At 34.6% G+C, this 57,671-nt stretch carries 40 protein-coding genes, 30 tRNA genes, 6 rRNA genes and 2 riboswitches (1 of these 78 running past the window's edge); of the genes, 2 read left to right on the top strand and 74 right to left on the bottom strand.

Annotated elements, in window-relative coordinates; genetic code table 11:
- Positions 1 to 166, bottom strand: partial view of a basic amino acid/polyamine antiporter gene (locus tag FRIFI_RS13360; RefSeq protein WP_166506102.1) — the 5' end (the start) only. Its footprint begins 1,313 nt before the window's first position; the window shows 166 of its 1,479 coding nt (coding positions 1-166); its start codon is at positions 164 to 166; the stop codon falls past the left edge of the window.
- A 94-nt stretch (positions 167 to 260) separates the two neighbouring features.
- Positions 261 to 1,223 (bottom strand): histidine decarboxylase, pyruvoyl type, encoded by a 963-nt coding sequence (gene hdcA / locus FRIFI_RS13365; protein ID WP_166506103.1) that lies wholly within the window; start codon positions 1,221 to 1,223, stop codon positions 261 to 263.
- Positions 1,224 to 2,251: 1,028 nt separating this feature from the next.
- Between hdcA and FRIFI_RS13370 the strand changes: the two genes are divergently transcribed.
- On the top strand, positions 2,252 to 2,575 hold the full coding sequence (locus FRIFI_RS13370) for a hypothetical protein (protein WP_166506104.1): 324 nt from the start codon (positions 2,252 to 2,254) through the stop codon (positions 2,573 to 2,575).
- 111 nt (positions 2,576 to 2,686) lie between these two features.
- Here FRIFI_RS13370 and FRIFI_RS13375 read toward each other — a convergent pair whose 3' ends face one another.
- The 9 genes from FRIFI_RS13375 to metK all read right to left on the bottom strand — a co-directional run bounded on the left by FRIFI_RS13375 (position 2,687) and on the right by metK (position 16,518).
- Positions 2,687 to 3,301, bottom strand: coding sequence for an ECF transporter S component (locus FRIFI_RS13375; RefSeq protein WP_166506105.1), 615 nt, complete (start codon positions 3,299 to 3,301; stop codon positions 2,687 to 2,689).
- Between the two features lie 116 nt (positions 3,302 to 3,417).
- A riboswitch (FMN riboswitch) is annotated at positions 3,418 to 3,537 on the bottom strand.
- A gap of 122 nt (positions 3,538 to 3,659) precedes the next feature.
- Positions 3,660 to 4,817 carry an amidohydrolase gene (locus tag FRIFI_RS13380; protein ID WP_166506106.1) on the bottom strand — a complete coding sequence of 386 codons (1,158 nt, stop codon included), beginning with the start codon at positions 4,815 to 4,817 and terminating at the stop codon, positions 3,660 to 3,662.
- Between the two features lie 20 nt (positions 4,818 to 4,837).
- The gene (locus FRIFI_RS13385; RefSeq protein WP_166506107.1) at positions 4,838 to 6,979 is read right to left on the bottom strand and encodes a Tex family protein; all 2,142 of its coding nucleotides are present in this window, start codon (positions 6,977 to 6,979) and stop codon (positions 4,838 to 4,840) included.
- 80 nt (positions 6,980 to 7,059) lie between these two features.
- A protein-coding gene (prfB, locus tag FRIFI_RS13390) for a peptide chain release factor 2 (RefSeq protein WP_202819463.1) occupies positions 7,060 to 8,170 on the bottom strand; the annotation gives its coding sequence in 2 pieces (ribosomal slippage) (positions 7,060 to 8,094 and positions 8,096 to 8,170; 1,110 coding nt in all).
- A gap of 15 nt (positions 8,171 to 8,185) precedes the next feature.
- A complete protein-coding gene (gene secA / locus FRIFI_RS13395; RefSeq protein WP_092921919.1) occupies positions 8,186 to 10,858 on the bottom strand; it encodes a preprotein translocase subunit SecA in 2,673 nt (890 codons plus the stop codon).
- Between the two features lie 198 nt (positions 10,859 to 11,056).
- The gene (hpf, locus tag FRIFI_RS13400; RefSeq protein ID WP_092921917.1) at positions 11,057 to 11,605 is read right to left on the bottom strand and encodes a ribosome hibernation-promoting factor, HPF/YfiA family; all 549 of its coding nucleotides are present in this window, start codon (positions 11,603 to 11,605) and stop codon (positions 11,057 to 11,059) included.
- A 607-nt stretch (positions 11,606 to 12,212) separates the two neighbouring features.
- Positions 12,213 to 12,983: a ComF family protein gene (locus FRIFI_RS13405; protein ID WP_092921915.1), complete on the bottom strand. Its 771-nt coding sequence runs from the start codon at positions 12,981 to 12,983 to the stop codon at positions 12,213 to 12,215.
- The gene (gene recD2, locus FRIFI_RS13410) at positions 12,984 to 15,206 is read right to left on the bottom strand and encodes an SF1B family DNA helicase RecD2 (protein WP_166506109.1); all 2,223 of its coding nucleotides are present in this window, start codon (positions 15,204 to 15,206) and stop codon (positions 12,984 to 12,986) included. It lies immediately after the preceding gene.
- 118 nt (positions 15,207 to 15,324) lie between these two features.
- On the bottom strand, positions 15,325 to 16,518 hold the full coding sequence (metK, locus tag FRIFI_RS13415; RefSeq protein ID WP_092921911.1) for a methionine adenosyltransferase: 1,194 nt from the start codon (positions 16,516 to 16,518) through the stop codon (positions 15,325 to 15,327).
- A gap of 183 nt (positions 16,519 to 16,701) precedes the next feature.
- Positions 16,702 to 16,807, bottom strand: a riboswitch (SAM riboswitch).
- Between the two features lie 213 nt (positions 16,808 to 17,020).
- Here metK and yyaC point away from each other — a divergent pair.
- Positions 17,021 to 17,530 (top strand): spore protease YyaC, encoded by a 510-nt coding sequence (gene yyaC / locus FRIFI_RS13420; protein ID WP_092921909.1) that lies wholly within the window; start codon positions 17,021 to 17,023, stop codon positions 17,528 to 17,530.
- A 222-nt stretch (positions 17,531 to 17,752) separates the two neighbouring features.
- On the opposite strand, the gene fabZ is transcribed toward yyaC, so the two are convergent.
- The 63 genes from fabZ to FRIFI_RS13735 all read right to left on the bottom strand — a co-directional run bounded on the left by fabZ (position 17,753) and on the right by FRIFI_RS13735 (position 57,399).
- A complete protein-coding gene (gene fabZ, locus FRIFI_RS13425) occupies positions 17,753 to 18,181 on the bottom strand; it encodes a 3-hydroxyacyl-ACP dehydratase FabZ (RefSeq protein ID WP_166506110.1) in 429 nt (142 codons plus the stop codon).
- Between the two features lie 16 nt (positions 18,182 to 18,197).
- Positions 18,198 to 19,217: a rod shape-determining protein gene (gene mreB, locus FRIFI_RS13430; RefSeq protein WP_092921906.1), complete on the bottom strand. Its 1,020-nt coding sequence runs from the start codon at positions 19,215 to 19,217 to the stop codon at positions 18,198 to 18,200.
- Between the two features lie 117 nt (positions 19,218 to 19,334).
- Positions 19,335 to 19,601 carry a sporulation transcriptional regulator SpoIIID gene (gene spoIIID, locus FRIFI_RS13435; protein ID WP_092921904.1) on the bottom strand — a complete coding sequence of 89 codons (267 nt, stop codon included), beginning with the start codon at positions 19,599 to 19,601 and terminating at the stop codon, positions 19,335 to 19,337.
- 96 nt (positions 19,602 to 19,697) lie between these two features.
- On the bottom strand, positions 19,698 to 20,357 hold the full coding sequence (locus FRIFI_RS13440; RefSeq protein WP_092921902.1) for a M23 family metallopeptidase: 660 nt from the start codon (positions 20,355 to 20,357) through the stop codon (positions 19,698 to 19,700).
- 254 nt (positions 20,358 to 20,611) lie between these two features.
- Positions 20,612 to 21,631: a stage II sporulation protein D gene (gene spoIID, locus FRIFI_RS13445; RefSeq protein WP_166506111.1), complete on the bottom strand. Its 1,020-nt coding sequence runs from the start codon at positions 21,629 to 21,631 to the stop codon at positions 20,612 to 20,614.
- Positions 21,632 to 21,704: 73 nt separating this feature from the next.
- Positions 21,705 to 22,958 carry a UDP-N-acetylglucosamine 1-carboxyvinyltransferase gene (murA, locus tag FRIFI_RS13450; RefSeq protein WP_092921898.1) on the bottom strand — a complete coding sequence of 418 codons (1,254 nt, stop codon included), beginning with the start codon at positions 22,956 to 22,958 and terminating at the stop codon, positions 21,705 to 21,707.
- A 21-nt stretch (positions 22,959 to 22,979) separates the two neighbouring features.
- A complete protein-coding gene (locus FRIFI_RS13455) occupies positions 22,980 to 23,717 on the bottom strand; it encodes a YwmB family TATA-box binding protein (protein ID WP_240275474.1) in 738 nt (245 codons plus the stop codon).
- Positions 23,718 to 23,831: 114 nt separating this feature from the next.
- The gene (locus FRIFI_RS13460) at positions 23,832 to 25,382 is read right to left on the bottom strand and encodes a nitrite/sulfite reductase (protein WP_166506112.1); all 1,551 of its coding nucleotides are present in this window, start codon (positions 25,380 to 25,382) and stop codon (positions 23,832 to 23,834) included.
- Between the two features lie 421 nt (positions 25,383 to 25,803).
- On the bottom strand, positions 25,804 to 27,633 hold the full coding sequence (gene glmS, locus FRIFI_RS13465) for a glutamine--fructose-6-phosphate transaminase (isomerizing) (RefSeq protein ID WP_092921894.1): 1,830 nt from the start codon (positions 27,631 to 27,633) through the stop codon (positions 25,804 to 25,806).
- 310 nt (positions 27,634 to 27,943) lie between these two features.
- The gene (gene glmM / locus FRIFI_RS13470) at positions 27,944 to 29,290 is read right to left on the bottom strand and encodes a phosphoglucosamine mutase (protein WP_166506113.1); all 1,347 of its coding nucleotides are present in this window, start codon (positions 29,288 to 29,290) and stop codon (positions 27,944 to 27,946) included.
- Positions 29,291 to 29,454: 164 nt separating this feature from the next.
- On the bottom strand, positions 29,455 to 29,997 hold the full coding sequence (locus FRIFI_RS13475) for a 2-oxoacid:acceptor oxidoreductase family protein (RefSeq protein WP_092921890.1): 543 nt from the start codon (positions 29,995 to 29,997) through the stop codon (positions 29,455 to 29,457).
- 1 nt (position 29,998) lies between these two features.
- A complete protein-coding gene (locus tag FRIFI_RS13480; protein WP_092921888.1) occupies positions 29,999 to 30,754 on the bottom strand; it encodes a thiamine pyrophosphate-dependent enzyme in 756 nt (251 codons plus the stop codon).
- Positions 30,754 to 31,830, bottom strand: coding sequence for a 3-methyl-2-oxobutanoate dehydrogenase subunit VorB (locus FRIFI_RS13485; protein ID WP_166506114.1), 1,077 nt, complete (start codon positions 31,828 to 31,830; stop codon positions 30,754 to 30,756). The genes FRIFI_RS13480 and FRIFI_RS13485 overlap by 1 nt, the downstream gene beginning before the upstream one ends.
- 24 nt (positions 31,831 to 31,854) lie before the next feature.
- On the bottom strand, positions 31,855 to 32,070 hold the full coding sequence (locus FRIFI_RS13490) for a 4Fe-4S binding protein (RefSeq protein ID WP_092921884.1): 216 nt from the start codon (positions 32,068 to 32,070) through the stop codon (positions 31,855 to 31,857).
- A 47-nt stretch (positions 32,071 to 32,117) separates the two neighbouring features.
- On the bottom strand, positions 32,118 to 32,795 hold the full coding sequence (locus tag FRIFI_RS13495) for an ATP-binding protein (RefSeq protein ID WP_176579626.1): 678 nt from the start codon (positions 32,793 to 32,795) through the stop codon (positions 32,118 to 32,120).
- Positions 32,796 to 32,844: 49 nt separating this feature from the next.
- On the bottom strand, positions 32,845 to 33,939 hold the full coding sequence (buk, locus tag FRIFI_RS13500) for a butyrate kinase (RefSeq protein ID WP_166506115.1): 1,095 nt from the start codon (positions 33,937 to 33,939) through the stop codon (positions 32,845 to 32,847).
- Positions 33,940 to 33,960: 21 nt separating this feature from the next.
- Entirely contained in the window at positions 33,961 to 34,863 is a 903-nt protein-coding gene (gene ptb, locus FRIFI_RS13505) for a phosphate butyryltransferase (RefSeq protein WP_166506116.1), read from the bottom strand.
- A gap of 411 nt (positions 34,864 to 35,274) precedes the next feature.
- On the bottom strand, positions 35,275 to 36,450 hold the full coding sequence (locus tag FRIFI_RS13510; RefSeq protein WP_166506117.1) for a CdaR family protein: 1,176 nt from the start codon (positions 36,448 to 36,450) through the stop codon (positions 35,275 to 35,277).
- On the bottom strand, positions 36,447 to 37,289 hold the full coding sequence (gene cdaA / locus FRIFI_RS13515; protein ID WP_092921874.1) for a diadenylate cyclase CdaA: 843 nt from the start codon (positions 37,287 to 37,289) through the stop codon (positions 36,447 to 36,449). Before cdaA ends, FRIFI_RS13510 begins: the two co-directional genes overlap by 4 nt.
- A gap of 151 nt (positions 37,290 to 37,440) precedes the next feature.
- Positions 37,441 to 37,517: transfer RNA gene (locus FRIFI_RS13520), tRNA-Arg, on the bottom strand.
- Between the two features lie 12 nt (positions 37,518 to 37,529).
- Positions 37,530 to 37,604, bottom strand: a tRNA-Gly gene (locus tag FRIFI_RS13525).
- 8 nt (positions 37,605 to 37,612) lie between these two features.
- Positions 37,613 to 37,688 (bottom strand) — tRNA-Asn (locus FRIFI_RS13530).
- Positions 37,689 to 37,703: 15 nt separating this feature from the next.
- Positions 37,704 to 37,780 (bottom strand) — tRNA-Asp (locus FRIFI_RS13535).
- 5 nt (positions 37,781 to 37,785) lie between these two features.
- Positions 37,786 to 37,861: transfer RNA gene (locus FRIFI_RS13540), tRNA-Val, on the bottom strand.
- 10 nt (positions 37,862 to 37,871) lie between these two features.
- Positions 37,872 to 37,945 (bottom strand) — tRNA-Gly (locus tag FRIFI_RS13545).
- Between the two features lie 9 nt (positions 37,946 to 37,954).
- Positions 37,955 to 38,029 (bottom strand) — tRNA-Glu (locus FRIFI_RS13550).
- A gap of 10 nt (positions 38,030 to 38,039) precedes the next feature.
- Positions 38,040 to 38,115, bottom strand: a tRNA-Met gene (locus FRIFI_RS13555).
- 10 nt (positions 38,116 to 38,125) lie between these two features.
- Positions 38,126 to 38,214: transfer RNA gene (locus FRIFI_RS13560), tRNA-Leu, on the bottom strand.
- Positions 38,215 to 38,219: 5 nt separating this feature from the next.
- Positions 38,220 to 38,336, bottom strand: a 5S ribosomal RNA gene (gene rrf, locus FRIFI_RS13565).
- 123 nt (positions 38,337 to 38,459) lie between these two features.
- Positions 38,460 to 41,362, bottom strand: a 23S ribosomal RNA gene (locus FRIFI_RS13570).
- A 145-nt stretch (positions 41,363 to 41,507) separates the two neighbouring features.
- Positions 41,508 to 41,583, bottom strand: a tRNA-Ala gene (locus tag FRIFI_RS13575).
- A gap of 121 nt (positions 41,584 to 41,704) precedes the next feature.
- Positions 41,705 to 43,207, bottom strand: a 16S ribosomal RNA gene (locus FRIFI_RS13580).
- Positions 43,208 to 43,328: 121 nt separating this feature from the next.
- A tRNA-Met gene (locus tag FRIFI_RS13585) sits at positions 43,329 to 43,405 on the bottom strand.
- 6 nt (positions 43,406 to 43,411) lie between these two features.
- A tRNA-Phe gene (locus FRIFI_RS13590) sits at positions 43,412 to 43,487 on the bottom strand.
- A gap of 6 nt (positions 43,488 to 43,493) precedes the next feature.
- A tRNA-Ile gene (locus tag FRIFI_RS13595) sits at positions 43,494 to 43,570 on the bottom strand.
- A 7-nt stretch (positions 43,571 to 43,577) separates the two neighbouring features.
- Positions 43,578 to 43,654, bottom strand: a tRNA-Pro gene (locus FRIFI_RS13600).
- 28 nt (positions 43,655 to 43,682) lie between these two features.
- A tRNA-Trp gene (locus FRIFI_RS13605) sits at positions 43,683 to 43,758 on the bottom strand.
- A 12-nt stretch (positions 43,759 to 43,770) separates the two neighbouring features.
- Positions 43,771 to 43,847 (bottom strand) — tRNA-Ile (locus tag FRIFI_RS13610).
- Positions 43,848 to 43,856: 9 nt separating this feature from the next.
- Positions 43,857 to 43,933: transfer RNA gene (locus tag FRIFI_RS13615), tRNA-Pro, on the bottom strand.
- Positions 43,934 to 43,944: 11 nt separating this feature from the next.
- Positions 43,945 to 44,035 (bottom strand) — tRNA-Ser (locus FRIFI_RS13620).
- A 14-nt stretch (positions 44,036 to 44,049) separates the two neighbouring features.
- Positions 44,050 to 44,138 (bottom strand) — tRNA-Ser (locus tag FRIFI_RS13625).
- A gap of 4 nt (positions 44,139 to 44,142) precedes the next feature.
- A tRNA-Lys gene (locus FRIFI_RS13630) sits at positions 44,143 to 44,218 on the bottom strand.
- Positions 44,219 to 44,228: 10 nt separating this feature from the next.
- A tRNA-Gln gene (locus FRIFI_RS13635) sits at positions 44,229 to 44,304 on the bottom strand.
- Between the two features lie 6 nt (positions 44,305 to 44,310).
- Positions 44,311 to 44,387, bottom strand: a tRNA-Arg gene (locus FRIFI_RS13640).
- Positions 44,388 to 44,403: 16 nt separating this feature from the next.
- Positions 44,404 to 44,477 (bottom strand) — tRNA-Gly (locus FRIFI_RS13645).
- 13 nt (positions 44,478 to 44,490) lie between these two features.
- Positions 44,491 to 44,575, bottom strand: a tRNA-Tyr gene (locus FRIFI_RS13650).
- A 7-nt stretch (positions 44,576 to 44,582) separates the two neighbouring features.
- Positions 44,583 to 44,657 (bottom strand) — tRNA-Thr (locus FRIFI_RS13655).
- A gap of 4 nt (positions 44,658 to 44,661) precedes the next feature.
- A tRNA-Asn gene (locus tag FRIFI_RS13660) sits at positions 44,662 to 44,737 on the bottom strand.
- Positions 44,738 to 44,752: 15 nt separating this feature from the next.
- Positions 44,753 to 44,829: transfer RNA gene (locus FRIFI_RS13665), tRNA-Asp, on the bottom strand.
- 6 nt (positions 44,830 to 44,835) lie between these two features.
- A tRNA-Val gene (locus tag FRIFI_RS13670) sits at positions 44,836 to 44,911 on the bottom strand.
- Between the two features lie 7 nt (positions 44,912 to 44,918).
- A tRNA-Glu gene (locus tag FRIFI_RS13675) sits at positions 44,919 to 44,993 on the bottom strand.
- Positions 44,994 to 44,996: 3 nt separating this feature from the next.
- A 5S ribosomal RNA gene (gene rrf / locus FRIFI_RS13680) occupies positions 44,997 to 45,113 on the bottom strand.
- Between the two features lie 129 nt (positions 45,114 to 45,242).
- Positions 45,243 to 48,145, bottom strand: a 23S ribosomal RNA gene (locus FRIFI_RS13685).
- A gap of 90 nt (positions 48,146 to 48,235) precedes the next feature.
- Positions 48,236 to 48,311, bottom strand: a tRNA-Ala gene (locus tag FRIFI_RS13690).
- A 101-nt stretch (positions 48,312 to 48,412) separates the two neighbouring features.
- A 16S ribosomal RNA gene (locus FRIFI_RS13695) occupies positions 48,413 to 49,915 on the bottom strand.
- Together the 16S, 23S and 5S rRNA genes with 30 tRNA genes alongside form the textbook arrangement of a ribosomal RNA operon.
- 221 nt (positions 49,916 to 50,136) lie before the next feature.
- Positions 50,137 to 50,322: a hypothetical protein gene (locus FRIFI_RS13700; RefSeq protein ID WP_092921510.1), complete on the bottom strand. Its 186-nt coding sequence runs from the start codon at positions 50,320 to 50,322 to the stop codon at positions 50,137 to 50,139.
- Between the two features lie 356 nt (positions 50,323 to 50,678).
- Positions 50,679 to 52,208 (bottom strand): lysine--tRNA ligase, encoded by a 1,530-nt coding sequence (gene lysS / locus FRIFI_RS13705; RefSeq protein ID WP_166506118.1) that lies wholly within the window; start codon positions 52,206 to 52,208, stop codon positions 50,679 to 50,681.
- 17 nt (positions 52,209 to 52,225) lie between these two features.
- Positions 52,226 to 52,705, bottom strand: a complete 480-nt coding sequence (gene greA, locus FRIFI_RS13710; protein ID WP_092921514.1) for a transcription elongation factor GreA — start codon at positions 52,703 to 52,705, stop codon at positions 52,226 to 52,228.
- 102 nt (positions 52,706 to 52,807) lie between these two features.
- On the bottom strand, positions 52,808 to 53,782 hold the full coding sequence (gene dusB, locus FRIFI_RS13715) for a tRNA dihydrouridine synthase DusB (RefSeq protein ID WP_092921722.1): 975 nt from the start codon (positions 53,780 to 53,782) through the stop codon (positions 52,808 to 52,810).
- Between the two features lie 142 nt (positions 53,783 to 53,924).
- Positions 53,925 to 54,695, bottom strand: a complete 771-nt coding sequence (locus FRIFI_RS13720) for a type III pantothenate kinase (RefSeq protein WP_092921516.1) — start codon at positions 54,693 to 54,695, stop codon at positions 53,925 to 53,927.
- An 18-nt stretch (positions 54,696 to 54,713) separates the two neighbouring features.
- Complete coding sequence (locus FRIFI_RS13725; RefSeq protein ID WP_242977260.1) at positions 54,714 to 55,313, bottom strand: ECF transporter S component; 600 nt, start codon at positions 55,311 to 55,313, stop codon at positions 54,714 to 54,716.
- A 156-nt stretch (positions 55,314 to 55,469) separates the two neighbouring features.
- Positions 55,470 to 56,429, bottom strand: a complete 960-nt coding sequence (locus FRIFI_RS13730) for a P1 family peptidase (protein ID WP_166506119.1) — start codon at positions 56,427 to 56,429, stop codon at positions 55,470 to 55,472.
- On the bottom strand, positions 56,422 to 57,399 hold the full coding sequence (locus tag FRIFI_RS13735; protein WP_166506120.1) for a biotin--[acetyl-CoA-carboxylase] ligase: 978 nt from the start codon (positions 57,397 to 57,399) through the stop codon (positions 56,422 to 56,424). Before FRIFI_RS13735 ends, FRIFI_RS13730 begins: the two co-directional genes overlap by 8 nt.
- Positions 57,400 to 57,671: the final 272 nt, after the last annotated feature.

The raw sequence follows: 57,671 nt of genomic DNA on the forward strand, positions 1-57,671 counted from the left end.
ATGCAATTAGTATTGCACCGGCAGATGCATGCTGAGCCATATTTTGTGGTAGATTATAAACTCCACCACCTAGCATAGCGCTTATTACTACGCCCGCTAAAGCAACTACACCAAGCTTTTTAGTGCTATTATCTTTCGCTTCGCTACCGCTACTTTTATCGCTCATAATAGCCCTCCTAAATTTCATTAAGTTTTATGAAAATTACTAGCTTTAAGTGCATTTTGTAATTTAAACTCTTAACAAAATGTACTTAAAATAATTATTTCTGAGTACATTCTGTTAATGGCTTAAATTCCATCTCATCTAACCACTCATTAAGTGTTAATTGATTTAAACTTGAAAACCCGCTTTCAGGTACTGCATCTCTTGCTAAAGTTACATATGGAGCACAAGTTAATGCATTTCCGATTTCACCTGGTTTCATTATTGTATATGCAAATCCTACATAAGTTCTATCAAATACTACATGTGAATCTCTACCACACTCTTTAACTGACCAAGCAACTGCTTTTCTGTGTTTTTCTAAGAATTTTTTTAGATCTTCTTCATTATCATTTTTTGTCCAAAGTCCCGCATCTTCTATAAATAAATCCGCACAATTATCTCTATCATTTGATAATGAAATTGCTATAAATGACCAAACTCCGTAAGCTTCTCCTTCTTTTAAAGGTCTATTTTCTTTTGGTCTATAAGATGTAACACTCTTGTTTGCGCATATTACATGAGCTCCTGGTATTGTTGGGAAACGTCTATTTTTTTCTGTACCGAATAATTCAATACCTGCTTCTAATAAAGGTTTAGCGTCATACACTTTAAGTGGTGTTCCATCAAATTGTTCTACATCAAATAATGGTTGTTCTTTTTCATCCGCTATATTCATATGTGTTGCTAAATCATAACCCCATACTTGCCCTGCTATACCACAAAAAGATGAAGCTGTAAGCATATTTATTTGACCGACATATGCATCATTTATTTCCGCTCTATCATATGAAACTATTCCGTCTAATAAGAAGTCATCTGTTTTTTTAACTTTACCAACAGAAACTGTAAGAACTGAAACATATCCATTTCCATAAGCTCCTGGCATTCCGTATCCATCACAGTAACGATTGTATGGACTTATAGCTGTTTTATCTACCTTAGCCGCTCTTACTTTTCTTACCTTTCTGGGGCCTACCCCTATAGTTCGATTTCTCTGTTCTTCTAAATTTTTGTTCATTTTGAACACCTCCCAAAAATTATATACAGCAAATCGCTGTACATGAGTACATATACCCTTGACAAAAAAAACAAAATCAGAAAACGTTTATTTCTTTATATTTAGAAATTTACTAAAGTTCTATATACTTGTACATTATTTTAATGATTATTTATATCATACGCTTTATTAGATATAATAAATTTTTCCTTTAATAATTATAGATTTTTTCAATTTAACCTATTTTTTTGCATACATTATAATAAACCTAAAAAAATTTAATATGAATATAAAATTAATATCTATAGATATATATGATGCTCTTCTAATAAATCAATAAACTATTTCTAAAAAAATAAAACTGCTATTAAAAATGCTTTTACTAAAGGTATTTATGTTGCTATCACTACTGGCAGAGTATATGATTGTGCTAAATTATACTCTGATTAAATTGGATTAAACACTAATAATATCCTCTAATAAGGCTTTTATTGATAGAAGTGATGGGCAAGCTATTTTAAATAAATCATTAACATCTAATGAATTTAAATATTTTTTAGATACTCAAAAAAAATATAGAGTGTTTTCTTATTTAACTGCGAACTTTGGTATTGCATCAATTAATGTGCTTTCAGAAAATTATATTTATAAATTTTTAAATAATCATCTAAAAGACGATGGAAAAATCAAATTTGAAATTTTAAAAAAGATGAAATTATACATAGAAGTAATAGCAAAAATATTTATCAATGATTGAATACGCAGAATTTAGAGTTTCTATTGAGAATATAATTTATAAAGCAAAAAATTCGCTCAATATATAACATCATCAAATACTAATTCAGATGTTGCTAATATATAGAAAAATTCGTATTAAAAACATGTAACAATTAATGAAATATTACATATAAATTAGTTATAAATAGTAACCAAATATGCTTGTATGTACATGTAATTTTAAAAATAATTATATGATGAAAGCATGAGGGAAATATCTTTCCCAAGTACCTCGTACTAGTATAGTAAGTTTTAATTTTTGGAGGTATTATATGAAAAACTGGATATACTCTTTATTATCTCTTATCGCATTGATTGCTACTAATTTTTTAATCTCTAAATTATTTAATACATCATTTATAGAAATGTCATTTTTAACAGGTTTATTAATATCAATGATTATTTTTTATTTCTCTAGCGAAGGTGGATTTTTTACTTCCAAAACTGACCTACCAATTAAGCACTTATTAGAAAGTGAATCCCGTAGAAATACACATTTTTTAAGATTTTATATAAATATTCCTTTTATAGTTTCTGCGCTATATACTATAATTGCTGCTATTTTAAGTATAATTGTATACTGGGAGTATTTTTAATTAAAATTCAACTCACCAACATATTTATTAGTTTATATAACTTTTTAAATTTATCGTCATGTTTAAAATTTATAAAAATAAAGCTATCCCTCCTAAGAGATAGCTTTGTTTTTATTTCATTCTATTTAAAACTTTTTCGGTTTTTTTATACATTGGTAATGTTAGTAAAGACATTATAGTTGCTTTTAATATGTTAAATGGTGCTATTATCCATATAACAAAGCTTAATTTATTTACTATTGCTGGATTTATAGCCGCTCCCATTTCTATAACTGCTTCAATTGGCATTATGGTACTATAAAATGGTAACATTATAAAATAATTAGATAAACATCCTACTATTGTCATTACTATAATTCCTAATGAAAGACCAATTATAAGACCTTTCGTTTCTCTTTTTTTACTGTATATATATGATACCGTCCATACAAATGACCCACCTATTATAAAGTTTGCTAGCTCTCCTACTCCGCCTGTAGTAGACATTCCTGTTATAAATTGTAGCAAGTTCTTTAAGAAAGCTATCATAACACCAGCAGCAGGTCCTAAAATTATTCCTCCTAAAAGTGCTGGTAAATCCGATACATCTATTTTTAAAAAATCTGGAAACAGTAATGGTATCGGGACTGATATGAACATAAGTATATATCCGATAGCCGATAATATCCCTACCTTTACTAATGTAGATGTAGAAAACATCCTATTACTTTTAAGTGTTTGTTGCATAATTTTTACCTCCTAATTTTTATTAGGAAAAATAAAAAGCTCGAAGATCTTACCTTCGAGCCTTTATGGATATAGCAAAAAACTATAAATATGTCCTTATATATAGATATTTCCATAAATATCTTCTCTCATCCAGACTTTACTGTCGGCTTTGGAATTTCACCAAATCATGCTACTATTGTAGCTCGCGGGCTATAACCGCCGGTAGGGAATTTCACCCTGCCCCGAAGATCTTCAGAAACTATTTAATTTTCCGTATACTTTAATAATATTAAATAGTTTATTCAAAGTCAACTGGTTATTAGATATAATTTTGGGGTATAGTTTTATTTCAATTACAATATTATTATACCCATAACTATCTTCTATAAACTATTTTTCCATCTATAATAGTCATTAGTACATTACTTTGTATTTCTAGAGGACAACCATCCCATACAACTATATCTGCATCTTTTCCAACCTCTAAAGATCCAACTCTATCATCTACTCCTAAAGTTTTGGCTGGATTTATAGTTATAGCTTCTAATGCTTTTTCTTTTTCCATACCATGTTTTACTGCTATTCCAGAGCATATTGGCAAGTACTGTACTGGTATTACAGGATGATCTGTTGTTAATGAAACTTGAAGTCCTTCTTTTGCAAGTATTCCTGCTGTATCAAAAGTCAGATTTCTAAGCTCTATTTTAGATCTTTCTGATAATGATGGTCCTACTACAACAGGATATCCTTCTTCAGCTAATTCATCTGCTATAAGATGTCCTTCTGTACAATGATCTAGAGTTAACTTTATATCAAATTCTTTAGCTATTCTTATAGCTGTGAATATATCATCTGCTCTATGTGCATGAACTTTAAATGGTATTTCACCCTTTAATATAGGTATCATACATTCCATTTTCATATCATATTCTGGTTTATCATGATCTTCATGTTCTTCGTATAACTCTATTTCTTCTAAATATTCTTCAGCTTTTTTTAAATGCTCTCTTAAAAGTGCAGCTATAGCCATTCTAGTTTGAGGCATTTTTTCATCTCTACCATAACAACTCTTCGGATTTTCTCCAAATGCAATTTTTGACGCTACTGGATTTTTTAGAACCATTTTATCTATTCTTTTTCCATAAGTTTTTATAGCTATACATTCTCCACCCATCACATTAGCACTTCCAGGTGTCGTACATACTGATGTTATACCACCTTGGACTGCTTCTGTAAATGTATTATCCATTGGATTTATACCGTCTATTGGATTTAAGTGTGGTGTTATAGGGTCTGTTTCTTCATTTCCATCAGCACCCTCAAATCCCATTCCATCTTCCCATAATCCTAGATGCGTATGTGCATCTATAAATCCTGGAAATACAAATTTTCCTTCTACATCTATTATCTTTATATCCTCTTGAGAAGTTATATTACTTCCTATTTCTTTTATTTTTCCATTTTCTATAAGGATATCTCCTTTAATTATTCCATTTGTTATAGTGTTTATTACACCATTTTTTATAAGAAGCATATCTTCCCTCCTAATATAGTTTATATGTTCATAGATAAAGCTACTCTTTGTTTATCCATATCTACTCCTATAACTTTTACATCTATGATATCTCCTACTGTAACTATGTCCATAGGATCCTTTACAAAACTTTTACTCATTTGAGATTTGTGAACTAATCCGTCATTTTTTATACCTATATCAACAAATGCGCCAAAGTCTACTACGTTTCTAACTGTTCCTTTTAATACCATTCCTTCTTTAATGTCTTCTATTTTTAAGACATCTGTTCTAAGTACAGGTTTCATACCGTCTTCTCTAGGGTCCCTACCTGGTTTTTTAATTTCAGATATAATGTCTTTTAATGTTAATTCTCCAACTTCTAACTCTTCACTTAATTTTTTAAGCCCTATTTGTTCAACTTTAGCATCTATACCTTCTATATTTTTATTTCTTAAGTCATCCATTGAGTATCCTAATAATTTTAACATACTTTCACAAATCTTATAACTTTCTGGGTGAACTGAAGTATTATCTAAAGGATTCTTAGCATCTAATATTCTCATAAAACCTGCACATTGAGTGAAAGCTTGAGGCCCTAGTCTTTTTACTTTTTTAAGTTGTGCTCTAGATGTGAAATCTCCATTTTCTTCTCTATATGCTACTATATTTTTAGCTATACTATGGCTTATACCAGCAATATGCTCTAATAAAGAATATGATGCAGTATTTAAATCTACTCCAACACTATTAACTGAATCTTCAACAACTCCACCTAGAACCTGCTCTAATCTTTTTTGATTAAGGTCATGTTGGTATTGACCTACACCTATACTCTTAGGGTCTATTTTTACAAGCTCTGCTAATGGGTCTTGTAATCTTCTAGCTATTGATATAGCACCTCTTATAGATACGTTTATGTCTGGATGTTCTTCATTTGCAAGTTCTGATGCAGAATATACAGATGCTCCTGCTTCGTTTACTATTATGTATTGAACTTCTTCATCCATCTCTTTAATCATGTCTGATACTATTTTTTCTGATTCTCTTGATGCTGTTCCATTTCCTATAGATATTATATCTATGGAATATTTTCTTATTAATTCTTTTAACTCTTTTTTAGCTTCTTCTACTTTGTTTTGTGGCTGTGTAGGATAAACAGTTGTAAAATCTAATAATTTACCATTTTTATCTACAACAGCTATTTTACATCCTGTCCTAAATGCTGGGTCAAATCCCATGACTACCTTATCTTTAACAGGTGGTTGTAATAATAAACTTTTTATATTTTTACCAAATACACTTATTGCTCTTTCTTGTGCATTTTCTGTTAGTTGATTTCTTATTTCTCTTTCTATAGATGGGAATATTAATCTCTTATAAGCATCCTCTATAGATGATAATATTATTTCTTCTTTTGATTTATTCTTTTCTTTTACATATTCACTTACTATATGATTTATTACTTTATCATTGTTTATTTCTAATTTAACTTTTAAGAATCCTTCCTTTTCCCCTCTATTTACTGCTAGTACTCTGTGAGGAGCCATTGTCTTTACTGCTTCATTGTAGTCGTAGTACATATCATAAACTGATTTTTCATCTTTAGAATTTTTTGTACTAATCATACCTTCTCTTAATGCTAATTCTCTTATATATTTTCTTATCTTAGCATCTTCCGAAACTACTTCGGCAATTATATCTTTTGCTCCTTTTATAGCATCATCTTCACTATTTACGTCTTTTTCCGTATTAATGTATTTTTTAGCTTCTATACTTATATCTTCTACTTCTCCATTTAGTATAGCTAAAGCAAAATTTTCTAATCCTTTTTCTTTTGCTATAGTTGCTCTTGTTCTTTTCTTTTGTTTAAATGGAGCATAAATATCTTCTACTTCCTGAAGTGTATTTGCTTTTGCTATGTTTTTTTGTAATTCTTCAGTAAGTTTTCCTTGCTCTTCTATGATTCTTATGACATCTTCTTTTCTACTTTCTAAATTTCTTAAATATACTAGCTTATCATGAAAAGCTCTTAATACAACATCGCTCATTTCACCAGTCATTTCTTTTCTATATCTAGCTATGAAAGGAATTGTATTGCCTTCGTCTATAAGCTTGATAGTATTTTTTATTTGTTCATCTCTAAGGTTAAACTCTTTTTTTAAGATTTCATTTATTTTCATATTTGTCCTCTTCTTTCGTAGAAATTTATATGTAGCCTCAAAATAGGGCTCGAGAATAAAATTCTCAAGCCCTTATTTTACTATTTACTAGATTTATTCATTTTTAAATATTCATTTATAAATAAATCTATATTTCCATCCATTACGCTATCTACATTACCTACTTCTGCATTAGTTCTATGATCTTTAACTAACTTGTATGGTTGGAATACATATGACCTGATTTGACTTCCCCAGGTTATTTGAGAATATTTACCTTGAATGTCTTCTATCTTTTCTTTTTGCTCTAACTCCTTAAGTTCTATAAGCTTCGCCATAAGCATTCTCATTGCGGTATCTTTATTTTTATGCTGAGATCTTTCGTTTTGACATTGAACTACTACCCCTGTAGGAATATGTGTTATTCTTACAGCTGAATCTGTAGTATTTACATGCTGTCCTCCTGCTCCAGAGGCTCTGTATGTGTCTATTTTCAAATCAGCTTGGTTAATATCTATATTTATACTTTCATCTAACTCTGGTAGCACATCTATTGATGCAAATGAAGTATGTCTCTTTCCTGATGGATCGAAAGGAGATATTCTTACTATACGATGAACTCCCTTTTCACTCTTTAGGTATCCATATGCATTCATTCCTTCTATTAGAAGTGTTGCACTTTTTATACCTGCTGCTGGGTCTGATAGCATATCTAAGACTTTAACCTTATAATCCTTACCTTCTCCCCATCTAATATACATTCTTAGTAGCATTTGTGCCCAATCTTGAGCATCTAAACCACCAGTTCCTGCATTTATAGATAAAATTGCATTATTTTTATCATATTCTCCGCTAAGTAATGTTTTAATTTTAAGAGTATCTATTTCTTTTTCAAGGTTCGATATAGACTCTTCTATTTCTTTTTCTATAGATTCATCATTTTCTTCTAGTCCTAATTCTATTAAAACTTCGATTTCTTCTAATGAATCTTTTAAAGTGTTAAATTCTCCTACTGTTTCTTTTAAAACCTTATTTTCTTGAAGAACCTTCTGAGCAAGTTCATTGTCGTTCCAAAAATCTTGCTCGTTCATTTTTTTCTCGTTTTCTTCTATTTTAGCTAGTGCACCAGCAATGTCAAAGAGAAACCCTCATTTCATCTAGATTTGAAGACATTGACTCTATGCTATTTCTATAGTCTTGTAATTTTAACATTTCTGTCCTCCGAAATTATCTACCACAACATTTTTTGTATTTCTTTCCACTCCCACAAGGGCAATCATCATTTCTTCCTACTGTTTCTTCTTTTCTAACAGTTTTGTTTGATGATTCTTCATCAGTATTTGATGATAAGTGATTAACATCTATAACCTGTTTTCTTTCTACAGGCTCTTCTATAGTTATATTAAATAGGTATCTTACAGTATCTTCTTTGATATGCTTAGTCATTTCATCAAACATATCAAATCCTTCCATTTTGTATGCAACTACTGGATCTTGTTGACCTATTGCACGAAGACCTATACCTTGACGCAATTGATCCATTGCATCTATGTGATCTATCCAATGGTTATCTACTGATTGAAGTAATACTACTCTTTCAACTTCTCTCATTCTTTCAGATCCTATTCTTTCCTCTTTACCTTGATATATCTTCATTGCTATGTTATAAACCTCTTCTACTATTTGAGTAGTATTAAGTTTTTCCACATCTGGTATTTCTATACTTCCTTTTGGTAGGAATACATGATATAAGTAATCCCTAAATCCAACGAAATTAAATCCATTTTCTAAAGTATATGCAGCTACTGTGTCTTCTATTATAGATAAAATCATGCCTTGTATTTGTTCTTGTAAGTTTTCACCCTCTAATACACGTCTTCTCTCAGCGTAGATTATTTCTCTTTGCTTATTCATAACATCATCATATTGAAGTACATGTTTTCTTATACCAAAGTTTCTACCTTCAACTTTCTTTTGAGCACTTTCTATTGATTTAGTTAACATCTTATGCTCTATAGGCATATCTTCTTCAAGACCTATTTTTTCGACAACAGAAGTTATTCTCTCACTTCCGAATAATCTCATAAGGTCATCTTCTAAAGATATATAGAATCTTGAACTACCTGGGTCCCCTTGACGACCAGCACGTCCTCTTAACTGATTATCTATTCTTCTAGATTCATGTCTTTCTGTACCTATGATAGCTAAACCACCAGCTTTTAAAACTTCTTCTTGCTCTGCTTGAGTTTGCGCTTTATATTTTGCATATAATTTTACGTATTCTTCTCTAGCTGCAAATAAGTCTTCATTTCCTTCTTTTTCTATTCCCTCTAATGATGAATCTACTTTATTTATAATGTCTTCTTCGTATCCCATTTTCTTCATTTCTTTTTTAGTTAAGAAAGTAGGGTTACCTCCTAGAACTATATCCGTACCACGACCTGCCATGTTAGTTGCTATTGTTACTGCTCCTAATCTACCAGCTTGTGATATTATTTCTGCTTCTTTTTCATGGTATTTTGCATTTAATACTTCATGCTTTATTCCTCTTCTTTTTAATAGATGAGATAATAATTCTGAAGTTTCTATTGAAACTGTACCTACTAGTATAGGTTGCTTTGTTTTATGTCTTTCTATTATATCCTCAGCAACTGCATTAAATTTACCTTTCATATTTTTATATACAGAGTCTGGTAAATCTTCTCTTTGTATCCCTTTATTTGTAGGTATTTGAACAACATCCATTTTATATATTGCTTTAAATTCTTCTTCTTCAGTTTTAGCTGTACCTGTCATACCTGATAACTTGTTGTACATTCTGAAGTAATTTTGGAATGTTACAGTAGCTAATGTTTTTGATTCCCTTTGTATTCTTAAACCTTCTTTAGCTTCTATAGCTTGGTGTAATCCTTCAGAGTATCTTCTACCAAACATAAGTCTTCCTGTAAATTCATCAACTATAACTATTTCTCCATCTTTAGATACATAGTCAACATCACGCTTCATTATAACGTGCGCTTTTAATGCTTGGTTTATATGATGATATAACTCTATATGAGCTACATCAGTTATATTATCAACATTGAAGTAAATTTCTGATTTTTGTATACCTGATTCTGTTAAAGATACCGCTTTTTGTTTTTCTTCTATCTCATAGTCATCTGGCTTTAGTGTTAATACAAATGTATTTGCATCCGAATATAAGTGAGTAGATTTATCTCCAGGTCCTGATATGATAAGAGGAGTTCTTGCTTCATCGACAAGTATTGAATCGACCTCATCCACTATAGCATAGTTTAATTCTCTTTGAACCATTTGTTCTTTATGTATTACCATATTATCTTTTAAGTAATCAAACCCATACTCATTATTTGTTCCATAAGTTATGTCACATTGATATTGTTCTCTTCTAACTTCTGGAGTTTGACCGTGAACTATTACACCTACAGTCATTCCTAAAAACTCATATACTTTTCCCATTTGCTCTTTATCACGTTTTGCTAAGTAATCATTTACAGTTACTACATGTACCCCTTTTCCTGTAAGAGCGTTTAGGTATACTGGAGCTGTTGCAACCAATGTTTTACCTTCCCCTGTTTTCATCTCTGCTATTCTACCTTGATGTAGCACTATCCCACCTATAAGCTGTACTCTATAGTGTCTCATACCTAGTACTCTTTTAGATGCTTCTCTAACTACAGCAAATGCTTCTGGTAAAATACTATCTATACTTTCTCCACCATCTAGTCTTTCTCTGAATATATTAGTCATATTCTTAAGTTCTTTATCTGTCATAGGCTCGAACTTTGATTCTAAAGAGTCTATTTCATCAACTATCTTATTGAATTTTTTTAGTTCTCTTTTATCTGCCATATTGAATAAATTATCTAAAAAACCCATGTTTAGCATCTCTCCTCGCTCATTTATTGTACTATTATACATTTTACCATAAAAACAATAGATTTTATATTGTTATATTTACCATGTATTTACTTGATCTCGCTTAATATCTACAAACAAAATAAATGCCACTAACAAAGATTTTATATGTCTTTAATTAGTGGCATTATTTTTAATATATAAATACATTAATACAGATTACTCATGTTCTATCATCCCATATCCACCATTTCTACGTCTATAAACTATAGAAATATCATCAGTATCAACATTTCTGAACATATAGAAATCATGTCCTATAAGATCCATTTGTAAAACAGCTTCTTCTGCACTCATAGGCTTCATATCAAATTTCTTATGTCTTTCTATAACTATGTCTATATTTTCTTCATCCTCAGAATAATCACTATCCTCTAATAAATCATCTGTTTGATATCTTATACTCTCATTTACATGGTGTCTATCCTGCAATCTTTTTTTATATTTTCTTAATTGCGTATTTAATTTATCGTATACAACATCTATAGCAGCATATAAATTTTCTTCTATATCTTCTGCTCTTATTATTGGTCCACTTATAGGGATTATTGTTACTTCTATTTTGTGTCTAGCTTTTTTAGCACTAACAGTTACTTTAGCCTCTGTTGATGGATGAAGATAATAATCTAACTTACCTATTTTTTCTTCTATCGATGACTTTATTCCATCTGTTAGTTCTATTTGTTTTCCAGATATAATTATATTCATAAGAACATCTCCCTTCGGTTATAACGGTATAAAACTTATATTTTATACTTACATAATATATTCTATATCGACTTATACAATCCTTTATTTTTATTGTTTACTTTTATAATTTATTATATTCAAATAAAGTTATATTATTTTATTTATTAATATTTACTATTATCATGTGGATTAATGTTTTTATTACCTTTGTGGATAATGTGGATAAATTTGTTAATAACTCTTAAATACTGTATTTCTAGCTATTCATAATTCTTCAACTATCCACATATATCAATAATAGTTGTGATTAATTTGTGAATTATTGTCGTAATTTAAATTTTTGTAAAAAAAAAGCACCTCTGAAGGTACTTTTGAATATTTAGCTGACCTGGTTTTTGACCCCACACTCGCCTACTGGAGGGTTCGCTTGGGTTTGCCGCACTACTAGCTCTCTCGATTTTATATCGGTAGGTCTTACTTCTAAGCCGCACCATGATCATTAACCCAATTTTTAGTGTTAACTTACGTGGATCCCTTTGCCTGCGACTGGCTTGGACTTTCAACCACAGACCTAAATATTACTTATCTATTTTAATATTTTAGTAACTTAATGTCAATAGTAATTTTAGGTATCAATGGTTCTAGTTAAAAATGTTATCACTGTAACCCTATTTACATTATTTAACTTTAATATTTTTGATATTTCATTTACTGTTGACCCTGTTGTAAAAATATCATCCACTAATAAAATATTCTTATTTTTTAATTTGAATGATTCTTCCTTTAATTCAAATACATTCTTTAATTCTTTCTTCCTCTCTTCTTTATTCAATTTGTAAAGTCTTTTTGTATTTTCAGTTCTTACAATTATATCTAAAACATCTTTACCTAATATCTCACCTAAGTACTTAGCTATTTTCTCTGATTGATTAAAACCTCTTTTTCTTTGTCTTTTTTTATGAAGTGGAACAAACAAAATATAATCAAATTCTAAAGGCTCTAGGTCTATCCTTTCTTTCATTATAGTCGCTATATATCTACTCATATATGTCTTACTATTATACTTTAATCCAAAAACTACTTTTTTGCTAAATTCACTATATTCTATACATGATATAGCTCTATCAAAATAAAAAGATTTACATTTACAATATCTACAATTGTAAGTATCTATTTCTCCTAAAGAATCATTGATAGTTGGTTTTCCACATTTTAGGCATCCATCTAATATAAAATGTAATTCCTTAAAGCAAGATGTACATAATGAATATGTATTTGTAGTTTTTATAGGATTGTTGCAAATTATACAAGATATATTATCTGGATACAATAATTCTAAACTTGTATGAAATATTTCTCTTATTAGTTTTTGTTTATGTATTAAGAAATTATACATCTATTTAATTAACAAACCTTCTTCCTTAAATTTATTTAGCTTATAGGATAAATTTGAATGTCTATTATTAATTCTATTGTTCTTTATCATGTATTCTAAATACTTTACATCTCCTACTAGTACAACTAGTTTTTTTGCTCTAGTTACTGCTGTATATAATAAATTTCTACTTAAAAGCATTGGTGGAGCCCAGGTTATAGGTATTACAACTACTGGAAACTCACTTCCTTGACTTTTATGAATAGTAGTACAATAACTATGATCTAACTCATCTAGCTCATCATAGGTATATGATACAATTTTGACTTGATCAAATATAACGTATACTATCCTTTTATCTTTATCTATATGATATACATATCCAATATCACCATTGTATATACCTTCTCCACTATCAGTTTTATCCTCATTCTCCCATTTTCTAGTATAATTATTTTTTATTTGCATGACTTTATCGCCAACTCTAAAAATCCTTCGTTGGAAATTTTCTTCTACCTTATACTTTTCTGGTTTATTAAGATGCTTTTGAAGTTCTATATTTAAATTTGTAACTCCTAAATCTCCTTTTCTCATAGAAGATAAAACTTGTATATCTTTTAATTTATCTACATTATAAAATTTAGGTAATCTCTCACTTACTAAACCTATTATTTCATTTATTATCTCTTCATTGGTATTTTTTCTTATAAAAAAGAAATCTTTTCCTTTAGAGTTTAAATGTAATGGCTGTCCATTATTTATTTTATGAGCATTAACTACTATCATACTTTCTTGAGCTTGCCTAAATATCTCAGTTAATCTAACTACTTTTATAACGCAAGAATCTATCATATCTTTAAGTACATTTCCTGCACCTACTGATGGTAATTGGTCACTATCGCCTACTAATATAACCCTTGTTCCAGGTTTAATTGCCCTTAGTAAAGAGTACATTAGTAAAATATCAACCATAGAAACCTCATCTATTATTATTACATCTGCTTTTATTGGCTCTTCTTCATTTTTCATAAATTGAAGTTCATCACTATCTGTTGCATATCCCATTTCTAGCAATCTATGTATAGTCTTAGCCTCTTTACTTGAAGTTTCACTCATCCTCTTTGCTGCTCTTCCTGTTGGGGCAGCTAATACAACTTCTTGATTATTGTTTTCAAATATTTTTATTATGGTGTTTATAGTAGTGGTTTTTCCTGTTCCCGGACCACCAGTTATTATTACCACTCCACCTTCTATTGCTTCTTTTACAGCTAACATTTGATTGTTAGCAAGCTTTATACCTTCTTCTTTTTCTACTACTCTTATCTCTTCTTCTATATCTATATTTAAATCTTTAAATTCATGCTGAGATAATTTTATTATTTGTTTACATACTCCATTTTCCGATAAATAGTATGGTATTAAATATATTAGATGTTGATTATCTTTTTTCTCTATATGTATTTTTTGATCATATGCAAGTTCTAGTATACACTCTTTTACAAGCTCTCCTTTTACTTCTAATAATTTAATAGCTTCTTGTATAAGGATATTTTCTGGTAGGTATGTATGACCATTCCCTAATGATTGGTTTAGAGTATAGAGTATCCCTTGAGAGACTCTATCTTTTGAATTTTTTTCAATTCCTATTTTACTAGCTATATTATCTGCTATTTTGAATCCAACACCTCTTATATCTTCCGCTAATTTATATGGATTCTTGTTTATAACTTCAATAGCTTTGTTTTTATACTTTTTATATATCTTCATACAGTAGTTAGGAGTTATTCCATATGGAGAAAGTTCTATTATTATATTTCTAAGCTCTCTATTTTCTTCATAGCTTTTTACTATCTGATCTATTTTCTTTTGACCTATACCATCCACTTCACTCAGCCTATGAGGATTATTTTGAATTATATCTAATGTACTTACTCCAAACTTATCCACTATTTTTTTTGCCATTTTTTCTCCGATTCCATGTATCATACCAGAAGATAAGTATACATATATCCCCTCCAGAGATGTTGGTGTTACTGGCATAAATTTATTTACTTCAAACTGAGTTCCATAAGTTTTATGATTTGTCCATTTTCCTTCAACTTCTATGCTTTCCCCCACCGATAAAGTAGGCATACAACCAACTATGACTACTTCATTATCTGAGTTAGCCAAGTGGGCTATAGTGTACCCATTATCCTCATTTTTAAATACTATATCACTTATCATTCCTTCTAATCTTTCCATATTCATCTCCTACAACCCATAATATTTCTATCGTTCACTTAAGTTGTATTTATTATACCTTTTATACCAAAAAAATTCACCCCTTTAAATGGGGTGAATTATCTATAGTTATTTTAAATTATTGTCCTAATGCTTCTTTTCTTAATAGCTCTGCTTTATCAGTTCTTTCCCATGGTAAATCTATATCTGTTCTACCAAAATGACCATAAGCTGCTACTTGCTTGTATATAGGTCTTCTTAAGTCTAAGTCTCTTATTATTGCTCCTGGTCTTAAATCGAAGTGTTTATTTACTAATTCTACTAATTTAGATTCTTCAACTTTTCCAGTTCCAAAAGTATCTATAAATACTGATAATGGTCTAGCAACACCTATTGCATAAGCTAACTCTATTTCACATTTATCTGCTAGTCCTGCTGCTACTATATTTTTAGCTACATATCTTGCTGCATAAGCTGCTGATCTATCAACCTTTGTTGGATCTTTTCCTGAGAATGCTCCTCCACCATGTCTTGAGTATCCTCCGTAAGTATCTATTATTATTTTTCTTCCTGTAAGACCTGTATCTCCTTGTGGTCCTCCTATAACGAATCTTCCTGTTGGGTTGATGTATATTATAGTTTCTTCATCCATTAAATCTGCTGGTATAACAGCTTTAATAACATGCTCTATTAAATCTTTTCTTATTGTTTCGTTAGTAACTTCTTCTCCATGTTGAGTTGATATAAGTATAGTATGAACTCTAACAGGAGTATTTCCATCGTATTCTATTGTAACTTGAGTCTTTCCATCCGGTCTTAAGTACTCTAAAGTTTTATTTTTTCTAACTTCTGTTAATCTTCTAGATAGCTTATGAGCTAAAGATATTGGAAGTGGCATTAACTCTTCTGTTTCATTACAAGCGAAACCAAACATTATACCTTGGTCTCCTGCTCCAACCTTTTCTATTTCATCTTCAGCATTTTCACCTTCTCTATTTTCTAAGGCTTCATCAACACCCATAGCTATATCGCCTGATTGTTCATCTATTGCAGTTATTACTGCACAAGTATCACAGTCAAATCCATATTTAGCTCTGTCATACCCTATTTCTCTTACTGTTTCTCTTACTAATTTAGGAATGTCTACATATGTATTAGTACTTATTTCTCCTGCTACTAATACTAATCCTGTTGTAGTTGTTGTTTCACAAGCTACCCTTGCATGTGGATCTTTCTCTAATAATGCATCTAGTATAGAATCTGATATTTGGTCACAGATTTTATCTGGATGCCCTTCAGTTACTGATTCCGACGTAAATAAATGTCTTGCCATTTGTATCTCCTCCTTAATATAATTCATTTTATTTAGATTTGATTTCTAATCATTTATAATGATTTTCACTAAAATACAACCTAATTAAATCTTAAGAGCTAGGAGTTTAGTAATTATTTATCTAATAAAAAAACCTCTTCTTATTAAGAAGAGGTTAATTATTTCGTATATGCTAATTAACTAACCTCATCTCTCAAAACTATAAAGTCTTGTAGGATTTAGCACCTTTTCCCTAATGGGTGGTTGCTGGGCTTCACAGGGCCTGTCCCTCCGCCGCTCTTGATAAGGTAATCAAGAATTTATTAAGTTATTATTTTGTATCACTAACTTATATGTTACTACCTTTTTTATATACTGTCAATCTTTTATGCAATAATTTTTTGCTTGTCTATTCAAACTATCTTGTATCCTATTTAATAATTTTTTCATATTATATCTTATAAATCTATATAGGTCTTTTTTTATCCTATATTTCATATATTCTTGTGAAGGGGGTGTTCCTATGTATCTGGCCAAGGTCAATTATAATAAAGAAAATGTTGTTGAAATCCTTTGTTCTGTACTTAGAGACATAATAAATGATAATACAGTTGTGGTCTGTATAGGAACAGATCGGGCTATAGGTGATGCTCTTGGCCCTTTAGTTGGCACTATGCTTAAAAATAGCGACTTTAATTTCCCTGTCTACGGAACCTTAGATAATCCTATTCATGCTTTAAATATATATGAGTCTATCGAACATATAAAAAAGGCTCATCCTAACGGAAATTTTCTAGCTATTGATGCATGTCTGGGTGCAAAAAATAATATAGGAAATATCCAAGTCAGAGAAGGCCCTATTCTTCCTGGCAAGGGGGTAGGTAAAAAATTACCTCAAATAGGAAACTATTCTATTGTAGGTATTGTAGATAAGATAGATGAAAATAATAGATTTTCTTTTAATAACGTTCGACTTAGTTTTATATTAGAACTTGCCGAACTTATATCTTTATCTTTACTTCTTTCTACATGACAAATCAATATTTAATATAGCCTGTTCTTTAGATTAAATTTTTATAGGTTAGGCTATTTATCTGCTTTTTATTATTTTTAATGTTCTGCATACAAATTTTGACATATAACATATTTCAAAACAATTTTACTTGATTGTTTTATCTAATAATTTACTTACATCATATATCAATCTTAGAAAAATAAAAATAAGGCTATTTCCTTAAAGGAAATAGCCTTATTTTTATTTTTCTACAAGAGCAAACATTAACTCTCCACTACATACTAATTCTTCATTAACAAAAGCTTTTGCCAAAGCTTTTCCAATATTTCTTCTTATAGATGTCATTTCAACTTCCATAGTTAATGTATCCCCAGGTCTTACTTCTTTTTTAAATCTAACTTTATCTATACCTGCAAATACACCTAATTTTCCTCTATTCTCATCTACTGACATCATAGCTACACACCCTACTTGAGCCATAGCTTCTATTATAAGTACTCCTGGCATTATCGGGTATTCTGGGAAATGACCTTGGAAAAATGGTTCATTTACACTTACATTTTTTATACCTTTAGCTCTTTTTCCCTCTTCTAATTCTATTATCCTATCTACTAATAAAAATGGATATCTATGTGGTATTAATTCTTTTATTTGGTCTATATTTAACATTTAAGTACCCTCCTAATTATCTCCTTTTGAAGGTACCTCCTGTTTCAAGTAAATCTAAAGAACTTAAAGCAATTCCTGTACCTTTTGCAACACAAGATAAAGGTTCATCAGCCACTACAACTTTAATTCCTGTTCTATCTTCTATTCTTTTGTCTAGTCCATATAACAATGAACCTCCACCAGTCATTATTATTCCAGTATCACTTATATCTGCTGCTAATTCTGGTGGTGTTTTCTCTAGGACAGAAAGCGTTGATGCAACTATCTGCTCTGAGCATTCATTAAGAGCTTCTAGCATCTCAGTTGAATTTATAACTATGGATTCTGGTAATCCTGTAATTAAATTACGTCCACTTATTTTAATGCTCTTTTCATCTTCTCTTTTATATGCACAACCTACTTCTATTTTGATTTTTTCTGCAGTTCTTTCTCCTATAAGAAGGTTATATTGTTTTCTGATATATCTTACTATAACTTCATCAAATCTATCTCCACCCATTTTTATGGATTCACTAACTACAGCTCCTCCTAGAGATGTCACCGCAATATCTGCTGTTCCTCCACCAATGTCTATAACCATGCTTCCATTAGGTTTAGCTATATCTACTCCTGCTCCTATAGCCGCTGCTATTGGTTCTTCTATTATATATACATCTCTCGCTCCAGATTGTCTTGTAGCTTCTTCTACAGCTCTTTTTTCAACATCTGTGACCCCTGTAGGAACACATACCATTATTCTTGGCATAAAAAATCTACCAAAACCTTTTTTATCTACAGCTTTATCTATAAAATAAGTTAACATTTTTTCAGTTACATCATAATCAGAAATTACACCATCTCTTAGTGGTCTTATAGCTACTATATTACCAGGTGTCCTTCCTATCATTCTTCTAGCTTCTTCTCCTACCGCTAAGACAGATTTAGTTCTTTTATCGATTGCTACAACAGAAGGCTCTTCTAATACAATCCCTTTTCCGCTAACGTATACAAGAACATTAGCAGTACCTAAGTCTATCCCTATGTCCGCTCTAGACATGTTCTCAACTCCTTTTTGCATATTTTATATCTAAACGACTCATTGTCTAAAACACTCCTATAATACAAAATATACAAAAATACTACTTTAGTCAAGAATAATAAAAAAAATGTAGGCTTAACCTACATTTTTTTTGGAGCTCTTTTCATATTTAAGCTTTGTAGCCATTCCTCCTCTTATGTGTCTTTCAGATTTATTTTTTTCTAAAACCATCTTAACTTCTTTAGCTAGAGACGGGTTTATTTCTTCTAAACGTTCTGTTACATCTTTATGTATTGTACTTTTACTAACTCCAAATGTCTTCGCTGTTTGACGAACAGTTGTATTTTTCTCTAGTATATATTTAGCCACAACGATTGCTCGTTCCTCTATATGAGATCTCAAAGCTTTCCCTCCTCACATACTAGCCTTAATCATATATATGTGAGAAAGAAAAGAAATATAACAGACTTAACCAAATTTGATTAAGTCTGTTATATTTTATTTTATTAAACTCATTGGATCTATTGATTCTTTTCCTTTGAAGGCTTCTATATGAATATGTGGTCCCTCTGCACTCTCAACTACAGATGTATTTCCTGCTAAAGCTATTACATCTCCTTCTTTGACTGCTTGTCCGTCTTTAACTTTAATATCTTCACTTAAATTAGAATATATTACTGTTTTACCTTCACTTTCAACCTCAACTGACATACCATTAGCATCATCTTTAAAAATGTTAGTTACTTTTCCTGATAATAAACTTTTTATACTTTGTCCTTCTTTACAACTTACGTCTAAACCTTTATGCACTTCCCATAAGTTCAATGTTTCTGAGTAACTAGGTTCCTTTGCTGAATATTCTCTAATTACTTTTTCTCCTACAAATTCAAGTTTCGATGTTTTTTTAACCTCTTTATTTTTTGCTGTTTCTAAGTTTTCCTTTGATTCTGTAGAAGTTGGCACAGCTTCTTTATTTTCATTTTCTATTAGATGAACTTCATCTTCTTTTTTACTATTTTCTTTATCATTTACTATTTCATTATTTGCTGCTAGGTCGTTAACATCATTCTTTACAAACCAAACTCCTCCGACCGCAAGTAAACTAATGCATACAAATAATGCCAAATAAAATCCATCTTTTTCTAGTAGCTTTTTCATACAGCACCTCCAAATATATTTATGTATTTGTATTCTTATCTTTTATTTATATTTTTATACAATTTATACATATTTTGGATTAATTAAAAATGAATTTTATCTATTAATATATATGAAACTGACATATTTCCAAAGATTTCTCCCGTTTTTTTAATACCTTTTTTATACTTTTAAAATTCTTGCTATATTATCTGTACAAACTATTAACATTTCTATACTTAATATAAAAAAGAGCTTGATAAAAGCTCTTCTAATTAATATAAGTCTGTTATATCTGTTTCTTGATAATAATGATTTAGTATTTCATAATATCGATACCCTTCCTCTGCCATACCTTGTGCTCCCCACTGACTCATTCCAACACCATGTCCATATCCTTTTACTAAAAAATCTATATGATTCTCTCCAAATTTTAATTCAAAATTGGAGGAATTTAATTTAAATATACCTCTAATTTCTCTTCCTCTAATCTCCTTATTCCCAATTTTTATTTTATCTACAGATCCACCATCACTTCTATTTAAAATTTTTATTTGATTCTCTAGGTTAGATGGATTTAAACCTGCATTTTTATAATTACTATTTATAGCATTTATAAAATCTTTATTGCTTATCTTTAACTCAGAAGTATATTTAGGAGAGTACTCTTTATCATAAGGGCTTTCGACAGATTGTAAATATGGATATGCTTGTGCAAATACTTCTTCACAGTTTTCTGTCTTTCCTGATGATGTAGAGAAATACAGTGTAAGTATAGGTTCTCCCTTATAAGTTATTATCTGACCCTTTGTATCTCGTACTGCTTGCTGTATTTTAGGGTAATATTTATCCATCCAATCTTGTCCATTCTTTTCTTTTAATTCTTCATAATTCTTATATTCTTGGCAATGATTATAGTCAGTACATACGACTGCATTGCTATGCTGATTTGATTTTCCTTGATTTTCTTTATACATTACATAAGTTCTTGCTGCTACAGCTTGTGCTTTAAGAGCTTCAATATTAAAGTCTACAGGCATCTCTCCTGCTAAAACTCCACATAAATATTTTTCTATATCCATCTTCTCAGTCTTATTAGTTTTATGATTGTATATATTTATTAAAGGAGCTTCTTTATCAACTGTTTCATAGTTGATTATCTTTTTTTTAGGATTGCTTAATGCCGATTCTTTTTGTATAGCCTCTATCCCATCGTAAGATACTACACTTAAAAATACAGGAACTGCTATAGACAAACCAACTATACTTCCTAAAAATACTAAAGGGTTATTCATATATTTTCCTCCTTAGTTAATTACTTGTACTTAAAATATATGAATAACCCTATTTATTTATTACTATTTATTTTTAGTCTTCTATTATCTCTATGTTTCCACCTAAAGCAGTTATTTTCTTATCTATATCAACATATCCTCTTTGTACGTGATATATTTCTCCTATTTGAGTTTCTCCTTCTGCTATAAGTCCACATAATATAAGTGCTGCACCAGCCCTTAAATCTGTCGCATTAACTTTAGCACCATATAATTGGTTTACTCCATTTACTATTGCGCTCTTTCCTTCTATTTTTATGTTTGCTCCCATTCTATTAAATTCGGCAACATGCATAAATCTATTTTCAAATACAGTTTCTGTAACTACCCCAGTTCCATTAGCTATTGTAAGCATAGCCATGAATTGAGCTTGAACATCTGTTGGGAATCCTGGGTGAGGTAAAGTCTTTATATCTATTGGCTTTAACACTTCAGGTCCTATAACTCTAACTGTATTATCTTTTTCTATTATTTCACATCCAGCTTCTATTAATTTAGCTGTAACTGGTTTTAAATGTTCCATCATTACATTTTCTATTGTTATATCACCTTTTGTCATAGCTGCTGCAACCATATAAGTAGCTGCTTCTATTCTATCAGGTATTATTGTATGCTCTGCACCTTTTAATTCTTTAACACCTTTTATCTTTATAGTGTTAGTTCCTGCACCTTTTACATTAGCTCCCATTTCATTTAAGAAATTAGCTAAATCTACTATTTCTGGCTCTTCTGCAGCATTTTCTATTATAGTTGTTCCTTCAGCTAAAGCTGCTGCCATCATTATGTTTTCAGTAGCTCCTACTGATGGGAAATCTAAGTATAATTTAGTACCCACTAATTTATCAGTTGTAGCTTCTACGAATCCATGATCCATATCTACTTTTGCACCTAAATGCTTAAATCCTTTTAAATGTAAATCTATAGGTCTTGTTCCTATAGCGCATCCTCCTGGCATAGATATTTTTGTGTGGTTAAATCTAGCAAGTAATGGCCCCATTACTAAGAAAGATGCTCTCATCTTACTTACTAACTCATATGGTGCTTCACAAGTAGTTATGTTGCTTGCATCTACTGTTAAAGTGTTATCCTTATATTCTACTTTTGCTCCTAAGTGTCTTAATAAATCAGATATAACATGAACATCTTTTAAGTTAGGTACACACTTTAAAGTTGACTTACCGTTTGCTAATAACGTCGCCGCTATTATTGGTAACACTGCATTTTTAGCTCCGTCTATTTTAACACTTCCATTAAGTGGATTACTCTTTTTTACTATTATCTTTCCCATTTTTATTGTCTCTCCTCATAATTAATAATCTAATTTTATAATAGGTGTAGCAATATAAATTAATGTTTTATCTTCGTCTTCGCTATACCTCATCCCTATATTCAAATTAATATTATTTCCTAAATATTCTAAGTCATTTCCTTGTAAGATCTTACTATCTGCTGTAACAGATATAAAATTTTCCTCTTGTATTCTATCTACTTCTTGTGCATTCATATTATATAATATTTTCGTTAAAATATCATCACATTTGCTTAAATGTAACTTTTCTGAATATTCTCCAGATATACATGTATTTATATCTGCATTAATTGCAAATTTTTCTAATGTATTCTCAAGAACTGTATAAACGCCCACTATATTTTTATATACTTTATTCTGTAATATGTCAACCATTATGTGAGCCTCTTCGTCATTTTTCTTTATGAAAATTATGGAAATGCTTTCATCTTCTATTTTACCGCTTAAATGAATCTGTTTCTCATCTTTATTCCATATTTCTTCCCATGCTAAATCACTTTCTTCTAGTCCTAAATTATTAAGTATTTCTGTGCACATATCAACCATTTCTTCTTTTGATATGTTGTAATTTATAGAACCATTTGCTTTTATGTTATAAAAATTGAACTTAGCCTCTGTGTTTATAAATGTTCGTATTAATTCATTATATTCATTTTTTGATTTTGTATCCGCAAAAGATATTAGTATACCCATCATCATTAATATTAAAAATATACATATCATTTTAATTAGTTTCATGTAAAAGCCCCCATTAATTTATATATTATACTTAAATTATTAACATTTTTGGATATGATATACAAAAATAAAGCACTAAGATGACTTTAATCATCTTAGTGCTTTATTTTATTATTATGCTATATATTTATTTGCAAATTCCTTGAATTCCTCAACATTAGATCCTAAATATTCTTCAAAATTAATATTTTTTTCATCTAATAATAATCCTAAATTATATAAAAACTCTGGTATTTTATCACTAGCTATATCTCCATAAACTTCCCCAAGTTTTACGTTATCTTTTTTAGCCACACCACCTACATATAAAGTAAATGCTTCTTTTAACTCTCCATCTATTTTTTTCTTTTTACCTCCAAATCCAATTATACCTATTTGATGAGTTCCACAAGAACTTGTACATCCTGATATATGAATTCTTGGTAATTTATTTGTTGTATAGTTTTTCTTTTTGAAGTAGTCTAATATACTATGTAATAAACCTTGACTCTCTCCTATACCTATCTGACAAGTAGGGACACCTATACAACATGAAGTTTGTTCTATTGGAGTATTTCCACCCATAGTTTTTGTTAACTCTAATATATTTTTAGCTTCCTCTCCATTAAGATTTCTAAAATAAACACCTTCGCTCATAGAAAGTCTTATTTCTAAATCTTCAATTGACTCTAAAGCATTTATTAATGCTTCTAAGTCAGTTAGTTTTAGCTGTCCTCCAATTGGATGAAGATATACACTATATAACCCCTCTTGTTTTTGAGGTATTAGTCTTATATCTTGTAAATCTATTTTTGATCCTTTCTTTTTACAAGTTTTATTTTCTATATTTAAATCTAAATTTTCTCTTTCTTTTACTTCTTTTAGATGTTTTTTATAACATTTTAAGAACTCTTCTTCACCCATACTAGCTACAATATATCTTGTACGAGCTTTGTTTCTATTTTCATAGTTACCCTCAGCTATAAATAACTCTATCATAGCTTGTACATGGTATAAAACATCACTCTTTGGAACTAACTCATCATATTCCACTGCTTTTGCAGGATTCTTACCAATTCCACCTGCTATATAAAGCTTGAAAAATTCTTCTCCATTTTCTTTTACTGCTAAGAAACCTAAATCTTGTACAGTACAGTTAGCTGTATCTTCGCTACTATTTGAGAAAGATACTTTTAATTTTCTAGGTAACTTATATTTATATATGTCTTTCATTAAATATTCATTTACTTTTAAAGCATATTCTGTAACATCAAATGCTTCCCCTATTTCTACTCCTGATAATGGTGATAAGGCAACATTTCTAGGGAAGTTTCCTCCTCCACCTCTTGTATATATACCATGCTTTAATCCATCTTCCATTATGTCACAAACTTCATCTATTCCTAAGCCATGTAATTGTATAGCTTGACGAGTAGTTAAATGTACTTTATCTAGATTATATTTTTTAGCGCAATCATATATATATTTAAGCTTTTCTATATCAAGAACACCACTTGCTGTTCTAAGTCTTATCATAAATTCTTTACCACCACGATGAGCATATACACCCATTCCTCCTGATGCATGTTTGAATTCATTTACTGAAATTTCACCATTTACAAATTTATGACCTTTTTCCCTAAATTCAGGTATCTCATTTAATAATATATCTCTTAGCTCTTCCAATGTGTTTCCCTCCATTATAAAATAGGTTTTATTTAAATTGTAAATCTATGTAAGTACTTTGTAAACCCTAGCACCTATGCGATATTTTTATGGTTACTATATAATAATTTGATAGTTATTTTTATAACTATTGAATCATTATATATACATAACAAATTAATATAAGAACATGCTTTTGTTATATACTAATATTAATATTATGTAACTACAAAGAATATATATTCTAAAAAATAAAAAGTTTGATTCCCTAATGTAGACAACGACTTCATCCGTTAATTAAAGTGTCCTTTTAAAAATTTTAAACTTATTAATATATCTTGTATATGAATTTTCAATAGTCCTATATTTAATAAAAAATCTTTATATGTAAAAAAGGACTACCTTAGTAAGGTAGTCCTTTATATATCTTTTAATTTAAAATTTATTCAACTGTTACTGATTTAGCTAGATTTCTTGGCTTATCTACATCACAACCTCTTTCAACTGCAACGTAGTAAGATAATAATTGAAGTGGTAAAACTGTTAATATACTTGATAATATATCATCCACATTTGGTATATATATTACCTTATCAGCAGCTTTTTCAACTTCTTTATTCTTTTCTTGAGCTATTGCTATAACATAAGCTCCTCTAGCTCTAACTTCTTCCATATTAGATACCATTTTTTCAAATAGTTCTTCTTGAGTAGCTATAGCTATTACTGGAGTTCCTTTTTCTATTAAAGCTATTGTACCATGCTTTAACTCTCCAGCAGCAAATGCTTCAGCATGTATATAAGATATTTCTTTTATCTTTAATGCACCTTCCATAGCTAAGTTATAATCTAATCCTCTACCTAAGTAGAAAGCACTACTTGCTTCTCTTAATGTTTTAGCTACATCTTCTTTTATATAAGTTTCTTGTTCTAATGCTTTTGAAACTTTTTCTGGCATTTCTTTTAATTTTTCTATCATTTCATTGTAGAACTCTTTTGTTATAGTTCCTTTCTTTATAGCAAAGTCTAATGCTATCATGTAGAATGAAACTAATTGAGTTGTGTATGCCTTAGTTGATGCAACAGATATTTCTGGACCTGCCCATGTATAGAACACATCATCTGATTCTCTAGCTATAGAAGAACCAACAACGTTAGTTACTGATAATATTCTAGCTCCTCTTTCTTTAGCATATCTTAATGATGCTAAAGTGTCAGCAGTTTCTCCAGATTGACTTACTAATATTAATAAAGTATTTTCGTCAACAAATGGATCTCTATATCTAAATTCAGATGCTATATCAGTTATTACTGGTATCTTTGCAAACTTTTCTATAGCAAACTTTCCTACAAGACCTGCATGATATGCTGTACCACATGCAACTATATAAACTTTATTTATTTTGTCTAAGTCTTCCTTAGTCATTTTTATATCATCTAATTGGATTTCTCCATTTTCATTTAATCTTCTTATTAATGTTTCTTTAACTCCGTTTGGTTGTTCGTATATTTCTTTTAACATGAAATGCTCATATCCACCTTTAGATGCAGCTTCAACATCCCAAGTTATTTCTGTAACTTCTTTTTTAACTTCTTCTCTATTTTCATTTAATACTGTTAATTTATCTCCAACTATATGAACAAACTCTCCATTTTCTAAGAAGTATACATTTCTAGTATACTTTAGTATTGCAGGTATATCTGATGCTATAAAGTTTTCACCTTCACCAAGACCTACTACTAATGGGCTATCTTTTCTTACTGCAACTAATTCACTGTTATTATCTTTACATATAACACCTAATGCATATGCTCCTCTTAATCTTTCAGTTGCCTTATAAACAGCATCTAATAGGTTTCCTTCGTAGTATTTATCTACTAAGTGAGCTACTACTTCTGTGTCTGTTTGAGATAAGAATACTACACCTTCTGCTTGTAATTCTTCCTTTAATTCCATGTAGTTTTCTATTATACCATTGTGAACTACTGCTATTGTCTTATCCATATTGAAATGAGGATGTGAGTTTACATCTGATGGTTCTCCATGAGTTGCCCATCTAGTATGTCCTATTCCTAATCCACCTTCTATAGGATTTTTTTCTAAATCTTCAGCAAGTATTGCTAACCTTCCCTTGAACTTTCTTATTTCTAATTCATTTCCAGTGTTTACTGCAACACCAGCCGAGTCATATCCTCTATACTCTAATTTTGAAAGTCCTTCTACTAATACTTCTGTTGCTTGTCTGTGTCCTAAATATCCAACTATTCCACACATATTAAAATTCCTCCTAAAAATATTTTTTGTTTTATATATTTTAAGAGTTAGGTCATATTTACTTAAGTTTTCCCTTTGTCCAAAGAATTACTCCCTTGTTTTAAAGAAACTTTTACGATGGTAAATTCACCGCAGAGCATCCGCCGATAATTCGATAAACTCTGTCCTCGTCAACTTAGAAATTTTATAAAGTATTTCTTATAGCTAAGTTCTGGCGCTTTATAAAGTGAATACTAAGAAATATCTTAGCAATTCACCCTTTTAACTTTTACGCTTGGGTAATACTAGGCCTTAGCATTCACTTTTTAAATTACGATAGTTTTTCTTGTATAAGGTTAGCTAAATTTGTAGCTAATTCTTTTATTTGACCTTCCTCTTTACCCTCTAACATAACTCTTACTAATGGTTCTGTTCCTGATGGTCTTATTAATACCCTTCCACATCCATCTAGTAATTTTTCTATTCTTTCTATTTCACTCTTTATTTCTGGGTATTCCATGTATCTATTTTTATTTTCATTCTTTATTCTAGCATTAACTAACACTTGTGGATATTGAGTCATCACTGCTGCTAATTCTGATAACTTCTTACCTTCTTCTAATACTATTTGGGCTAATACTAATGAACTTAATACTCCATCTCCTGTAGTATTATAGTCTAAGAATATCATGTGCCCTGATTGCTCTCCACCTAAGTTATATCCAGTGTTTTTCATTTCTTCAAGTACATATCTATCTCCTACAGCAGTAGTAGCTAGATTTATTCCATGTTCCTTAGCTGCTATAGTAAGTCCTATATTACTCATCACTGTAACTACTAATGTATCCTTTGCTAACTTACCTTTATTCTTTAAGTGTATTGCACTTAATATCATTATATGGTCGCCATCTACAATGTTTCCATTTTCATCAACAGCTATTAATCTATCTGCATCACCATCATATGCAAGACCTAAGTCAGCATTATTCTCTACAACAGCTTTTTGTAATCCCTCTGGATGTGTTGAACCACATTTATCATTTATATTATTTCCATTTGGTTGACTATTTATTGTTACAACGCTTGCACCTAATTCTTTAAATATTATTGGTGCAACATTATAAGATGCTCCATTAGCACAGTCTAACACAACTTTTAATCCTTTAAAATCTACTTTTACTATAGATTTTAAGTAATCTATATAATCTCTCTGTGAATCATGTACATATACCTTTCTTCCAACATTTTCTCCTACTGGAAGATAATCAACCTTTTCTATATTGTCTATATAATTTTCTATTTCTAATTCTACAGAATCATCTAATTTATATCCATCTTTATTGAAGAACTTTATACCATTGTACTCAACTGGATTGTGAGATGCTGATATAACAACACCACAATCAGCTTCATATTTTCTAGTTAGGTATGCAACTGCTGGTGTTGGAACTACCCCAACTGTCATTACATCACATCCAACAGACATAAGTCCTGCTATTAAAGATGCTTCTAACATATCTCCTGATACTCTTGTGTCTTTTCCAACTACTACTTTAACTTTTTCTTTTCCTTGAGCTAGTACATATCCTCCAGCTCTACCTAATCTGTATGCTAAATCGCAAGTAAGTTCTGTATTTGCTACACCTCTTACTCCGTCTGTTCCAAAATACTTTCTCATAAAAAATCTCCTTTCGTGAAGAAAAGCTCGTCAATTATAATATATTATTATACACATTTAAGTGTTCTTAATTCCAAGTTTATTCCATAAAGACATTTTAATACATATATAAAAAAAGGACAATAGAATTCTTTCTATTGTCCCCTTTTTTGTAACTTTTTATATTATTTTATAGAACTAGATCCTTTTTGTAAAGCTTCCTTATTTAATGGAACGAATTTTTCTTTACTTGGTCCAAATACTTTCTTGAATGCTTCTAAAACTGAGTCTACCTCTACTGTTGGTTCAGTTTTTAAATAAGCACCTAACATTACCATGTTAGCAACTCTAGGGTTTCCTAACTCTAAAGCTATATCATTAGCTGGTATATAGTAAACATCAACATCATCTCTTTCTACTTTTCTTTCTATAAGAGAACTGTTAACTAATATTTTTCCACCTGGCTTAACTTCACTTTCAAACTTATCAAGTGATGGTAAGTTCATTACTATTGCACAAGTTGCATCTCCTGCTATAACTGGAGAACCAACTGGCTTATTAGATACAGTTACTGAACAGTTAGCTGTACCTCCACGCATCTCTGGTCCATAAGATGGTAACCAAGAAACTTCTTTACCTTCTAGCATACCTGCATATGTAAGTAATTGTCCCATAGACATTACCCCTTGACCACCAAATCCTGCACATATTACTCTAGCTGTAGACATATTACTTCACCTCCTCAGCGATTTCAACATCTTTTATATTGCCTATTGGATAGTATGGCATCATATTATCTCTTAACCATTGTAATGCATCATTTGGATTTAATCCCCAGTTAGTTGGACATGTAGATAAAACTTCTACTATACCAAATCCAAGTCCTGCTTGTTGTACTTCGAATGCTTTCTTTATAGCTTTTTTAGCTTTTCTAACATTAGCAGGAGTATCTACAGAAACTCTTTCTACAAACACTGCACCTGGTAATGTAGCTAGCATTTCACTCATTCTTATTGGGAATCCTTGCTTATCTATTTGTCTACCATATGGAGCTGTTGTAGCTTTTTGTCCAACTAATGTAGTTGGAGCCATTTGCCCACCAGTCATTCCATATATAGCATTATTTACGAATATTGTAGTGAATTTTTCACCTCTAGCTGCTGCATGAACTATTTCAGCTGTACCTATAGATGCTAAGTCTCCATCTCCTTGGTATGTAAATACTGTCTTATCTGGATGAACTCTCTTTATTCCAGTAGCTGCTGCTGGAGCTCTACCATGAGATGCTTCTTGCATATCACAATTAAAATAGTTGTATGCTAAAACTGAACATCCAACTGGAGCTACACCTATAGTGTCTCCTAATACATCTAACTCTTCTAATACTTCTCCTACTAATCTGTGGATTATACCATGAGTACATCCTGGGCAGTAGTGTGTTTGAGCATCTGTTAATCCCTTAGTTTTCTTAAATACAACTGACATTATCTAGCACCTCCTACAGCTAATTCACTTTCCATTACTTCTTTTGCTTTATTAGCTATACTTTCTGGATCAGGTATCATTCCTCCTGCTCTTCCGTAGAAGTGTACAGGTAATCTTCCTTCAACAGCTAATCTTACATCCTCTACCATTTGCCCCATACTCATTTCAACAGTTAATAAGCTTTTAGCTTCTGGTATTTGATTGAATGCTTCAAATGGGAATGGCCATAAAGTCTTAGGTCTTATTAAACCAGCTTTGATTCCTTCTTCTCTTAACATATCTATAGAATTTTTAACTATTCTTGCTGTAGTACCATAAGCTACAAATACTAATTCAGCATCTTCAGTCTTATACATTTCATAATCAACTTCATTTTTTTCTATTTCTCTGTACTTAGCTTCTAGCTTTATACAGTGTTTTTCTAGTTCATCTGGTTGTAAGTATAAAGAATTTATTATATTAGGCTTTCTTTCTCCTTTAGTTCCTACTGTAGCCCAATCTTTAGGTTTTAATTCTCTAGTTTTAGGAGCTTTAAATTCTACTGGCTCCATCATTTGTCCTATCATACCATCTGCAACTACCATAACTGGAGTTCTATAGTAATCAGCAACATTGAAAGCTTCCATTATCATATCAACAGCTTCTTGAACTGTAGCTGGAGCATAAACTGGAGTTCTATAATCTCCATTTCCTCCACCTCTTGTAGACATAAAGTAGTCAGATTGAGAAGGTTGTATTCCTCCAAGTCCTGGACCACCTCTCATTACGTTAACTACAACACATGGTAATTCAGCACCTGCTGCATAAGTTATACCTTCTTGTTTTAAAGCTATTCCTGGTGAAGATGAAGAAGTCATAACTCTAGCTCCTGCTCCTGCTCCACCATATATCATGTTTATAGCAGAAACTTCTGATTCAGCTTGAACAAATACTCCTCCAACATTAGGTAGTTCTTTAGACATATATTCTGGTAACTCATTTTGTGGTGTTATTGGATAACCGAAGAAATATTTACATCCAGCTTCTATAGCTGCTTTCCCAAATGCTTCGTTACCCTTCATAAGTATCTTAGCCATTTACAAATCCCCCTTATATTTTAATTAGTCTCTCTCAACTGTTATAACTGCATCTGGACACATAGTCGCACAGTTTGAACAACCTATACATTTATCCATTTCTACTACTGTAGCTGGATTGTATCCCTTTTTGTTGATTTTGTTATTATCAATTACTACTATTTGCTTTGGACATGCAGCTACACATAATGCACATCCTTTACAAAGGTCTTGATTGAAAGTTACAGTTCCCTTAGCCATATTCCTTTGTCCCCCTTAGAAAAATTTATAATTATTTTACTAATAAACTACATCCAAGCTTCTCTCATATAAAGCTTGATAGGGAAAATTTCTCCCTCTAAACCTTCTGGAAGTTGTGGAACTAATTCTTCTAAACATACTATATATTTAACTGGTATATCATACTGTCTAGACACTTGCTCAACTAATTTTTGACCTTTTAAAACATCATCAATTGTAGTTGACCTTACTAAATGTGTATTGTTTACTAGCCCAGTAACCTTAAGACCAGAAGATTTCTCAATTGCTCTTATATGACCTATTACATCTTCTACTGACTGAGTATATTCTCTATTAGCGTTTACTACGCAAAACATATCGTAGTCAGCTTTTTCTATTAATTCGTGGAATCTACCTACCACTCTAGCTCCTACGTTGTCCCCTCCTACATCCATAACATAACTATAAGAACTATCTGTTATTGGTGACATTATTTGAGGAGATATAGCTGGTAAATCTAAAGTTGGTGCGTCTATTGAACTATATATAGGAAGGATATCTAAAGAATTTAACAAATCCTTTTTTTCCCTTGTTCTAAAATAAACATTTACTACATCTAAATCTGATAAGGCAACTTTACCTTCTACCTCATTTCTTAATTTGGTAACATAGTTCATAGCAAACTCACTTTTACCACTACCATAGTGTCCTATTATAATTCTTATCCTCTTATCATCTATTATCATTAGTTACCACCTATTAAGTCAATTTTGTATTTATATTAAATTTATATCATTAACTATATTGAACTTCATATCCATAATTTTTTGGTTCTTCTTCTTTATTTAATACTCTAAGTCCACCTTGAGCTAATGCTATCATTTCATCTTCACCTGGGTAAACTTTTACATCAGATATAAAATTAACTCTCTCTTTAATCATTCCTGTAAACATCTTAGAGTAAGCTATTCCACCAGTTAAAAGGATTGCATCTACATTACCTTTTAATACTGATGCACAAGAACCTATTTCTTTACTTACTTGGTAAGCCATAGCTTCATATACTAATTTAGCTTTTTCATCACCAACTTCTATTCTAGATTCAACTTCTCTACCATCATTAGTATTTAAGTATCCTACTAGACCACCATTTCCTTTTATCTTTTTCTTTATTTCATCTTGAGTGTATTTTCCACTAAAGCACATCTTCACTAAGTCTCCGACCGGTAATCCACCACTTCTCTCTGGTGAAAATGGCCCTTCTCCATCTAAAGCATTGGCAACATCTATTACTTTACCTTTTTCATGTGCTCCAACAGATATTCCTCCACCCATATGTGCTACTATAAAGTTACAGTCAAAATACTCTTTTTCTAATTCTTTAGCTGCTCTTCTAGCAGTAGCCTTTTGGTTTAAAGCATGGAATATACTCTTTCTATCTATATCTTCACTCCCTGATATTCTAGCTACATCATCCATTTCATCTACAACTACTGGATCAACTATGTAAGATGGTACATTTACTGTATCTCCTATTTCTTTTGCTATAATTCCGCCTAGATTTGATGCATGTTCCCCTAATACACCAACCTTTAAGTCATCAATCATAGCTTCATTAACAATATAAGTTCCACCTTCTATAGGCTTAAGAAGTCCACCTCTACCTACTACTGCATCTAAATCAGATGTTTTTATTCCACCTTCTGTTAATGCATCTTCAATCACTGTTTTTCTAAACTCAAACTGATCTGAAATCTTCTCATACTTGCCTATTTCTTCAGAAGAATGTCTTAAAGTTTTTTCAAAGACTAAATCCTCATTATCAAATACTGCAATCTTCGTTGATGTTGAACCAGGATTTATAGTTAATATTTTGAATACCTTATTCAATTGTGTTACCCCCTTAATAAACTAGGCTTTAGCTGCCATTAATACCCCTAATGCTATAGAATTTAGTTTAGTTTCTTCATTGTCTGCTCTTGATGTTAATATAATAGGCGCTTTAGCCCCTACTATCACACCTGCATTTTTAGATTTTGAGAAAAATACTAATGATTTATATAATATATTTCCAGCTTCTATATCTGGAGCTAATAATATATCTGCTTTACCTGCTACTGGATGATTTATTCCCTTATGATTTGCGGCTTCTATTGATACAGCATTGTCTAATGCAAATGGACCTCCTACTATGCATCCTTTTATTTCGCCTTTTTCACACATTTCTTCTAATTCTTTGGCATCTATTGTATCTTGCATTTTAGGATTTACTTTTTCTTTAGCACATAATGCTGCTACTTTTGGTGTGTTGATATCGAGTGCATGAGCTACCGTGCATGAATTTTCTATGATTTGTTTTTTGATATTTACATCTGGTGATAAGTTCATAGCTGCATCAGTTATAAAGAATAATCTATCATAACCTTCTACATCAAATACAGCTACATGGCTTAGTACATTCCCTGTTCTTAAACCAACCTCTTTATTTAATACAGCCTTTAGAATTATAGATGTATCTACTAAGCCTTTCATTACCATATCAGCTTTTCCTTGAGATACTAATTCTACTGCTTTTAATGACGCTTCTGATAAATCTTTTATATCTTTTAGTTCATAGTTATTAAGGTCTATACCTACATCATTTGCTATTTCTCTCGTTTTTTCTATATCCCCTACTAATATAGCCTTTGCTATCCCTTCTTTTCTCGCCATTTCTACTGCCATTAATACCTCTTTATCTTGGCAACATGCTACAGAGATAATTTTAGGACCTCTTTCCTTAGCGAATTTTATTACTTCTGTAAAGTTTTTCATCTAATCCACCCCATTTTGTATGCAATAAATATAGATTGGTACGTTTAGCTTTTAATAAACATCTCTATCCCCTTAATTCTGTTAATTTTTAAGCTAATTACTAATTTGTCTCATACCTATATTATATATATTCTACCAACGTTTTCCCACTATATTTATAATTTTTAAATTTTCAGAATTATTTCACTTTTATATAATGTCAATTATCCTTTTAAAAAATCTTCAATATATATCATTATGTATAATTATACCTTTAATAATTATAATCCTTTATAATTGACAGATTTTTAATTATTTTTTTATTTGCTGATATGTTAGTAAACTATTTTAGTAAATCTAAGAGCCATATTATTTCATATTAATTAAAAAAGACATAAGAAAAATACTATATTTTCTTATGTCTTTATATTATTATATCTCACTTGGATCTATAACTATTTTATTAAATTTATAACTAGAATCATATTCTATCTTATATTTTTGATTTTCATTTGGCTTAGATAAATCTATGTATAGTTTTATATCTGATTTTTCTAAGTTTTCTATTGTGCTAGGATAATCAACAGTAACCCTTACAGATTCTGGAATATCGATATCTGATGTATTCTTACCATCTGAATTTCTTAATTCTATTTCATCTTTGCTATAAGTAAATTCCTTCTGTAATGATTTATCGCCATTAAGCTTTATAGTAATATATTTTGTATCTGATGATATACCTTTTGGAATATTTAACTCTACATCCTTAGGAAATCCAGATGTTATATCATCTAAATTAACCTCTTTAGTTTCTATATATTCTATACCATCGATTAAATCTTTACTCCCTTTTATGATGATATTGCTTTTACTAAGCTCATAACTCGGTACTTTTTCATTATCTGATGTATTTTCTTTTAATTTAACCCTTATTGGAACAGTTTTTTCTTTTAATAACGTTGCTGATACTTTTAATGTTGATTGATATAACTTTACGCCTTTAACTTTATTTCCATTTTTATCTACTGGTGTTAAATTAATTTCACTTGAAAAATCTTGTGTTCTTGAGCCTACATCTAATACTCCAATCACTTTAGTTACCTCATTCACTAAAGTCCTTGGACCTGATACTTCTATGCTCTTTTTATCTCCATCTATACTTACTTTATCTATATTACCTTTAGAATTTCCTTCTAATTTAACTTCTATATTTTTATTTTCTTGTACTATTTTATCTAAATTAACTGCTATAACATTACTCTTTAGCTCATGAGTCATTCCTGGCAAAGTCGGTACCCTTAAGTATACTTGATTTTTTCCTTCCATAGGATTTTCTATAGTACCATAAACGTGTATATCTTCTTTTTTTACCTTTTGTATCTTAGATAATTTGCCGGAAATAGAAACATCAATAGTCAATTCTCCATCTGGATAAATTACAAAACCTTTTTCTTTTAATTCATTCATATTACTTATAACTATAGGGACATTCTCAAATAGCTTAGTATCCGTCGGATCCACTATTGCCATTACATATAGCCATAATGTTATTGCGCTAAGCAGGGATATTAATTTTATTTTTGTATTATGCTTTAATTTATTCATCATTTAAATATCCCACCTTTTAAAAAGCTTTTTTCATCAACTTTAGGCTTTAAATTTTTCTTAAGTATACTTTCCATTCTTTCTTTTGGTATATTTCTATATATTTTTCCCGCTTTTGCAATTGATACATCCCCTGTTTCTTCTGATACTATAAGGGATATACAGTCAGAAACTTCACTTACTCCGACTGCTGCTCTATGTCGTGTTCCTAGATCCTTACTTAAGTCTTTACTCTCTGTTAAAGGAAGGAAACATGCAGCAGCTTTTACCTTTGAATCTCTAATGACAACTGCTCCATCATGTAATGGTGTATTTGGAATAAATATATTAATTAGTAATTGTCTTGATACCTCTGCATCTATTATAGTTCCCGTATTTATTATATCACCTATCTTAGTTTCTCTTTCCATTATAATAAGAGCTCCTATTTTTTGTCTTGATAGTGAATATAAAGCCTCGACAATCTCTTCTATCATTTTATTAAATGTTTCTTCAGATGTATTAGGACTTCCTTTTAGAAAGAATTTAAATCTCGTCCTACCTATATGTTCAAGTCCTGCTCTAAGTTCTGGCTGGAATATTATTATCGCAGCTAAAAAACCAATCTCAAGAGCATTTACTAATAGCCAGTGAAGTGTATGCAATTTAAAAGTCTCGCTCAACTGAGTCGCTACTAATAAAAATATTATTCCTTTTAAAACTTGCTCTGCTCTTGTATCCTTTATAAACATAAATATTTTATAAAATATATATGCTACTATGGATATATCTATAATATCATTTACAGTTACTTTATTGATAATATCCAAAAAACCACTGAAAAAAGAATTTATATCCAACACAGTTTTGTCCTCCTGTTTGACAGCTTCTTCATTACTATATTAAGTATTATACTATATTAATATAAGTATATACAAACTATTTAGCTCCTATCATTTTTTATAATTTAAAAATAAACATAAAAAAAAGTTTCACTATAGTGAAACTTTATATTGGTGAGCGCACAGGGATTCGAACCCCGGACACACGCCTTAGAAGGGCGTTGCTCTATCCAGCTGAGCTATGCACCCATGTAATTAAAATGGAGCGGGAAACGAGATTCGAACTCGCGACTTCAACCTTGGCAAGGTTGCGCTCTACCGCTGAACTATTCCCGCAGATTCAATGGCGGGAATAACAGGACTCGAACCTGTGACCCATTGATTAACAGTCAATTGCTCTACCAACTGAGCCATATTCCCGCGTATTAAATTAAGTGGCGACCTGGAAGGGACTCGAACCCTCGACCTCCAGCGTGACAGGCTGGCATTCTAACCAGCTGAACTACCAGGCCGCGAATGGTGGGACTAACAGGGCTCGAACCTGTGACCCCCTGCTTGTAAGGCAGGTGCTCTCCCAGCTGAGCTATAGTCCCATAAGTTATTTGGAGCGGGTGAAGGGGATCGAACCCTCACAGCCGGCTTGGAAGGCCGGAACTCTACCATTGAGCTACACCCGCGTATTAAATTGGTGACCCATAGGGGAATCGAACCCCTGTTACCGCCGTGAAAGGGCGGTGTCTTGACCGCTTGACCAATGGGCCATATTTTATTTGGTTGCGGAGGCAGGACTCGAACCTGCGACCTTCGGGTTATGAGCCCGACGAGCTGCCAACTGCTCCACCCCGCGATATTAAAGTTGGTGCCGAAGACCGGAATCGAACCGGTACGAGAGGTAAGTCCCGCAGGATTTTAAGTCCTGTGCGTCTGCCAGTTCCGCCACTTCGGCATACCACGTGGCTACGTCTTACTCTCCCAGGAGGTCGCCCTCCAAGTACCATCAGCGCTAAAGAGCTTAACTTCTGTGTTCGGTATGGGAACAGGTGTATCCTCTTTGCTATAATAACCACATAATATGTTGTTGTCCTCTCTAGGACAAGTATTATAATATCATTTTTATGATATTTTGTCAACATTTTTTTCAAAGTTTTTTAATTAATACTCTGAAAACTGTATATCATTTAGTTAATGATTTTGGTCAAGTCCTCGACCTATTAGTATCGATAAGCTAAATACATTACTGCACTTACACCTTCGACCTATCAACCAGGTAGTCTTCCTGGGGTCTTACCCTTACGGTGGGAAATCTTATCTTGAAGTTGGCTTCGCGCTTAGATGCTTTCAGCGCTTATCCATTCCGTACATAGCTACCCAGCCATGCCCTTGGCAGAACAACTGGTACACCAGAGGTACGTCCATCCCGGTCCTCTCGTACTAAGGACAGGTCTCCTCAAATTTCCTACGCCTGCGACGGATAGGGACCGAACTGTCTCACGACGTTCTGAACCCAGCTCGCGTACCACTTTAATGGGCGAACAGCCCAACCCTTGGGACCTACTACAGCCCCAGGATGTGATGAGCCGACATCGAGGTGCCAAACCTCCCCGTCGATGTGGACTCTTGGGGGAGATAAGCCTGTTATCCCCAGGGTAGCTTTTATCCGTTGAGCGATGGCCCTTCCATGCGGAACCACCGGATCACTAAGTCCGACTTTCGTCCTTGCTCGACCTGTATGTCTTGCAATCAAGCTTCCTTTTGCCTTTACACTCTTCGCACGATTTCCGACCGTGCTGAGGAAACCTTTGAGCGCCTCCGTTACTTTTTGGGAGGCGACCGCCCCAGTCAAACTGCCCACCTGACGGTGTCCCAAGACCTGATTCAAGGCCTCTGGTTAGGATCCCAGTACTACAAGGGTGGTATCCCAAGGGTGACTCCACACAGACTGGCGTCCATGCTTCATAGTCTCCCACCTATCCTGTACATGTAGTACCAAGACCCAACGTCAAGCTACAGTAAAGCTCCATGGGGTCTTTCCGTCCTGTCGCAGGTACCCGGCATCTTCACCGGGATTACAATTTCACCGAGTCTATTGTTGAGACAGTGCCCAAATCGTTACGCCTTTCGTGCGGGTCGGAACTTACCCGACAAGGAATTTCGCTACCTTAGGACCGTTATAGTTACGGCCGCCGTTTACTGGGGCTTAAGTTCACTGCTTCGGATTACTCCTAACAGATCCCCTTAACCTTCCAGCACCGGGCAGGCGTCAGCTCCTATACATCGTCTTGCGACTTAGCAGAAACCTGTGTTTTTGGTAAACAGTCGCTTGGGCCTATTCTCTGCGGCCATCCAATGGATGGCACCCCTTATCCCTAAGTTACGGGGTCATTTTGCCGAGTTCCTTAACAATAGTTCTCTCGCTGGCCTTAGGATACTCTCCTCACCCACCTGTGTCGGTTTACGGTACGGGCACCTTTAACCTCGGTAGAGACTTTTCTCGACAGTGTGAAATCAGCTACTTCGCCCGAAAGGGCTCCCCATCGTACCCTAGCATTATCAAGACGGATTTGCCTATCTTGACTGCCTCAGTACTTAGCCACACATAACCAACAGTGTGGTTAGCTTATCCTACTGTGTCATCCCATTCCTCAAACGGTTATTGGTGGTACAGGAATATCAACCTGTTGTCCATCACCTACGCCTTTCGGCCTCGGCTTAGGTCCCGACTAACCCAGGGCGGACGAACCTTCCCCTGGAAACCTTGGGTTTACGGCCCGTGGGATTCTCACCCACGTCTCGCTACTCATGCCAACATTCTCACTCGTATACTGTCCACATGTCCTTACGGTCATGCTTCAGCCTGCATACGAAGCTCCCCTACCCATCATAAATGATGCCGTAGCTTCGGTAGTACGTTTTAGCCCCGGAAATTTTCGGCGCAGGATCACTCGACCAGTGAGCTATTACGCACTCTTTAAATGAGTGGCTGCTTCTAAGCCAACATCCTGGTTGTCTGTGCAATCCCACATCCTTTACCACTTAACGTACATTTAGGGACCTTAGCTGACGATCTGGGCTGTTGCCCTCTTGACTATGAATCTTATCACCCACAGTCTGACTCCTGAGCAAAAGAAGACGGCATTCGGAGTTTGATAGTCTTCGGTAAGTGCAATACCCCCTAGGACATTCAGTGCTCTACCTCCGTTTCTCTAAGCTCAAGGCTAGCCCTAAAGCTATTTCGGGGAGAACCAGCTATCTCCGGGCTCGATTGGAATTTCACCGCTATCCACAAGTCATCCCCGAGCTTTTCAACGCTCGTGGGTTCGGTCCTCCACGAAATTTTACTTTCGCTTCAACCTGCTCATGGATAGGTCGCCCGGTTTCGGGTCTACGTCAAGTAACTTAAATCGCCCATTTAAGACTCGCTTTCGCTACGGCTCCACACCTTAAGTGCTTAACCTTGCTACTTAACGTAACTCGTTGGCCCGTTCTACAAAAAGTACGCGGTCACACAAGTAATGTGCTCCCACAGCTTGTAAGTGCAGGGTTTCAGGTTCTATTTCACTCCCCTCCCGGGGTTCTTTTCACCTTTCCCTCACGGTACTATGCGCTATCGGTCACTAGGTAGTATTTAGGCTTGGAGGATGGTCCCTCCTGCTTCCCACAGGGTTTCACGTGTCCCGTGGTACTCTGGATCATATCTGAAGTCTTCTCGTTTTGACTACGTGGCTGTTACACTTTATAGCGGAGCTTTCCAACTCTCTTCGTCTACAATAGCCTCTTCGTTGATGATATGTCCGCAACCCCAACAAAGAAAACTTTGTTGGTTTGGCCTGTTCCGCGTTCGCTCGCCGCTACTTACGGAATCGATTTTTCTTTCTCTTCCTCCAGGTACTTAGATGTTTCAGTTCCCCGGGTTCCCCTCGCTAAGCTATGTATTCACTTAACGATACTTAGACATTACTCTAAGTGAGTTTCCTCATTCGGAAATCTTCGGATCAAAGTTTACGTGCAACTCCCCGAAGCTTATCGCAGCTTATCACGTCCTTCATCGGCTCCTAGTGCCAAGGCATCCGCCCTGCACCCTTAATAACTTGACCAGTTATTAAAAAGTTATCGCGAATGAACAAACTTCGTATTCACTCAGTTTATTCCATTGCTTAAAGTTATTTTAAAGACTTTTCTTGTCTATTTATAAAAAATGATGTCATATCACTAAATGTTATACAGTTTTCAAAGTACTAATGGTGGAGATGAGGAGGATCGAACTCCTGACCCCTTGCGTGCAAGGCAAGTGCTCTCCCAGCTGAGCTACACCCCCAAGTTGTCTTTTCAACATTAGATATTTTACTATCTTATGTGAAAATTGTCAATATAGAATTTTCATTTTTAACAAAAAAAATAAAAACCCTCAAAATTAAACAGTAGGTAATTCTCCTTAGAAAGGAGGTGATCCAGCCGCACCTTCCGATACGGCTACCTTGTTACGACTTCACCCCAGTTATTGATTTCACCTTCGACGGACGCTTCCAAAAGGTTAGCTATCCGGCTTCGGGCGCCCCCAACTTCCGTGGTGTGACGGGCGGTGTGTACAAGACCCGGGAACGCATTCACCGCAGCATTCTGATCTGCGATTACTAGTAACTCCAGCTTCATGTAGGCGAGTTTCAGCCTACAATCCGAACTGAGAATGGCTTTAAGGGATTAGCTCCACCTCACGGTTTGGCTGCCCTCTGTACCACCCATTGTAGCACGTGTGTAGCCCTAAGCATAAGGGGCATGATGATTTGACGTCATCCCCACCTTCCTCCAGGTTATCCCTGGCAGTCCCTCTAGAGTGCCCAACTTAATGCTGGCAACTAAAGGCAAGGGTTGCGCTCGTTGCGGGACTTAACCCAACATCTCACGACACGAGCTGACGACAACCATGCACCACCTGTCACTTCTGTCCCCGAAGGGAAAGATGCGATTAGGCATCGGTCAAAAGGATGTCAAGCTTAGGTAAGGTTCTTCGCGTTGCTTCGAATTAAACCACATGCTCCGCTACTTGTGCGGGTCCCCGTCAATTCCTTTGAGTTTCACTCTTGCGAGCGTACTTCCCAGGCGGAGTACTTAATGCGTTAGCTGCGCCACCGAAGGGGGTAACCTCCGACAGCTAGTACTCATCGTTTACGGCGTGGACTACCAGGGTATCTAATCCTGTTTGCTCCCCACGCTTTCGTGCCTCAGCGTCAGTTACAGTCCAGAGAGCCGCCTTCGCAACTGGTATTCCTCCTAATATCTACGCATTTCACCGCTACACTAGGAATTCTACTCTCCTCTCCTGCACTCAAGTCTTACAGTTTCAAGAGCTTACTACGGTTGAGCCGTAGCCTTTCACTCCTGACTTGAAAGACCGCCTACGCACCCTTTACGCCCAGTAATTCCGGATAACGCTAGCCCCCTACGTATTACCGCGGCTGCTGGCACGTAGTTAGCCGGGGCTTCCTCCTCAAGTACCGTCATTATCTTCCTTGAGGACAGAGCTTTACGACCCGAAGGCCTTCATCGCTCACGCGGCGTTGCTGCATCAGGCTTTCGCCCATTGTGCAATATTCCCCACTGCTGCCTCCCGTAGGAGTTTGGACCGTGTCTCAGTTCCAATGTGGCCGATCACCCTCTCAGGTCGGCTACTGATCGTCGCCTTGGTAAGCCGTTACCTTACCAACTAGCTAATCAGACGCGGGTCCATCCTGTACCGCAAAAGCTTTGATAAGAAAGCCATGCAACTCTCTCATGTTATCTCGTATTAGCATACCTTTCGGTATGTTATCCGTGTGTACAGGGCAGGTTACCCACGCGTTACTCACCCGTCCGCCGCTCTTTACCGAAGTAAATCGCTCGACTTGCATGTGTTAGGCACGCCGCCAGCGTTCATCCTGAGCCAGGATCAAACTCTCAAATAAAAGTTGTTACCTGCTCAGACTATCATTATCTGAATATCTGGCTTGGTTTGTTTTCGATTCTTTTAAGAATCAGTTATATAAATTAACCTACTGTTTAATTTTCAAAGTTCTTAAATCTACATGGTAGCGGTAACAGGAGTCGAACCTGTGACCTTTCGGGTATGAACCGAACGCTCTAGCCAACTAAGCTATACCGCCACGATATGGTGCCCAGAGGCGGAATCGAACCACCGACACGGGGATTTTCAGTCCCCTGCTCTACCGACTGAGCTATCTGGGCGCACCTTGGTGGGCCTAGCTGGACTCGAACCAGCGACCTCACGCTTATCAGGCGTGCGCTCTAACCACCTGAGCTATAGGCCCATTTTTTTGGTCGAGGTGAAGGGACTCGAACCCCCGGCCCCATGGTCCCAAACCATGTGCGCTACCAAACTGCGCTACACCTCGAAATTCTTTATTTTTTATAGAAATTAATTGGCAGGGGTGGAGGGACTCGAACCCCCGGCGCACGGTTTTGGAGACCGACGCTCTACCAACTGAGCTACACCCCTATAAAAAAAATGTGGTGGGCCATCAGGGACTCGAACCCCAGACCTACCGGTTATGAGCCGGGCGCTCTAACCAACTGAGCTAATGGCCCACATTTTTTTGGTCGAGGTGAAGGGACTCGAACCCCCGGCCCCATGGTCCCAAACCATGTGCGCTACCAAACTGCGCTACACCTCGAAAAAAAATAATGGCGGAGAAGGAGGGATTCGAACCCTCGCACCGGTTACCCAGCCTAAACCCTTAGCAGGGGTTCCTCTTGAGCCACTTGAGTACTTCTCCGTTTATTTAGTTAATGGCGGAGAGGGTGGGATTCGAACCCACGGTGCCGTTAAGCATCACTGGTTTTCAAGACCAGCTCCTTAAACCACTCGGACACCTCTCCACATTGGTGACCCATCCGCGACTCGAACGCGGGACACCCTGATTAAAAGTCAGGTGCTCTACCGACTGAGCTAATGGGTCATATTAAATTTGGCAGGGGATGCAGGACTCGAACCTACGCATGTAGCAGTCAAAGTGCTATGCCTTACCGACTTGGCGAATCCCCTATAAAGTGGTGAGCGCACAGGGATTCGAACCCCGGACACACGCCTTAGAAGGGCGTTGCTCTATCCAGCTGAGCTATGCACCCACATTATAGAATAATTTGGAGCGGGTGAAGGGGATCGAACCCTCACAGCCGGCTTGGAAGGCCGGAACTCTACCATTGAGCTACACCCGCATATTTAATTAAGTGGTGGAGGATGGTGGATTCGAACCACCGAAAGCAATGCTAACAGATTTACAGTCTGCCCCCTTTGGCCGCTCGGGAAATCCTCCGTATTCATGGAGCTGGTGATAGGAATCGAACCTACAACCTGCTGATTACAAGTCAGCTGCTCTACCGTTGAGCCACACCAGCATATTGGCGGGAATAACAGGACTCGAACCTGTGACCCATTGATTAACAGTCAATTGCTCTACCAACTGAGCCATATTCCCGCGTATTTAATTAAGTGGCGACCTGGAAGGGACTCGAACCCTCGACCTCCAGCGTGACAGGCTGGCATTCTAACCAGCTGAACTACCAGGCCGCATATTGGTGGGACTAACAGGGCTCGAACCTGTGACCCCCTGCTTGTAAGGCAGGTGCTCTCCCAGCTGAGCTATAGTCCCGGGATATTGGTGACCCATAGGGGAATCGAACCCCTGTTACCGCCGTGAAAGGGCGGTGTCTTGACCGCTTGACCAATGGGCCTCAACGTAGCTATGTCTTACTCTCCCAGGAGGTCGCCCTCCAAGTACCATCAGCGCTAAAGAGCTTAACTTCTGTGTTCGGTATGGGAACAGGTGTATCCTCTTTGCTATAATAACTACATTGTGTTTTCGTTCTTATCAGAACAAGTATTATAATATCATTTTTATGATATTTTGTCAACACTTTTTTCAAAGTTTTTTAATTAATACTCTGAAAACTGTATATCATTTAATGCTTTATCATTTTATTTTGGTCAAGTCCTCGACCTATTAGTATCGATAAGCTAAATACATTACTGCACTTACACCTTCGACCTATCAACCAGGTAGTCTTCCTGGGGTCTTACCCTTACGGTGGGAAATCTTATCTTGAAGTTGGCTTCGCGCTTAGATGCTTTCAGCGCTTATCCATTCCGTACATAGCTACCCAGCCATGCCCTTGGCAGAACAACTGGTACACCAGAGGTACGTCCATCCCGGTCCTCTCGTACTAAGGACAGGTCTCCTCAAATTTCCTACGCCTGCGACGGATAGGGACCGAACTGTCTCACGACGTTCTGAACCCAGCTCGCGTACCACTTTAATGGGCGAACAGCCCAACCCTTGGGACCTACTACAGCCCCAGGATGTGATGAGCCGACATCGAGGTGCCAAACCTCCCCGTCGATGTGGACTCTTGGGGGAGATAAGCCTGTTATCCCCAGGGTAGCTTTTATCCGTTGAGCGATGGCCCTTCCATGCGGAACCACCGGATCACTAAGTCCGACTTTCGTCCTTGCTCGACCTGTATGTCTTGCAATCAAGCTTCCTTTTGCCTTTACACTCTTCGCACGATTTCCGACCGTGCTGAGGAAACCTTTGAGCGCCTCCGTTACTTTTTGGGAGGCGACCGCCCCAGTCAAACTGCCCACCTGACGGTGTCCCAAGACCTGATTCAAGGCCTCTGGTTAGGATCCCAGTACTACAAGGGTGGTATCCCAAGGGTGACTCCACACAGACTGGCGTCCATGCTTCATAGTCTCCCACCTATCCTGTACATGTAGTACCAAGACCCAACGTCAAGCTACAGTAAAGCTCCATGGGGTCTTTCCGTCCTGTCGCAGGTACCCGGCATCTTCACCGGGATTACAATTTCACCGAGTCTATTGTTGAGACAGTGCCCAAATCGTTACGCCTTTCGTGCGGGTCGGAACTTACCCGACAAGGAATTTCGCTACCTTAGGACCGTTATAGTTACGGCCGCCGTTTACTGGGGCTTAAGTTCACTGCTTCGGATTACTCCTAACAGATCCCCTTAACCTTCCAGCACCGGGCAGGCGTCAGCTCCTATACATCGTCTTGCGACTTAGCAGAAACCTGTGTTTTTGGTAAACAGTCGCTTGGGCCTATTCTCTGCGGCCATCCAAAGGATGGCACCCCTTATCCCTAAGTTACGGGGTCATTTTGCCGAGTTCCTTAACAATAGTTCTCTCGCTGGCCTTAGGATACTCTCCTCACCCACCTGTGTCGGTTTACGGTACGGGCACCTTTAACCTCGGTAGAGACTTTTCTCGACAGTGTGAAATCAGCTACTTCGCCCAAAAGGGCTCCCCATCGTACCCTAGCATTATCAAGACGGATTTGCCTATCTTGACTGCCTCAGTACTTAGCCACACATAACCAACAGTGTGGTTAGCTTATCCTACTGTGTCATCCCATTCCTCAAACGGTTATTGGTGGTACAGGAATATCAACCTGTTGTCCATCACCTACGCCTTTCGGCCTCGGCTTAGGTCCCGACTAACCCAGGGCGGACGAACCTTCCCCTGGAAACCTTGGGTTTACGGCCCATGGGATTCTCACCCACGTCTCGCTACTCATGCCAACATTCTCACTCGTATACTGTCCACATGTCCTTACGGTCATGCTTCAGCCTGCATACGAAGCTCCCCTACCCATCATAAATGATGCCGTAGCTTCGGTAGTACGTTTTAGCCCCGGAAATTTTCGGCGCAGGATCACTCGACCAGTGAGCTATTACGCACTCTTTAAATGAGTGGCTGCTTCTAAGCCAACATCCTGGTTGTCTGTGCAATCCCACATCCTTTACCACTTAACGTACATTTAGGGACCTTAGCTGACGATCTGGGCTGTTGCCCTCTTGACTATGAATCTTATCACCCACAGTCTGACTCCTGAGCAAAAGAAGACGGCATTCGGAGTTTGATAGTCTTCGGTAAGTGCAATACCCCCTAGGACATTCAGTGCTCTACCTCCGTTTCTCTAAGCTCAAGGCTAGCCCTAAAGCTATTTCGGGGAGAACCAGCTATCTCCGGGCTCGATTGGAATTTCACCGCTATCCACAAGTCATCCCCGAGCTTTTCAACGCTCGTGGGTTCGGTCCTCCACGAAATTTTACTTTCGCTTCAACCTGCTCATGGATAGGTCGCCCGGTTTCGGGTCTACGTCAAGTAACTTAAATCGCCCATTTAAGACTCGCTTTCGCTACGGCTCCACACCTTAAGTGCTTAACCTTGCTACTTAACGTAACTCGTTGGCCCGTTCTACAAAAAGTACGCGGTCACACAAGTAATGTGCTCCCACAGCTTGTAAGTGCAGGGTTTCAGGTTCTATTTCACTCCCCTCCCGGGGTTCTTTTCACCTTTCCCTCACGGTACTATGCGCTATCGGTCACTAGGTAGTATTTAGGCTTGGAGGATGGTCCCTCCTGCTTCCCACAGGGTTTCACGTGTCCCGTGGTACTCTGGATCATATCTATCGAATTATCGTTTCAACTACGTGGCTGTTACACTTTATAGCGGAGCTTTCCAACTCTCTTCATCTACGATGACCTCGACCTTGATGATATGTCCGCAACCCCAACAAAGAAAACTTTGTTGGTTTGGCCTGTTCCGCGTTCGCTCGCCGCTACTTACGGAATCGATTTTTCTTTCTCTTCCTCCAGGTACTTAGATGTTTCAGTTCCCCGGGTTCCCCTCGCTAAGCTATGTATTCACTTAACGATACTTAGACATTACTCTAAGTGAGTTTCCTCATTCGGAAATCTTCGGATCAAAGTTTACGTGCAACTCCCCGAAGCTTATCGCAGCTTATCACGTCCTTCATCGGCTCCTAGTGCCAAGGCATCCGCCCTGCACCCTTAATAACTTGACCAGTTATTAAAGTTATTTTAAAGACTTTTCTTGTCTATTTATAAAAAATGATGTCATATCACTAAATGTTATACAGTTTTCAAAGTACTAATGGTGGAGATGAGGAGGATCGAACTCCTGACCCCTTGCGTGCAAGGCAAGTGCTCTCCCAGCTGAGCTACACCCCCATGTCATTTTTCAACATAAACATTTTATTATATTTGTCGAATTTTGTCAAGAGATTTTTTATAAAAACTCTCAAAATTAAACAGTAGGTAATTCTCCTTAGAAAGGAGGTGATCCAGCCGCACCTTCCGATACGGCTACCTTGTTACGACTTCACCCCAGTTATTGATTTCACCTTCGACGGACACTTCCAAAAGGTTAGCTATCCGGCTTCGGGCGCCCCCAACTTCCGTGGTGTGACGGGCGGTGTGTACAAGACCCGGGAACGCATTCACCGCAGCATTCTGATCTGCGATTACTAGTAACTCCAGCTTCATGTAGGCGAGTTTCAGCCTACAATCCGAACTGAGAATGGCTTTAAGGGATTAGCTCCACCTCACGGTTTGGCTGCCCTCTGTACCACCCATTGTAGCACGTGTGTAGCCCTAAGCATAAGGGGCATGATGATTTGACGTCATCCCCACCTTCCTCCAGGTTATCCCTGGCAGTCCCTCTAGAGTGCCCAACTTAATGATGGCAACTAAAGGCAAGGGTTGCGCTCGTTGCGGGACTTAACCCAACATCTCACGACACGAGCTGACGACAACCATGCACCACCTGTCACTTCTGTCCCCGAAGGGAAAGATGCGATTAGGCATCGGTCAAAAGGATGTCAAGCTTAGGTAAGGTTCTTCGCGTTGCTTCGAATTAAACCACATGCTCCGCTACTTGTGCGGGTCCCCGTCAATTCCTTTGAGTTTCACTCTTGCGAGCGTACTTCCCAGGCGGAGTACTTAATGCGTTAGCTGCGCCACCGAAGGGGGTAACCTCCGACAGCTAGTACTCATCGTTTACGGCGTGGACTACCAGGGTATCTAATCCTGTTTGCTCCCCACGCTTTCGTGCCTCAGCGTCAGTTACAGTCCAGAGAGCCGCCTTCGCAACTGGTATTCCTCCTAATATCTACGCATTTCACCGCTACACTAGGAATTCTACTCTCCTCTCCTGCACTCAAGTCTTACAGTTTCAAGAGCTTACTACGGTTGAGCCGTAGCCTTTCACTCCTGACTTGAAAGACCGCCTACGCACCCTTTACGCCCAGTAATTCCGGATAACGCTAGCCCCCTACGTATTACCGCGGCTGCTGGCACGTAGTTAGCCGGGGCTTCCTCCTCAAGTACCGTCATTATCTTCCTTGAGGACAGAGCTTTACGACCCGAAGGCCTTCATCGCTCACGCGGCGTTGCTGCATCAGGCTTTCGCCCATTGTGCAATATTCCCCACTGCTGCCTCCCGTAGGAGTTTGGACCGTGTCTCAGTTCCAATGTGGCCGATCACCCTCTCAGGTCGGCTACTGATCGTCGCCTTGGTAAGCCATTACCTTACCAACTAGCTAATCAGACGCGGGTCCATCCTGTACCGCAAAAGCTTTGATGTTTTTACCATGCGATAAAAACATATTATCTCGTATTAGCATACCTTTCGGTATGTTATCCGTGTGTACAGGGCAGGTTACCCACGCGTTACTCACCCGTCCGCCGCTCTTTACCGAAGTAAATCGCTCGACTTGCATGTGTTAGGCACGCCGCCAGCGTTCATCCTGAGCCAGGATCAAACTCTCAAATAAAAGTTGTTACCTGCTCAGACTATCATTATCTGAATATCTGGCTTGGTTTGTTTTCGATTCTTTTAAGAATCAGTTATTATAAATTAACCTACTGTTTAATTTTCAAAGTTCTTATTTACACTTTATTTTGTGTTTTTCGTTTTGCCTTTTTCTTAAGGACAAGTAATACTATACCACCTTATTTTTATAACGTCAACACTTTTTCAAAACTTTTTTTAATTTTATTTTGCTATCTTAGTTTCATATATATTTACTTGTTCTCTAGCTTTAGTAATTTCAACACTTCTAGCTTTTTTATTTTTACTTAAATCTAAAATTTTTATTACATCTTTGCAAAAATAAATCATAATTTCTCCAACTAATAAACTAACACATATTAAACATATCCAATTCATAACCCCAAACATACTATTTCCCCCTAAACTTAATTTTATGTATTTTTCTATATTTTTATTAAGCTTTCCTTTATAAAAATTAATCTATATATCTTCATTTTTTATTTTTTTAATATCCTTTCTCCCATTGGGATACTATATTCTTCACTATTTTGTATATTTTTTTAATGATTCTTGCTAAAAATTATATTTTATTATTTAATCTTTTATCAATTTTTTGCATAGTAAATAAGATTTTTAACGCTTAAAATACATTACTTCTAGTTGTAAGCGCTATATTATATTTAAACCTTAATTATCATTAAATCAAAATAAAAACCCTATAAAATAGCTTTTAAAAGCTATTTTATAGGGTTTTTATTCATAATCTATTCTTCGTCTGCTTTGTTGCTTGTAGAGTTATCTATTGGTTTCATTGTTGGGAATAAAATTACGTCTCTTATAGATGGAGAATTTGTTAATAACATCATAACTCTATCTATACCTATTCCTAATCCACCAGTTGGAGGAAGACCTACTTCTAGAGCATTTACGAAATCTTCATCCATATCACAAGCTTCGTCATCTCCTAATTCTTTCTTTCTTAATTGGTCCATAAATCTTTCTTTTTGATCTATTGGATCATTTAACTCAGAGAATGCGTTAGCTAATTCCCACTTATTTGCGAATGCTTCGAATCTATCTGTTTTTCTTGGATCTTCTACATTTCTCTTAGCAAGTGGAGATACTTCAACTGGATGGTGAGTTATAAATGTAGGTTGGATTAACTTATCTTCTCCAAATTCTTCGAACATTGCATTTATAACTTCTCCTCTTCTCATTCCAGGAGTTATTTCTATTCCTTTTTCTTTAGCAACTGCTAAAGCCTCTTCATCTGTGTCTATTTTTGAGAAATCTACACCAGTATATTCTTTAACACAGTCTTCCATAGTCATTCTTCTCCATGGAGGAGTGAAGTCTATTTCAGTTCCTTGATAATTTACCTTCATGCTTCCTGTAGCAGCTTCAGCCATATAAGCTATAACATTTTCAGTTATATCCATCATATCTGTGTAATCTGCATAAGCTTGGTATAATTCTATAGCAGTATACTCTGGGTTATGCTTTATAGACATACCTTCATTTCTAAACATTCTACCCATTTCGTATACTTTATCAAATCCACCAACTATAAGTCTCTTTAAGTATAATTCGTTGGCAATTCTCATGTACATAGGTATATCTAGTGTATTGTGATGAGTTATGAAAGGTCTAGCATTAGCCCCACCAGCTATAGTATTTAATATTGGTGTTTCAACTTCTAAGAATCCTCTTTCATCTAGGAAAGATCTTAAAGCTTTTAATGCTTTAGTTCTAGTTAAGAAAGCATCTTTAACTTCTGGGTTAACTATTAAGTCAACATATCTTTGTCTATATCTTAAATCTTGGTCTTTTAATCCATGATATTTTTCTGGTAATATTTGAAGTGATTTAGATAATAAAACAACTTCATTTGCTTTTACAGAGATTTCTTCTTTTTTAGTCTTGAATACTTCACCTTCAAGCCCTATTATATCTCCTATATCATATGTAGAGAATATAGCATACTCTTCTTCACCTATTCTATCAAGTCTAACGTAGCATTGTATTCTTCCATCTTGATCTTGTATATCGATGAATCCTGCTTTACCTTGAAGTCTCTTACTCATTATACGTCCAGCTATTCTAACTACTTTTCCTTTAAATTCTTCAAAGTTATTTTTTATTTCCATAGAGTTAGTAGTTCTGTCATATCTACTTTGGTGGAAAGGATCTCTTCCCATTTCTTGTAGCTTAGCTAACTTATCTCTTCTTATTTGAAGAACTTCACTAAGTTCTTCTTGAGTTTGATCATTATTCATTTGTTGATCATTATTCATTTGTTTTACCTCCCATATTATCTTTTTATTTCTAATATTTCAAACTTAGCAACTCCGTCTGGTACTTGTACTTCTACAACATCTCCTATAGTTCTTCCTAAAAGAGCTTTTCCTACAGGAGATTCATTTGATATTCTTCCTTCATATGGGTCTGCTTCTGCTGAACCTACTATTGTATATTCAACTTCTTCATCAAATTCAACATCGTTTACTTTAACTATTGAACCTATAGTAACAACATTAACATCTATTTGACTTTCATCTATGATAACAGCTCTTCTTATCATACTTTCTAACTTCATTATTCTCTCTTCAACTTGAGCTTGCTCATTCTTAGCTTCATCATACTCAGAGTTTTCAGATATATCTCCAAAAGATATAGCTACCTTTATTCTATCAGCAACTTCTCTTCTTCTTACAGTTTTTAAAAACTCTACTTCTTCCTCTAACTTATCGAATCCTTCTTGAGTTAACAGTATTTCTTTCTTATCTTCCATGACCCCTACAACTCCTTCACTATGTATTTGGGCATAAGCCCAATTTTTAAATTTTGCTCAAAATATACATTTTTAATTTATGCGCTATATTATAAGTTACTCTTATTTCAATGTCAAGCAGTCTTCCATATACTCACGTAGCTTAGATACTACTTCTTCATGGCTTTCTATCTTATTTATTTCATCTCTAACTCTAGCAGAGTTTTTAAGTCCTTTTAGGTACCAACCTATATGCTTTCTCATTTCTCTTACAGCAACATATTCTCCATGCTCTTTTACCGCTAAATCTAAATGTTTAATAGAAGTGTTTATCTTTTCTTCTAATGTTGGTTCTGGTAATATCTCACCAGTTTGCATGTAATGATTTATTCTCTTGAATATCCATGGGTTACCTTGAGCCCCTCTACCTATCATTATAGCATCACAATTTGTTTTGTCTAATATATTTCTAGCATCTTCTACTGTAAATACATCTCCATTTCCTATGACAGGTATACTTATATTTTTCTTTATTTCACCTATTATATCCCAATCTGCTTTTCCAGAATAATATTGTTCTCTAGTTCTACCATGTATAGCTAAAGCACTTATACCACAAGCTTCTGCTATTTTAGCTATCTCCACTGCATTTATGCTATTGTCGTCCCAACCTTTTCTTATTTTTAAAGTTACTGGCTTATCTGAATTTTTAACTACGGCCTTTAAAACTTCTTCAGCGAGCTTAGGATTTTTCATAAGAGCTGATCCATCACCATTTTTAACAACTTTAGGTGCTGGACATCCCATATTTATATCTAATACTTCATTTGGGTATTCATTCATTATTTGAGCAGCCCTTCCCATAAACTCTGGGTCTGAGCCAAATATTTGAACTGCTACTGGATGCTCTGCATCTTCTATTTTAAGCATTTTTTTAGTATTCTCATCATCATAACATAATGCCTTAGCATTTATCATTTCCGTATAAAGCATTCCACAGTTTTGTTCTTTACATATAAGCCTAAATGGTAAGTCTGTTACACCAGCCATTGGCGATAAAAAGACTTTATTTTCAAGCTCTAAATTTCCTATTTTTATCATTTGTCTCCTCCTATATGATGTATTTTTATTATTTATATATATCCATAAATTAATTCATTATCACAAAATTCATAATTTAGATACATATTTTGAAATTGATTTATTCAAAAAAAGAATTGGGCAAATAACCCAATTCCCTCTATTCTTTGTTCTTCTCGTATATTAATCTTAATCCTTCTAAAGTTAAGTATTTATCTACATAGTCTATAGAATCTGTTTCTGATGCTATAAGAGTTGATAATCCTCCTGTAGCAACAACTTTTATGTTTTCATAATCAAGTTCTTTTTTCATCATTTCTATTATCTTATCAACTAATCCCACATATCCATAAACTATTCCAGCTTGCATAGCTGATACAGTATTTTTGCATACTGTAGTTCCTGGTTTTATAAGTTCAACTCTAGGAAGTTTTGATGCTCTTTGGAATAAAGCTTCACTTGATATCTTTATCCCTGGAGCTATAGTACCTCCTAAGTATTCACCTTTATCAGATATAGCACAGAATGTTGTAGCTGTTCCAAAATCAACTATTATAAGTGGATATTTGTACTTTTCTATACCAGCAACAGCATTTACAATTCTATCTGCCCCTACTTGCTTAGGATTGTCGTATTTTATATTCAATCCTGTTTTTATCCCAGGACCAACTATCTTAGGATTTATGTTACAGTATTTTATACAAAAATTTTCAAGAGAATGCATTACATTTGGTACAACTGAAGATATTATTATATCCTCTATTTCATTTATATCTATATTATCAAATTTAAATAAGTTACTTATTAACATTCCATATTCATCAGACGTCTTTTCTTTGTCTGTGTTTATTCTCCAGTCTTTTATTAACTGTTTTTCTTTATATATACCTAAAACCATATTGGTATTTCCAACATCAAATACTAAAAGCATTTATTATTAACCTTCTTTCTACCTTTTGATGACTTTTTTTAGGGCCATTATAACAGGTGATACTACTAAAGCTCCAATTATCGCTTCAGGTATACCATTTGTTGCTGCAAGAGTAAATATAAATGTTCCTGCAGTAGAAGCACTTGCCCCACTTACTTCAGCAAACCTAGCTCCATATAAGATATAAATCATGCCTAAAACACCTGCTGTGTTTATTATAGAACCTAATCCTCCGGCTAATAATCCTGATATAGATGCTTTTTTAGTTAACTTCATGGCGAATTCATATATATAATACGCTAGTATTCCTATCAACACTCTTGGAAGTATAGACACTAGTGGATTAATAAATGCGAAAGATGTTATCGTAGGTTGAGTCAATGCCTTTATAAGGCTAGTCAGACCAAATATAAACCCTACTGTAGCTCCAACTATAGGACCTTCTATAATTGAACCTATGATAACAGGTACATGCATTATAGTTGCATTAGTGGGTCCTATAGGTATATACCCTATCCCTGGTATCATTGACATCATAATAGATACTGCGGAAAGCACACCTATTATAGCCATCTTTCTTACGTTCACATTTTTTGTAGCTTTTGTTTGCACGTTCATAAAATACACCTCCGTTCCAGCTCATAAAGATGCCGGACTTCTTAAATTATTTAGTTTTTTTAATTCCCTTGATATCAAGTCAGGCTCCTATATCTCAAGGATGCCAGCTGTAACAAGAATAATTGTATCAATAGGAAATAACATTGTCAACAATTCTTAGTTTCCTATTATTTCTTTATATGAAGGTATATTCTTTATAGAATTTGCATTTTTTATTGCATTTATTACACTTTTTTCTACAACCTCTGTAGCTATAGAACTAACTAAAGTTATATCTGACTCTATTTCCCCTGTAGCCATTGTGAAAATTGTATCTCCATCATGAGGTGTATGTATAGGGAATATAGATTTTGCATAACCATTATGTGCCACTTGAGATACTTTCTTGCACCCTGCTTTATCCAGCTTAGCATTAGTAATAACTACCCCTATAGTAGTGTTATCTATGCTAAATCCACCTTTTGAGAATCCTTCTTTCAAAATATCATAAGTGCTAAGATTTTTCTTTTTACTATCATCTAAAACCCCAGCTATTAATTTCCCATCTTCATACACATCTCCAAAAGCATTTACAGCAACTAATGCAGATACAACTAATCCATTTTCTAATTCTATAGAATAGCTTCCTATTCCACCTTTCATACAGTATTCTGGTCCTCTTATCTTTCCTACTGTAGCTCCACATCCTGCACCATAATTACCTTGTCTTAACTCTTTATCTGTGGCAACTTCACAAGCCTTATACCCCATATCTATATTTGGTCTACATTTTGGATCCCCTACTATTAAATCAAATAATACAGCTCCAACTACTATAGGTACTTTAGCTACTCCAACATCAAACCCTATATTATGTTCTTCCAAATATTTGCTTACTCCACATGTAGATTCTAATCCAAATGCAGAGCCACCAGACAGAACAACTGCATGTACTTTTTGTATCATATTTATAGGATCTAATAAATCAGTTTCTCTTGTACCCGGCGCTGAACCTCTAACATCTACTCCACATGTAGCACCTTCTTCACATATAACAACAGTACATCCTGTTAACCCTTCAGTATCTTGAACTTGACCTACTTTTATACCTTTTACATCTAAAATATTGTTATACATATCCTTTAATCCCCCTTATAGAAATCTCTCCTGATATAATCTCTTTAATAGAACCATCATTTCTCTTTATAATTAAATTTCCCTCTTCATTTATATCTAAACATCTAACTAATTCTTTTTCTTCGCCTCTTATGGTGTATATTTCCTTTCCAATTATAGCTGAATGTCTTCTACAAATATCTAAAACTTTTTCTTTTGAATTATTATTTATATACTCTAGATACAGACTTTCAAATTCTAATAATATATTCCTTACTATATCGACTCTAGATACAATATAATTTTCCTTATATAGAGATGTAGCTACATCACATATTTCCTGGGAAAACTCCATAGTTTTTACATTTATTCCAATACCTAAGACAATATGATTAATTCTTTCTATTTCTGCAGATAGTTCAGTTAATATTCCACATATTTTTTTTTCATTTAATATAATGTCGTTTGGCCATTTGATTTTAGCATTTACACCTAGCTTATTTAAAGCTTCCACTATACTTGCTCCTGCTATTAATGTTATGAATGGTGCCTTATATGGAACTATATTTGGTTTAAGTATTATACTCATCCATATTCCTTCATATGAATTAGAATGCCAATTCCTACCTAGCCTACCTCTACCTTTTGTTTGCTCTTCGCTTATAATAACTGCACCTTCAGACTCTTCATTACCTATCTTCTTAGCATAATCATTTGTAGAATCAATTGTGTCGAAATGAATAATTTTCTTACCTAAAATTTTAGTATGTAGATTATGGTATATATTATCATAAGTAAGTAAATCATCAGGCTTTTCTATCAATCTATATCCTTTCTTGTTTACTGATTCAATATTATATCCCTCTTCTCTAAGAGATTTTATATGTTTCCAAACAGCTGTTCTAGATATTCCTAATTTTTTAGATAATTCTTCCCCTGAAATAAATTTACTTTTATTATCTAATATTTCTTGTATTATCTTCTTTCTCATCCTTCACCTCTATCTATAAAAACTTTATACAACCGTATTACTTTTTTAATTTATAACTAATTATACATTATCTATTAATATTTTCACATTTCAAATAACTTTTAATTTTAATTTATTTTTAATCAACATTACATTAATTAGCATTCTAACAAAATAACTATTTATTTAACACTCTAAAGCTTTATCTATTCAATGAGAACAAAAATATCACCATTCATTATAAAAAGATTTATAACCTATTCTATTAGCTTTAATTTTATATTTTATTAATA

The sequence above is a fragment of the Romboutsia hominis genome (assembly GCF_900002575.1).
In the GTDB taxonomy this organism is placed as follows: Bacteria; Bacillota; Clostridia; order Peptostreptococcales; family Peptostreptococcaceae; genus Romboutsia_C; species Romboutsia_C hominis.

Excerpts from the sequence above, each read along its gene's own strand:
- hdcA (WP_166506103.1), bottom strand. The coding sequence starts at position 1,223 with ATGAACAAAAATTTAGAAGAACAGAGAAATCGAACTATAGGGGTAGGC.
- FRIFI_RS13370 (WP_166506104.1), top strand. The coding sequence starts at position 2,252 with ATGAAAAACTGGATATACTCTTTATTATCTCTTATCGCATTGATTGCT.
- FRIFI_RS13375 (WP_166506105.1), bottom strand. The coding sequence starts at position 3,301 with ATGCAACAAACACTTAAAAGTAATAGGATGTTTTCTACATCTACATTA.
- FRIFI_RS13380 (WP_166506106.1), bottom strand. The coding sequence starts at position 4,817 with ATGCTTCTTATAAAAAATGGTGTAATAAACACTATAACAAATGGAATA.
- FRIFI_RS13385 (WP_166506107.1), bottom strand. The coding sequence starts at position 6,979 with ATGAAAATAAATGAAATCTTAAAAAAAGAGTTTAACCTTAGAGATGAA.
- secA (WP_092921919.1), bottom strand. The coding sequence starts at position 10,858 with ATGGGTTTTTTAGATAATTTATTCAATATGGCAGATAAAAGAGAACTA.
- hpf (WP_092921917.1), bottom strand. The coding sequence starts at position 11,605 with ATGAATATAATTATATCTGGAAAACAAATAGAACTAACAGATGGAATA.
- FRIFI_RS13405 (WP_092921915.1), bottom strand. The coding sequence starts at position 12,983 with ATGTATAATTTCTTAATACATAAACAAAAACTAATAAGAGAAATATTT.
- recD2 (WP_166506109.1), bottom strand. The coding sequence starts at position 15,206 with ATGGAAAGATTAGAAGGAATGATAAGTGATATAGTATTTAAAAATGAG.
- metK (WP_092921911.1), bottom strand. The coding sequence starts at position 16,518 with ATGGCAAGACATTTATTTACGTCGGAATCAGTAACTGAAGGGCATCCA.
- yyaC (WP_092921909.1), top strand. The coding sequence starts at position 17,021 with ATGTATCTGGCCAAGGTCAATTATAATAAAGAAAATGTTGTTGAAATC.
- fabZ (WP_166506110.1), bottom strand. The coding sequence starts at position 18,181 with ATGTTAAATATAGACCAAATAAAAGAATTAATACCACATAGATATCCA.
- mreB (WP_092921906.1), bottom strand. The coding sequence starts at position 19,217 with ATGTCTAGAGCGGACATAGGGATAGACTTAGGTACTGCTAATGTTCTT.
- FRIFI_RS13440 (WP_092921902.1), bottom strand. The coding sequence starts at position 20,357 with ATGAAAAAGCTACTAGAAAAAGATGGATTTTATTTGGCATTATTTGTA.
- spoIID (WP_166506111.1), bottom strand. The coding sequence starts at position 21,631 with ATGAATAACCCTTTAGTATTTTTAGGAAGTATAGTTGGTTTGTCTATA.
- murA (WP_092921898.1), bottom strand. The coding sequence starts at position 22,958 with ATGGGAAAGATAATAGTAAAAAAGAGTAATCCACTTAATGGAAGTGTT.
- FRIFI_RS13455 (WP_240275474.1), bottom strand. The coding sequence starts at position 23,717 with ATGAAACTAATTAAAATGATATGTATATTTTTAATATTAATGATGATG.
- glmS (WP_092921894.1), bottom strand. The coding sequence starts at position 27,633 with ATGTGTGGAATAGTTGGATATTTAGGACACAGACAAGCAACAGAAGTA.
- glmM (WP_166506113.1), bottom strand. The coding sequence starts at position 29,290 with ATGAGAAAGTATTTTGGAACAGACGGAGTAAGAGGTGTAGCAAATACA.
- FRIFI_RS13475 (WP_092921890.1), bottom strand. The coding sequence starts at position 29,997 with ATGTCTACAGCTAGAGTAATATGTGCAGGATTTGGTGGTCAAGGGGTA.
- FRIFI_RS13480 (WP_092921888.1), bottom strand. The coding sequence starts at position 30,754 with ATGTCAGTTGTATTTAAGAAAACTAAGGGATTAACAGATGCTCAAACA.
- FRIFI_RS13485 (WP_166506114.1), bottom strand. The coding sequence starts at position 31,830 with ATGGCTAAGATACTTATGAAGGGTAACGAAGCATTTGGGAAAGCAGCT.
- FRIFI_RS13490 (WP_092921884.1), bottom strand. The coding sequence starts at position 32,070 with ATGGCTAAGGGAACTGTAACTTTCAATCAAGACCTTTGTAAAGGATGT.
- FRIFI_RS13495 (WP_176579626.1), bottom strand. The coding sequence starts at position 32,795 with ATGATAATAGATGATAAGAGGATAAGAATTATAATAGGACACTATGGT.
- ptb (WP_166506116.1), bottom strand. The coding sequence starts at position 34,863 with ATGAAAAACTTTACAGAAGTAATAAAATTCGCTAAGGAAAGAGGTCCT.
- FRIFI_RS13510 (WP_166506117.1), bottom strand. The coding sequence starts at position 36,450 with ATGATGAATAAATTAAAGCATAATACAAAAATAAAATTAATATCCCTG.
- FRIFI_RS13700 (WP_092921510.1), bottom strand. The coding sequence starts at position 50,322 with ATGTTTGGGGTTATGAATTGGATATGTTTAATATGTGTTAGTTTATTA.
- lysS (WP_166506118.1), bottom strand. The coding sequence starts at position 52,208 with ATGAATAATGATCAACAAATGAATAATGATCAAACTCAAGAAGAACTT.
- greA (WP_092921514.1), bottom strand. The coding sequence starts at position 52,705 with ATGGAAGATAAGAAAGAAATACTGTTAACTCAAGAAGGATTCGATAAG.
- FRIFI_RS13720 (WP_092921516.1), bottom strand. The coding sequence starts at position 54,695 with ATGCTTTTAGTATTTGATGTTGGAAATACCAATATGGTTTTAGGTATA.
- FRIFI_RS13725 (WP_242977260.1), bottom strand. The coding sequence starts at position 55,313 with ATGAACGTGCAAACAAAAGCTACAAAAAATGTGAACGTAAGAAAGATG.
- FRIFI_RS13730 (WP_166506119.1), bottom strand. The coding sequence starts at position 56,429 with ATGTATAACAATATTTTAGATGTAAAAGGTATAAAAGTAGGTCAAGTT.
- FRIFI_RS13735 (WP_166506120.1), bottom strand. The coding sequence starts at position 57,399 with ATGAGAAAGAAGATAATACAAGAAATATTAGATAATAAAAGTAAATTT.